General features: G+C 38.5%; 42 protein-coding genes, 3 tRNA genes and 1 pseudogene. 19 read left to right on the top strand and 27 right to left on the bottom strand.

Annotated features, from left to right (window positions below; translation table 11 throughout):
* Positions 1-148: 148 nt before the first annotated feature.
* The 4 genes from PQ479_RS11955 to comGA all read right to left on the bottom strand — a co-directional run bounded on the left by PQ479_RS11955 (position 149) and on the right by comGA (position 2,524).
* Positions 149-241, bottom strand: a tRNA-Ser gene (locus PQ479_RS11955).
* Between the two features lie 26 nt (positions 242-267).
* Positions 268-343: transfer RNA gene (locus PQ479_RS11950), tRNA-Ala, on the bottom strand.
* 86 nt (positions 344-429) lie between these two features.
* Positions 430-1,479 carry a competence type IV pilus assembly protein ComGB gene (gene comGB, locus PQ479_RS11945; RefSeq protein ID WP_047987994.1) on the bottom strand — a complete coding sequence of 350 codons (1,050 nt, stop codon included), beginning with the start codon at positions 1,477-1,479 and terminating at the stop codon, positions 430-432.
* A 10-nt stretch (positions 1,480-1,489) separates the two neighbouring features.
* Positions 1,490-2,524 (bottom strand): competence type IV pilus ATPase ComGA, encoded by a 1,035-nt coding sequence (gene comGA / locus PQ479_RS11940; RefSeq protein WP_053070328.1) that lies wholly within the window; start codon positions 2,522-2,524, stop codon positions 1,490-1,492.
* 105 nt (positions 2,525-2,629) lie between these two features.
* On the opposite strand from comGA, the gene PQ479_RS11935 reads away from it, so the two are divergent.
* The 3 genes from PQ479_RS11935 to PQ479_RS11925 all read left to right on the top strand — a co-directional run bounded on the left by PQ479_RS11935 (position 2,630) and on the right by PQ479_RS11925 (position 5,794).
* Positions 2,630-2,701: transfer RNA gene (locus tag PQ479_RS11935), tRNA-Gln, on the top strand.
* Between the two features lie 97 nt (positions 2,702-2,798).
* Positions 2,799-5,150: a UvrD-helicase domain-containing protein gene (locus PQ479_RS11930; RefSeq protein ID WP_047987993.1), complete on the top strand. Its 2,352-nt coding sequence runs from the start codon at positions 2,799-2,801 to the stop codon at positions 5,148-5,150.
* A gap of 5 nt (positions 5,151-5,155) precedes the next feature.
* The gene (locus PQ479_RS11925) at positions 5,156-5,794 is read left to right on the top strand and encodes an HD domain-containing protein (RefSeq protein WP_420535544.1); all 639 of its coding nucleotides are present in this window, start codon (positions 5,156-5,158) and stop codon (positions 5,792-5,794) included.
* A gap of 577 nt (positions 5,795-6,371) precedes the next feature.
* Here the strand turns inward: PQ479_RS11925 and PQ479_RS11920 are convergent.
* Both PQ479_RS11920 and PQ479_RS11915 read right to left on the bottom strand, forming a co-directional pair.
* Complete coding sequence (locus PQ479_RS11920) at positions 6,372-7,622, bottom strand: nucleotide sugar dehydrogenase (RefSeq protein WP_047987991.1); 1,251 nt, start codon at positions 7,620-7,622, stop codon at positions 6,372-6,374.
* 111 nt (positions 7,623-7,733) lie between these two features.
* Positions 7,734-8,825: a DegT/DnrJ/EryC1/StrS family aminotransferase gene (locus PQ479_RS11915; RefSeq protein WP_047987990.1), complete on the bottom strand. Its 1,092-nt coding sequence runs from the start codon at positions 8,823-8,825 to the stop codon at positions 7,734-7,736.
* 139 nt (positions 8,826-8,964) lie between these two features.
* Here PQ479_RS11915 and PQ479_RS11910 point away from each other — a divergent pair, with 139 nt between their 5' ends.
* The 4 genes from PQ479_RS11910 to PQ479_RS11895 are packed head-to-tail and all read left to right on the top strand — an operon-like array spanning position 8,965 to position 12,647.
* Positions 8,965-10,041 (top strand): glycosyltransferase, encoded by a 1,077-nt coding sequence (locus PQ479_RS11910; RefSeq protein WP_047987989.1) that lies wholly within the window; start codon positions 8,965-8,967, stop codon positions 10,039-10,041.
* 1 nt (position 10,042) lies between these two features.
* Entirely contained in the window at positions 10,043-11,005 is a 963-nt protein-coding gene (locus PQ479_RS11905; RefSeq protein ID WP_047987988.1) for an NAD-dependent epimerase/dehydratase family protein, read from the top strand.
* Positions 11,005-11,547, top strand: a complete 543-nt coding sequence (locus tag PQ479_RS11900) for an acyltransferase (RefSeq protein WP_047987987.1) — start codon at positions 11,005-11,007, stop codon at positions 11,545-11,547. The genes PQ479_RS11905 and PQ479_RS11900 overlap by 1 nt, the downstream gene beginning before the upstream one ends.
* Complete coding sequence (locus PQ479_RS11895; RefSeq protein WP_047987986.1) at positions 11,544-12,647, top strand: DegT/DnrJ/EryC1/StrS family aminotransferase; 1,104 nt, start codon at positions 11,544-11,546, stop codon at positions 12,645-12,647. The genes PQ479_RS11900 and PQ479_RS11895 overlap by 4 nt, the downstream gene beginning before the upstream one ends.
* An 18-nt stretch (positions 12,648-12,665) precedes the next feature.
* On the opposite strand, the gene PQ479_RS11890 is transcribed toward PQ479_RS11895, so the two are convergent.
* The 5 genes from PQ479_RS11890 to PQ479_RS11870 form a co-directional block, all read right to left on the bottom strand.
* On the bottom strand, positions 12,666-15,755 hold the full coding sequence (locus tag PQ479_RS11890) for a beta strand repeat-containing protein (RefSeq protein WP_475652156.1): 3,090 nt from the start codon (positions 15,753-15,755) through the stop codon (positions 12,666-12,668).
* Positions 15,756-16,107: 352 nt separating this feature from the next.
* Positions 16,108-17,208, bottom strand: a complete 1,101-nt coding sequence (locus PQ479_RS11885; protein ID WP_047987985.1) for a glycosyltransferase — start codon at positions 17,206-17,208, stop codon at positions 16,108-16,110.
* Between the two features lie 21 nt (positions 17,209-17,229).
* On the bottom strand, positions 17,230-17,592 hold the full coding sequence (locus PQ479_RS11880) for an LbetaH domain-containing protein (protein WP_053070327.1): 363 nt from the start codon (positions 17,590-17,592) through the stop codon (positions 17,230-17,232).
* 108 nt (positions 17,593-17,700) lie between these two features.
* A complete protein-coding gene (locus tag PQ479_RS11875; protein WP_273717006.1) occupies positions 17,701-17,841 on the bottom strand; it encodes a hypothetical protein in 141 nt (46 codons plus the stop codon).
* 311 nt (positions 17,842-18,152) lie between these two features.
* Entirely contained in the window at positions 18,153-18,965 is an 813-nt protein-coding gene (locus PQ479_RS11870; RefSeq protein WP_047987984.1) for a UTP--glucose-1-phosphate uridylyltransferase, read from the bottom strand.
* Between the two features lie 339 nt (positions 18,966-19,304).
* Here PQ479_RS11870 and PQ479_RS11865 point away from each other — a divergent pair, with 339 nt between their 5' ends.
* Positions 19,305-20,585: a UDP-glucose dehydrogenase family protein gene (locus PQ479_RS11865; protein ID WP_047987983.1), complete on the top strand. Its 1,281-nt coding sequence runs from the start codon at positions 19,305-19,307 to the stop codon at positions 20,583-20,585.
* Complete coding sequence (locus tag PQ479_RS11860) at positions 20,582-21,520, top strand: NAD-dependent epimerase/dehydratase family protein (RefSeq protein ID WP_047987982.1); 939 nt, start codon at positions 20,582-20,584, stop codon at positions 21,518-21,520. The genes PQ479_RS11865 and PQ479_RS11860 overlap by 4 nt, the downstream gene beginning before the upstream one ends.
* 97 nt (positions 21,521-21,617) lie before the next feature.
* On the opposite strand, the gene PQ479_RS11855 is transcribed toward PQ479_RS11860, so the two are convergent.
* The 8 genes and pseudogenes from PQ479_RS11855 to PQ479_RS11820 all read right to left on the bottom strand — a co-directional run bounded on the left by PQ479_RS11855 (position 21,618) and on the right by PQ479_RS11820 (position 29,118).
* Positions 21,618-21,947, bottom strand: coding sequence for a hypothetical protein (locus PQ479_RS11855; RefSeq protein WP_047987981.1), 330 nt, complete (start codon positions 21,945-21,947; stop codon positions 21,618-21,620).
* 104 nt (positions 21,948-22,051) lie between these two features.
* On the bottom strand, positions 22,052-23,617 hold the full coding sequence (locus PQ479_RS11850) for a glycosyltransferase family 4 protein (protein ID WP_069187711.1): 1,566 nt from the start codon (positions 23,615-23,617) through the stop codon (positions 22,052-22,054).
* The gene (locus PQ479_RS11845; protein WP_047987980.1) at positions 23,614-24,714 is read right to left on the bottom strand and encodes a CotS family spore coat protein; all 1,101 of its coding nucleotides are present in this window, start codon (positions 24,712-24,714) and stop codon (positions 23,614-23,616) included. The genes PQ479_RS11850 and PQ479_RS11845 overlap by 4 nt, the downstream gene beginning before the upstream one ends.
* A 118-nt stretch (positions 24,715-24,832) precedes the next feature.
* Positions 24,833-24,975: pseudogene (locus PQ479_RS11840) on the bottom strand (glycosyltransferase); the annotation flags it as partial.
* Between the two features lie 104 nt (positions 24,976-25,079).
* Positions 25,080-25,775 carry an N-acetyltransferase gene (locus PQ479_RS11835; protein WP_047987979.1) on the bottom strand — a complete coding sequence of 232 codons (696 nt, stop codon included), beginning with the start codon at positions 25,773-25,775 and terminating at the stop codon, positions 25,080-25,082.
* A gap of 1 nt (position 25,776) precedes the next feature.
* Positions 25,777-26,832 carry a Gfo/Idh/MocA family protein gene (locus PQ479_RS11830; protein ID WP_273717005.1) on the bottom strand — a complete coding sequence of 352 codons (1,056 nt, stop codon included), beginning with the start codon at positions 26,830-26,832 and terminating at the stop codon, positions 25,777-25,779.
* 119 nt (positions 26,833-26,951) lie between these two features.
* Complete coding sequence (locus PQ479_RS11825; RefSeq protein WP_273717004.1) at positions 26,952-27,818, bottom strand: BclA C-terminal domain-containing protein; 867 nt, start codon at positions 27,816-27,818, stop codon at positions 26,952-26,954.
* Positions 27,819-27,915: 97 nt separating this feature from the next.
* The gene (locus tag PQ479_RS11820; protein ID WP_337957099.1) at positions 27,916-29,118 is read right to left on the bottom strand and encodes an exosporium glycoprotein BclB-related protein; all 1,203 of its coding nucleotides are present in this window, start codon (positions 29,116-29,118) and stop codon (positions 27,916-27,918) included.
* A 166-nt stretch (positions 29,119-29,284) separates the two neighbouring features.
* Here PQ479_RS11820 and PQ479_RS11815 point away from each other — a divergent pair, with 166 nt between their 5' ends.
* Positions 29,285-29,920 (top strand): hypothetical protein, encoded by a 636-nt coding sequence (locus tag PQ479_RS11815; protein ID WP_047987975.1) that lies wholly within the window; start codon positions 29,285-29,287, stop codon positions 29,918-29,920.
* A 33-nt stretch (positions 29,921-29,953) separates the two neighbouring features.
* On the opposite strand, the gene PQ479_RS11810 is transcribed toward PQ479_RS11815, so the two are convergent.
* The gene (locus PQ479_RS11810; RefSeq protein ID WP_047987974.1) at positions 29,954-30,484 is read right to left on the bottom strand and encodes a BclA C-terminal domain-containing protein; all 531 of its coding nucleotides are present in this window, start codon (positions 30,482-30,484) and stop codon (positions 29,954-29,956) included.
* Positions 30,485-30,987: 503 nt separating this feature from the next.
* On the opposite strand from PQ479_RS11810, the gene PQ479_RS11805 reads away from it, so the two are divergent.
* Both PQ479_RS11805 and PQ479_RS11800 read left to right on the top strand, forming a co-directional pair.
* Positions 30,988-31,662, top strand: a complete 675-nt coding sequence (locus PQ479_RS11805) for a BMQ_0737 family morphogenetic spore coat protein (protein ID WP_047987973.1) — start codon at positions 30,988-30,990, stop codon at positions 31,660-31,662.
* A gap of 109 nt (positions 31,663-31,771) precedes the next feature.
* Positions 31,772-32,461, top strand: coding sequence for a hypothetical protein (locus PQ479_RS11800; RefSeq protein ID WP_047987972.1), 690 nt, complete (start codon positions 31,772-31,774; stop codon positions 32,459-32,461).
* Between the two features lie 59 nt (positions 32,462-32,520).
* On the opposite strand, the gene PQ479_RS11795 is transcribed toward PQ479_RS11800, so the two are convergent.
* A complete protein-coding gene (locus PQ479_RS11795; RefSeq protein ID WP_047987971.1) occupies positions 32,521-32,865 on the bottom strand; it encodes a DUF1360 domain-containing protein in 345 nt (114 codons plus the stop codon).
* A 164-nt stretch (positions 32,866-33,029) separates the two neighbouring features.
* Between PQ479_RS11795 and PQ479_RS11790 the strand changes: the two genes are divergently transcribed.
* Positions 33,030-33,608 carry a hypothetical protein gene (locus tag PQ479_RS11790; protein WP_053070326.1) on the top strand — a complete coding sequence of 193 codons (579 nt, stop codon included), beginning with the start codon at positions 33,030-33,032 and terminating at the stop codon, positions 33,606-33,608.
* A 153-nt stretch (positions 33,609-33,761) separates the two neighbouring features.
* Here the strand turns inward: PQ479_RS11790 and fabI are convergent, their stop codons facing one another.
* Both fabI and PQ479_RS11780 read right to left on the bottom strand, forming a co-directional pair.
* Entirely contained in the window at positions 33,762-34,541 is a 780-nt protein-coding gene (fabI, locus tag PQ479_RS11785) for an enoyl-ACP reductase FabI (protein WP_047987970.1), read from the bottom strand.
* 246 nt (positions 34,542-34,787) lie between these two features.
* Positions 34,788-36,854 carry a cation:proton antiporter gene (locus PQ479_RS11780; protein ID WP_337957098.1) on the bottom strand — a complete coding sequence of 689 codons (2,067 nt, stop codon included), beginning with the start codon at positions 36,852-36,854 and terminating at the stop codon, positions 34,788-34,790.
* A 1,093-nt stretch (positions 36,855-37,947) separates the two neighbouring features.
* Between PQ479_RS11780 and PQ479_RS11775 the strand changes: the two genes are divergently transcribed.
* Entirely contained in the window at positions 37,948-38,295 is a 348-nt protein-coding gene (locus tag PQ479_RS11775; protein ID WP_047987969.1) for a DUF5665 domain-containing protein, read from the top strand.
* Between the two features lie 28 nt (positions 38,296-38,323).
* Positions 38,324-38,779, top strand: coding sequence for a DUF948 domain-containing protein (locus PQ479_RS11770; protein ID WP_047987968.1), 456 nt, complete (start codon positions 38,324-38,326; stop codon positions 38,777-38,779).
* A gap of 21 nt (positions 38,780-38,800) precedes the next feature.
* On the opposite strand, the gene PQ479_RS11765 is transcribed toward PQ479_RS11770, so the two are convergent.
* Genes PQ479_RS11765 through PQ479_RS11750 form a run of 4 tightly spaced genes read right to left on the bottom strand, consistent with a single transcriptional unit; the run spans position 38,801 to position 41,561 of the window.
* On the bottom strand, positions 38,801-39,715 hold the full coding sequence (locus tag PQ479_RS11765) for an RluA family pseudouridine synthase (protein WP_047987967.1): 915 nt from the start codon (positions 39,713-39,715) through the stop codon (positions 38,801-38,803).
* Entirely contained in the window at positions 39,708-40,505 is a 798-nt protein-coding gene (locus tag PQ479_RS11760) for an NAD kinase (RefSeq protein ID WP_047987966.1), read from the bottom strand. Before PQ479_RS11760 ends, PQ479_RS11765 begins: the two co-directional genes overlap by 8 nt.
* Before the next feature lie 20 nt (positions 40,506-40,525).
* Positions 40,526-41,158: a GTP diphosphokinase gene (yjbM, locus tag PQ479_RS11755; protein WP_047987965.1), complete on the bottom strand. Its 633-nt coding sequence runs from the start codon at positions 41,156-41,158 to the stop codon at positions 40,526-40,528.
* Between the two features lie 25 nt (positions 41,159-41,183).
* Positions 41,184-41,561, bottom strand: coding sequence for a UPF0738 family protein (locus tag PQ479_RS11750; protein WP_047987964.1), 378 nt, complete (start codon positions 41,559-41,561; stop codon positions 41,184-41,186).
* A 165-nt stretch (positions 41,562-41,726) separates the two neighbouring features.
* Between PQ479_RS11750 and PQ479_RS11745 the strand changes: the two genes are divergently transcribed.
* The 4 genes from PQ479_RS11745 to PQ479_RS11730 all read left to right on the top strand — a co-directional run bounded on the left by PQ479_RS11745 (position 41,727) and on the right by PQ479_RS11730 (position 45,014).
* Positions 41,727-42,305, top strand: a complete 579-nt coding sequence (locus tag PQ479_RS11745; RefSeq protein ID WP_047987963.1) for a CYTH domain-containing protein — start codon at positions 41,727-41,729, stop codon at positions 42,303-42,305.
* 78 nt (positions 42,306-42,383) lie between these two features.
* A complete protein-coding gene (locus PQ479_RS11740; RefSeq protein ID WP_273717003.1) occupies positions 42,384-43,094 on the top strand; it encodes a lytic transglycosylase domain-containing protein in 711 nt (236 codons plus the stop codon).
* Between the two features lie 590 nt (positions 43,095-43,684).
* Positions 43,685-44,077 carry a globin domain-containing protein gene (locus tag PQ479_RS11735; RefSeq protein WP_047987962.1) on the top strand — a complete coding sequence of 131 codons (393 nt, stop codon included), beginning with the start codon at positions 43,685-43,687 and terminating at the stop codon, positions 44,075-44,077.
* A gap of 16 nt (positions 44,078-44,093) precedes the next feature.
* Positions 44,094-45,014, top strand: a complete 921-nt coding sequence (locus PQ479_RS11730) for a ClpXP adapter SpxH family protein (protein ID WP_047987961.1) — start codon at positions 44,094-44,096, stop codon at positions 45,012-45,014.
* Positions 45,015-45,719: the final 705 nt, after the last annotated feature.

Below are 45,719 nucleotides of genomic sequence, written 5' to 3'. Positions count from 1 at the left end.
CTCGGAGATTACTCGTTGATGTAATGCTCGTTGCTCCACCCCGCGTCGTTTTAAAGTTTATGGATGATGTTTACTCTGGGATGAGGACATCTTCCTCTTCTCGTTTTTCAGATAAGATTATGCGTCGATATTACTCGCAAAAAAAATATGGCGGAGGAAGAGGGATTCGAACCCCCGCGCGGTTTAACCCGCCTGTCGGTTTTCAAGACCGATCCCTTCAGCCGGACTTGGGTATTCCTCCGTGCCAACTATCAATGAACTGTTTCATGGTGGAGCCTAGCGGGATCGAACCGCTGACCTCCTGCGTGCAAAGCAGGCGCTCTCCCAGCTGAGCTAAGGCCCCAAACGTTTTTATGTAATGTCTTAGCGACGTTTATTACTATACCACGAAACATTTAAAATGTGCAACACTTTTTTATCTTTTTTTATTTAAAATGAAAAAGACTCAAATAATGAGAACATTGGTAGCATTATCGCGATGAACAAAAACAAAATAAAACTTCCAATGACAATAAAAAACAAAGGCTGGAGAACGGCAAAGAATTTTTCGATCGACCTTTCTATATCAGCATACAAAATTTCACTATAGGATTGCAAATCTTTTCCTAAGAATCCTGTTTTTTCTCCATTATCAATAACGAAAGCAAGTTCAGTCAAAAAATAAGGATGTGCTTTCATAATTTCATAAAATGAGAAGCCCTGAGTTAACAAGCTTTGAATTTCCTTAACTTCTCCTTCATAGAAATCTAAGTAATTTTGTTCTAGAAAAACCGATAATGCTTGACCAATCGCCATACCCGACTCCAACAACCTACCTAATTGCAATGAAAAGTAATAAGTAATTATACTTCTAACGAATTGATGAACATGGGGGAATTTAAGGAGAAGTCTCACTTGATATACAGAGGATTTCGGTCTGATATAAACCATATATGAGAAGAACAATAAAACAAGTACAAAGCTCAAACAAGCTATAATATACGGAGTGCTTTGAATCACCGAAAACAAAAAAGAGGTCATAGCCGGTCTCTCACCACTAAAGCTCGCATAAATCGTTACTAATTGTGGAATGACCACTTGTTGTAACATTAAAACTACTAGTAATGTTATCCATATTAATGCTAGCGGATATCTTATAATTTTCATAAAATCTTTTTTTACACGCTCTTTTCGCTGACTTAATTTACTAGCAAACAAAAATCCCTCTTCTAAATTGCCTTGCCTCTCAAAAAAATATAAAAAAGATAAGATATCTTTAGATAAGCCTAGTCTAGAAAATGCCTCTGATATATGAACTCCTTCATTTAAATCAGCTTCTATATGTTCGTAAAGTATTTTCATATGAGTACTTGAATGAACCTTCATAAATGATAGTGCTGCTGATATAGAGTAACCTTGTTGCAAAAGGCGTGAGATCCGATACAAGTGGTCCGTAATGATTCGCTTACTATTCTTTGTTTTTCGCTTAAATAAAGACATGTACAGTATCCTACCCTTCTAATTCAGTATGCTCAATCAACCCGAGTGCCCATGCTAGCCTTAATTCCGATGAAATTTTTCTGTAATGAAAAGGACGATTCAATAATGCTGCTTTTAATTCTTCTCCCTTTAAAAACTCAAAGATGGCCTTGCGTTTCCTTTCTAAATAATGCGTACAATCAGTCGAATACAAATGGATTTGACATAACGAACACGTTGGTAAAAGTAGCCTTTGTGAAAGAATCACTCTTAAAGCCTCTCCTAACTCCTCCTTCGTTAATCCAAAATCTAATAGCCTAAAAATAGCTGAATAACTATTGTGGGTATGCAAGGTTGCGATAACTAGATGTCCGGTGAGAGCCATTCGCAAAGCAAGCTCAGCGGTTAAACGATCACGTATTTCACCGATGACAATGATATCTGGATCATGTCTTAAAATTGATTTCAATCCGGAATCGAACGTAATCCCTGCTTTTTCATTGATTTGTATCTGCACAACTTCCTCTAGGTTTTGCTCAACGGGATCTTCAATCGATATAATTCTCTTTCCACCTATTTTCAACCACTCTTTCAGCAAGGCATAAAGGGTCGTAGTTTTTCCTGAACCCGTTGGTCCAGTTAATAAAATTAATCCATAAGTAAATCGTAAAAGGGATAATAAATGATTAGTTTGTTTATTTAATAGAGGTAATGCATGTAAGTTCTTATGGGAGTGTTGTTCGGATATTCGAATGGCTAGACTTTCTGAGGGAACTGCGGGAAGAGTTGACAATCTAAGGAAATACGCTATCTCATTTTCATAAAAATAAATCGTAGAACTTTGTGCTTTTCGCCTTTCACCAATATCCATTCCAGACTGATACTTCAAATGACTAATGAGTCTCTCTGCCTGCTGATATTTCAGGCGCTTCCTTCGAGAAATCTGACCATGTATTCTCATTTGAATGACATAATCCTTATTGGTAGGAATAAGATGTAAGTCGGAAGCTTGACTTTCAATGGCCTCACGAATCATCGCTTGGCTTAATTGTTCGATTTCATACACAATGGCACCTCCTATTTTTTACTTTGTACAAATTCGACATCGACGAAAAAAATCCTCCATAACTTGCATGAAAAGGATCAGTTAGGATATAATATTTTTTATTAGTGGGCTATCGCCAAGCGGTAAGGCAACGGATTTTGATTCCGTCATGCGTTGGTTCGAATCCAGCTAGCCCAGCTTACCTGCTACATAAGGTCCGTTTAACGGCTTCCTTGTGTAGCTTTTTCTTATTAACCATGCATAGTGCGATTATAATTAATAGGAGTTGGTAGACATGAAAGCTGCCTATTATCAAAATAAAATCATATATCTCCCCGAAAAAGAACGAGCAGAGTGGCAAATTCTACATAAAGAAGCTAAAACAGGTAAGGTAACCTGCCTTCATTGTGGGGAACCATTACAACTACATATTAGTTTAGAATCCAAACCTACTTTCTTTCACCGAAACAACTCTTACCCGTGTGAGAAAGAAGTGGAAGCCTACATAGAAGCTTCTTATCAAAAACATCAAGTAAAAAAAGAGCACACGAATCAAACATCACGTTCCTTTAATGGATTCTCATTACCGACTGGTCGATCTATTTCCAATGAAAAAAATGAAGGCGATTCTAGCTTATGGAAAGAGCCACAATCTATTCGGAACGTCATTCCCTTTCAACATCAGAAATTGGACCAAGCTTTTACACTGCCCTCTCCCTATCGACAGACCCTTGAAAACTTAGGCTTTACGTTGAGTAATATCCAATGGTCAGCAGTTGAGAAAACGGAAGGTCCTTTATTAATACTTGCAGGAGCAGGTAGTGGAAAAACAAGAGTCCTAACAACACGAGCTGCCTATATGCTCGTAGAAAAAGGTATTTCTCCTAAAGAAATGATTTTAGTAACGTTCACAGCCAAAGCTGCCAAAGAAATGAAACAACGAATGGCTTCATTTCCTAACCTTTCACATTCAGATTTGTCACAGCTTATGATCGGAACATTTCATAGTATTTTTTATAAAATATTAATGCACCATCAACCTGAAAAATGGAACCAAAACCATTTATTGGTAGCAGACTGGCAAAAAGAAAAAATCGTAAAAGAAGCTGCCAGAACCATTAATATCGAAGAAAAAGATTTTGCCTTTGACCAAGCCCTCACACAAATCAGCTGGTGGAAAAATCATTTAATCCCCCCTGCTTTAGTCAAACCACGAGACCATTGGGAGGAACAAGTTCTTCATTTATATAAATTTTATGAGGAAAGTAAGGAAAATCAAAATAAGTTTGATTTTGATGATATGCTGATAGGCTGCTATGAACTTTTGAAGCAAAATGAACCATTACTGGCCCGTTACCAAAGACGCTTTCATTATGTATCTATTGATGAGTACCAGGATATTAATAAAGTACAAGCTGAATTAATTAAACTCTTAATAGCTAAATCTAGGAATTTGTGTGTCGTTGGCGACGACGACCAGGCGATTTATGGGTTCAGAGGTAGCGATCCAGATTATATCTTATCTTTTGAAAAGGAATATCCAGAAGCTCAAAAAGTAATCCTCAACAATAACTATCGTTCCACACATGGAATTGTAGCGATTGGAAATAAAGTCATACAAACAAATCGAAAACGGTTCAAGAAAAAGCTATTAGCACAATTCGACCTAGAGCGTTACCCGACTTTATTTTATCCCTATGATGAGGAAGAAGAAGCGACGATGGTAGTGACAGATATCCGAGAGAAAATTGAATCAGGTGCCAAACCTAGCGATTTTGCCATTTTATATCGTACAAATACACATATGAGAGCTATATTTGAAAGGTTCATAGATTCTAGTCTCCCCTTTTCCATTGAAGGCATGAACGAATCATTTTACCACCGCAAGTCCGTTAGGAAAATCATTGCGTATTTACAGTTGTCCCAAAACCCTAATCATGTTCACTCTGTCACAGAGTTAGTGGGTGCATTATTCTTAAAACAGGGCTGCGTACAGGATATCAAAGCATGTAGTATATTAAATGATTGTAGCTTAGTGGAAGCATTTACACATTTAACAGATATCCTACCCTTTCAACAAAAAAAACTCAAAAATTTACCTAAGCAATTTCAATCATTGAAAAAACGAAAACCGATAGAAGCGCTTGACTACATTGAAATAGAGATGGGATTCAAGGATTTTCTAAAAAAGCAAGGAAACGAAGGCAATAAAATGGATAGAGGGTCGGATGATTTACGTGATTTAAAGGTGATTGCTAGACAGTTTACAACGATCGAAGAATTTCTTAATCATGTTGAGCATATGACAGCTAAGCATAAAGAATATAAACTACAACGCCAAGACGATGATACCGTTCAATTGATGACCATTCATCGTGCAAAAGGTCTAGAATTCAAACATGTTTATATTATCGGTGCAACAGAAGGTAGTTTACCACACGATTATGCTTTGGAATCGCTTCGTGAAGGAAATGATGCCCCTTTAGAAGAGGAGAGACGGCTCATGTATGTAGCAATAACTCGAGCTATCGAGAATCTCTATATATCCGTTCCACAAATGAGACGAGGCAAGCAAGCACAACCTTCTCGATTTGTCAGAGAAGCACAAAGACAGACAATATTACCCAAATCATTAGTGAAAGGATGATTAGTTTGAATCAAGTCCACATTTTAGAGGAAACAGAAAAATGGGTCAAAGAAATTTTATTAGGAGAGAGTAGTGGACATGATTGGTACCATATACAGCGAGTTACCCATTTAGCTCAAACTATTGCTAAAGCTGAAGGTGGCGATAGATTTATCGTGACTATGGCAGCACTCTTACACGATTTAATTGATGATAAGCTATTTGAAAATCAAGAAGAAGCATTAAGGCGAGTTTCGGATAAACTAATGGAGCTTGAAGTTCATCAAGACATTCAAAATCATATTCTAACGATTATCCAAACGATTTCTTATCGTGGTGGTAACGGTGATAAGCTGCAATCCAAAGAAGCTATGATCGTTCAAGATGCCGATCGATTAGATGCTCTTGGGGCGATTGGTATTGCACGGACATTCGCTTATTCAGGACATAAAGGTCAACCTATTTATGATCCAACTATTGAGAAGAGAGAAAATATGACTATAGAAGAATATCGTAACGGGAAATCCTCCGCCATTCACCATTTCTATGAGAAGCTATTAAAGCTTAAAGATTTAATGAATACAGAGAGTGGTAAGAAGGAAGCGAATATTCGTCATGAATTTATGGAACAATTTCTAAAACAATTTTATCATGAATGGAAATAAGCGATTCCTAAAAAACCGATGACAGCTCCTTGTTTGTCATCGGTTTATTTTCTATGAAAGTTAGTGCGAACATAGTGCTCTACTCGTCGCTACCGAAAATTATGCTCCGCGTGGTCCTGCTGGATAAATGTCCGTGTTAATGGTTGTAAATACGGGCTTTTTTTGATATCAAATTGACGCTCTTATTCACTTACTCCGCATTGTTGGCTCTTTTTTCGGCTTCATTGCTTCGTATTTTCGTTTGCTCCGCATTAACTGCCTCTTTGTGCAGATACTCAAAGGTTTCGCGTCTGTATCTGCACAAACATTTATTAATCGTTAAATTGGTGTTAGCCGACTTTCATCTTTGTTGGTGGTGGAGCGAATCCGCTTCGCCATGTGTTTATATATAAGTTCAATGAGTGATGTTTTTTTGAATGGTAGTTGTTTTATAACGATATGCAAAGCTTTGCTCGTCGATATCGGATAGTACGGGGCACTAAGCTAGCATTCCGTCCTGGGGGATTCTCTAGCTGAATCGCTCGCATTATTTCCCCTCATTCTCAATTCCCGCATTCCAATCATAGCTATTCTATTCTTATAGCTTATATATGGTATTAGAATCTTCTTGAAATCTATTCCTCGTATCAAAGATGAGCTTAGCGTGTTTCTTAATTAATTCATAGTTGACTTGACTATGATCGGTTAATATTATAACGCCATCATAATCAGATAGCATTGGAGCTGATAATGGTTTATTCGAATGAGTATGTCCATTAAACTCCAAATTTTCTATAAAGGGGTCATGGTAATCAACTTGATAACCACTTCTGACTAAACGTTGAAAGACAGGGATTGAAGCTGATTCCCTTATATCGTTAATATCCTTTTTATACGTTAGACCAATTGTTAATAGCTTTGCTTTATCATGTTTGACAACCTGACTAACTCGTTCAACAATATAATCTGGTTGTTTGTCATTGATTTTTTTTGCCAAATCGATAAATTCCGTTTTCACTCCTAATTGTTCCGCCTTCCATTTCAAATAAAGCGGATCAACGGGAATACAATGCCCTCCAATTCCTGGCCCTGGAAAATAAGGCGTAAATCCATAAGGTTTTGTGCTAGCGGCTGTCACCACTTCCCAAATATCAACATCTAACTTCTCACTAATTCTACTCAACTCATTCATAAATGAAATGTTAATAAACCGCTGTGTATTTTCGACGATTTTTGTCATTTCAGCCACTCTTGTACTCTTGACAGGAACTAACTCACGAAAAATATGCTGATATACATTTGTTAATGCATCTAAGCACGATTCGGTCACACCACTAATTACTTTTGGAATATTCTCCAAAGAAAATAACTGATTTCCTGGATCGATTCGTTCTGGAGAATATCCTAAAAATAGATCATGCCCTACCTTCCAACCATTTCCCTCTAGTTTTGGCTTAATGACTTCTTCTGTTGTCCCAGGATACGTAGAACTTTCTACAACAATTAATTGATTTTGCTTTAAATGTGGCATTAATCGTTCAATCGCATGATGAAGATAATTCAAGTTCGGTTCTGATTGCGCGCTTAATGGTGTAGGCACACAAATAATCATTGTATCCACATCGTTTACTTTTCCAAAGTCTGTTGCATATTTAAATTTTGGTGATTGTACAACTTCTTGAACATCTCCATCCGACAAGTCTGCTAAATAAGAAATTCCTTGACTTAATGAATTTATTTTCGCTTGATCAATATCGATTCCTGTAACATCAAATCCTTTTTGATGGCAAAGAATCGCCAAGGGTAGGCCTACATACCCTAATCCAATAATGGCGACCTTATTATTCATACATTAACCCCTTTCCAGACACGTAAACACCATATGTTATATGTATGAATTTAGGATTAATTTCGACATGCCAATACCTTTAAATGGGCTGTAATTCTCCCCTATTTTTCATCAAAAGGTTCTCAGTTGTTCGATTATATACTGCTGTTCTTCCTCTTTTAGAAAAGGATGCATAGGTAAAGCTAATAATCGTTTTGACTTTAATTCCGCTACTGGAAAGTCACCATGTTGGTAACCTAATTTTTTATACACGTTTTGTAGATGCAGAGGTAATGGATAATAAACACCTGACGCAATACCTTGGTCATTTAGATATTGAATCAGATCATCACGACGATTATGTTCCAAGCAATATAGATGATAGACATGCTCTTTACCCTTAACTAACTGCGGCAATGTGTAACCCTCTAAATCTGCAAGTGTTGAATAGGTCCCTGCTTTTTTTATTCTTGTCTCATTCCATTGATCTATTTTTTGTAAGGAAAGTCTTAATACAGCAGCATGTACCTCATCTAAACGGCTATTATATCCGACTTCTTCGTGAAAATACTTCTTTTCACTACCATGATGACGTAGGCGTTTGATTCTATCAGCTACCTTCTTGTGTTTCGTCACCACTAAACCACCATCTCCAAATGTTGAAAGATTTTTAGTCGGAAAAAATGAGAAACAGCCTACATCACCAATAGCCCCCAGTTTTTCACCATTATATTCACCTCCAAAAGCTTGACAAGCATCCTCAATTACATACAGATTATGAGCCTTTGCTATCTTACTTATCTGCTCCATATGACACGATTTCCCAAAGAGATGTACGGGAATAATTGCTTTGGTTCGGTTCGTTATTTTAGCTTCAATCAATTTAGGATCCATATTATAAGAAACGGGATCAATATCAACAAAAACAGGTATTGCTTTTACTCGGGAGATAGCCTCTGCCGTTGCAAAAAAAGTGAATGGAGTTGTAATCACTTCATCACCAACACCAATATCAAGTGATCTTAGTGCCAAAACAAGTGCATCCGTTCCATTGGCAACATTAATAGTATATGGACTATTTAGATATTGACAGACTTCCTTCTCAAAAAGCCTACCCTGTTCTCCTAAAACATATTGACCGCTATTAATAATTTCTGCTACACACGAAATTATTTCTGCTTTCATACTTTGCATTTGTCTATCTACATGGACTAACGGGATCAAATTATCACCTCAGCTTCAAATTTAGATAATTTACTATATGCAACCGCGGAATTCAATGTACCGCAACAAAAAATATAAAACACTTTCCACAAATAAAACATATAATGACTTGAACATTATCACGGAAAGTAGGAATAACATGTTAAATGAAGGAGAATCACACGAGAATAGCTCGGTTCATCAACAATTACGAGTTTTACAAGGAACGATTGAAATAGCTAATCAAATGCAAACAATCGCCCATGGATTATCAAAAATAAATGTTAAAGCACATACACTTAATTACTACCCTTCCTACCTTAATTATTCTTCTGAATTTGAAATAGAAGCTGGTGATTGGAAAGATTTTAATCAACCGCTTTTAATGAAGGAACATATAGAACATTCAATTATTCCTAATTTCGACATGTTCCATTTTCATTTTTTGCATACATTGTTACCGAATTTTAATGACCTACCCATCATAAAGGCTCATCAAAAACCGATGCTTTTTCACCATTGGGGTAGCGATGTTCGCACCTTAAATAAAGCACTAGAAATTAACCCTTACGCTAAAGCCAAAGTAAGTGATCCTCATTATATCGAAAGCAATTTACGTCAAATATCCACCTATATCCCGTATTGTATCGTGGCCGATCATGAATTACTTCGATATGTGGAGGATTATTACGAGAAAATTTACATGATCCCTACTAGTGTAGATATCGCTAAGTATCCTTTTATTAAACAGCAACAGAAAAAACCATTCATTGTTCACGCTCCTACCAATTATCAGATTAAAGGATCTAACGACATCATTAATGCTATTACTCGATTACAAGCAGAATTTGACTTTGACTTTCAATTAATTACGGGAACCTCTCATCACAAGGCAAAAAAAATCTATGAACAAGCAGATATAATCATTGATCAATTACACATTGGAACTTATGGATTATTGGCCGTGGAATGCATGGCATTAGGGAAGCCGACTATTTGTCATATTAGCGACTACATGAAAGAGCATTACCCTGATGACTTACCTATTATCTCAGCCAATCCCAATACTATTTATCAAGTTCTTAGAAACACCTTACAAAACCAAGATCAATTACCTTCTATATCGGTACAATCAAGAAACTATGCGATGAAACACCATGATCATATGAAAAATAGTCAAAAACTATTACAGGTATACAAAGAGATTCTTTCAAAAAATGAAAGAGGTGCTAGTTAAGATGAATCAACTACAAAATGAAACAATCTTTATTACAGGGGGAGCCGGATTTATAGGTTCAAAGCTTATAGAAAAGTTATTACCAAACAACAAAATTATTGTTTTTGATAATTTCTTTCGGAATTCACTGAGGTACAAAGATTATATGAACGACCCGAATATTACGATTGTTAAAGGTGATATCCTTCACTTAGAAGACATTCAACAATCTTTACATCAAGCAACCTATATTGTCCATGCCGCTGGAATAGCCGGTATAGATACGGTCACACAAAACCCCATTAATACCATGAAAGTAAATATGTTAGGAACCTTGCATGTTTTAGAGGCGGCTTCAAAGCTCAGTCAATGTAAAAAGGTGATTTGTTTCAGCACAAGCGAAGTATATGGTCAAAGGGCCTTTCGCTCCTCTGAACATAGTGAAGCTGTATTAGGAGCTGTAGGTGAGGCTCGGTGGACTTATGCAGTAAGTAAGCTTGCTAGTGAACACTTAGCTTATTCATACTATAAGCAATTAGGTTTACCTACCGTTATTTTACGACCTTTTAATATATATGGTCCTGGTCAAGTTGGTGAAGGGGCAATTAAATTAATGGTTGAAAAAGCATTAAAAAATCAACCTATCTATATACACGGGAACGGAACACAAATTAGAGCTTGGTGTTATGTAGACGATATGGTGGATGCCATTTATTGTGCGCTTGTGAATGATTCAGCTAACGGCGAATCTTTTAATATCGGGAATGAAAAAGCCATTACAACCATTAACGAATTAGCTCAGACAATTATTCGAGTCCTACAGTCAAAATCAAGTATTCAGCATATTGACAACTCAACGGCTGATATTCAATTAAGGATCCCAGATATAAAAAAAGCGAAAGAACTTCTTCATTTCGAGGCAAAAATAGACCTTGAAGAAGGCATTCGTAGAACTTCAAAATTTATAGAACGGGAGAATACCTGATGGAAAAGCAATGGAAAGGTGACGGAGCAGGCACGTTTAAAAAGGAATATTTAGGCTCATGTGGACAGAATGTTATTATTGAAGATGGTGTACGCATTTTTCATCCAGAAAATGTCTATATCGGCGATAATGTCTATATTGGTCACGATACGATTATAAAGGGGTACTATCTCCATCCATTAACCATTGAGTCAAATTGTTGGATTGGTCAAAGATGTTTTATACATGGGGCGGGTGGTGTGACGATTAAGGAGTATGCTGGAATTGGTCCATCTGTTCATATATTAGCTTCTTCCCATATCGACCCAGACGACCCTAACGAACCCACACTATTTTCACCTTTACATTTTCCTTCGATTACGATTGAAAAGAATTGTAACATCGGTATGTGTTCATCGATTATAGGCGACGTAACAATCGGTGAAAATTGTAAAATTGGAGCAAATGCTTTAGTTAATCGCTCCATCCCCTCAAATAGTGTCGCTGTAGGTGTACCTGTAAAAGTCATCAAAAAAAGAGTAAAAAAGGATGACCCATCATGATTAAGCTCATTCAGCCTTATATTGAATACGAAGAAGTCGAAGCAGACTTAAGAAGGATTTTTGAAACGAAACAATTTACAAAAGGACCTTACGTCCAAACATTCATAGAGGCTTTATCGGATTATACGAAAGCACGTTATGTACATCTTACCTCATCTGCCACAACTGCACTAAGCACATGCCTTACTCTATTAAACATACAGAAGGGTGACGAGGTGATTGTTTCTGATTTTTCATTCCCTGCCTCTGCCAATGTAATAGAAAATTTAGGAGCAATCCCAATTTTTGTAGATGTTGACTTAGATACCTTTAATATGAACCCAAAGCTTCTAGTATCTCAGATTACTCCCCGTACAAAAGCGGTCATCTTCGTCGACGCTCTCGGTAACCCTTCCAATTTATTAGAAATTAAAAATATATGTGCCAATAAAGGGATTCCATTAATCGAGGATGGCGCCTGCTCAATTGGTAGTTCGATTCAAAACGAAAAAATTGGTAATATTGCCGACTTAACATGCTTTAGCTTTCATCCTAGAAAGTTATTAACAACGGGTGAAGGAGGAGCCATTCTAACAAACAACGAGACCTGGAATCATCAATTAAACATATTATTAAACCACGGAGCCACTATTAGAGATACGGGTTTTGATTTTATCTATAGTGGATTCAACTACAGATTGTCAGACATCTCTTGCCTACTAGGCATTCATCAACTAAACAAATTAGATGACATTATCCAAAGACGTCAATCACTTCATGACCTATATGAAGCTAACCTGACTCCATTAGGGTTCCAAGCTCAAAAGGTTAACAAAGATACGACACACAATAAACAATCCGTTGTTTTCAAAACACCTCCTAGTATAGATAGAGATAAATTAATCAACTATTTATTCGTCAACCATATAGAGGCAACAATGGGCACCTATAGCTTAAGCAACACGAGCTTTTATACAAAAAAATACCAACAGCAACAGATAAATTCTGCTTATTTACAAAAACATACCATTACATTACCTTGTCACGACGATGTGCCCGCAGAGAAAGTAATTGAAAAAATCGTATCCTTTCATAAAAAAACAAGCACAGATCTTAAATGAACTGTGCTTGTTTTTTTATTAAGTGATTCTATGCACGGACCATACCGTAGCTGATGGATCTGCATTTCCTAAGTTCAAATTAATTGTCAACCCATTTGACACATAAAATATTCCAATTACATCTCCGGCATTTAATTGAACATCAGCTGTTAACGTAACTGAGCCGCTTCCTAAAATCGTTCTCAAATTTAATAATAATGCAATGTTTACGTTCAATACAGGAAATAAACCCGAAACTAGATTTGTTAATGTAGGTGAAGTTCTTTGTATCACAAAAGTTGGATTAACCCCAGCACCTAACTGCACTGAAATAGCAGCAGTTGTTGAATAACTGATAATTGCTTTTATCGAATAACGTCCGGTTATAGGAACAGTGTAAGAACCAGTTGTCGCATTAAACCCTGTACCCGTATAATACGGGCTAGTCACAGTCCAACCACCTAATTGAGTTGAAGCACCCGTGGAAGTAGCCGATCGTTGAGCCGAGAAACCAGTTAAAGCAACATTCGGACCCGTTGGACCCGTTGGACCCGTTGGACCTCTTGCTCCGGTTATCCCTCTTATCCCTTGGACTCCCGTTGGACCTCTTGCTCCGGTTATTCCTCTTATTCCTTGGGCTCCCGTTGGACCTCTTACTCCTGTAATTCCTCTTATTCCTTGGACTCCTGTTGGACCTCTTGCTCCGGTTATTCCTTGGACTCCTGTTGGACCGGTTGGTCCGGTTGGTCCGGTTGGTCCGGTTGTTCCCGTTACCCCTGTTGCTCCTGTTACTCCTGTTACTCCTGTCGATCCTGTTGGACCGGTTATCCCTGTTGTTCCCGTTACCCCTGTTGCTCCTGTTGTTCCTGTTACTCCTGTCGATCCTGTTGGACCTGTTACCCCTGTTGTTCCCGTTACTCCGGTTGCCCCAGTTGCTCCGGTGGCTCCGGTTGGACCTGTCGCTCCCGTTACTCCTATTGCCCCGGTGGCTCCAGTTGCTCCCGTTACTCCGGTTGGTCCTGTAGGCCCGGTTATCCCTGTTGCTCCGGTTACTCCCGTTGGACCAGTGACTCCTGTTGTTCCCGTTACCCCGGTGGCTCCCGTTGGGCCAGTTACTCCTGTTGTTCCCGTTACCCCGGTGACTCCTGTTATTCCCGTTGGACCGGTTATCCCTGTTGCTCCCGTTGCTCCGGTTACTCCTGTAGGCCCGGTTATCCCTGTTGCTCCTATCGCTCCCGTTACTCCGGTTACCCCGGTGGCTCCCGTTATTCCCGTTACTCCGGTTGCCCCAATTGCTCCCGTTACTCCGGTTGCTCCCGTTGCTCCGGTTACTCCTGTAGGCCCGGTTATCCCTGTTGCTCCCGTTACTCCGGTTGGTCCTGTAGGCCCGGTTATCCCTGTTGCTCCGATTACTCCCGTTGGACCAGTGACTCCTGTTGTTCCCGTTACCCCGGTGACTCCCGTTGGGCCAGTTACTCCTGTTGTTCCCGTTACCCCGGTGACTCCTGTTACTCCCGTTGCTCCCGGTGAACCAGTTACCCCTGTTGTCCCGGTGACTCCGGTGGCTCCTGTTATTCCCGGTGAGCCTGTTATTCCCGTTACTCCGGTTACTCCTGTAGGCCCGGTTATCCCTGTTGCTCCTATCGCTCCCGTTACTCCGGTTGCTCCCGTTGGACCTGTTACCCCGATTGCTCCCGTTGCTCCCGTTACTCCTGTAGGCCCGGTTATCCCTGTTGCTCCTATCGCTCCCGTTACTCCCGTTACTCCCGTTAAACCGCTGGCTCCGGTTATCCCGGTGGCTCCGGTTGGTCCTGTGGCTCCCGTTGCTCCAATTGAACCGGTTGGCCCGGTGGCTCCTGTTACCCCTGTCACTCCGGTTATCCCTGTCACTCCTGTTACTCCGGTCTCTCCCGTTACCCCGGTTGGTCCTGTGGCTCCCGTTGCTCCGGTTACTCCTGTTGGACCGGTTATCCCTGTTGCTCCTATCGCTCCCGTTACCCCAGTTACTCCGGTTATTCCCGTTGGACCCGTTGGACCAGTTATCCCTGTTGCTCCTGTTGTTCCGGTTGTTCCCGTTGCTCCCGTTGCTCCCGTTGCTCCCGTTGCTCCTGTTGCTCCTGTAGGCCCGGTTACCCCTGTGGCTCCGGTTACTCCTGTAGGCCCGGTTATCCCTGTTGCTCCTATCGCTCCCGTTACTCCCGTTACTCCGGTTGCCCCGGTGGCTCCGGTTATTCCCGTTCCCCCGGTTGATCCCGTTGATCCTGTCGCTCCCGTTGGACCGGTTATCCCTGTTGCTCCTATCGTTCCCGTTACCCCGGCTGGTCCGGTCTCTCCCGTTACTCCCGTTACACCGCTGGCTCCGGTTATTCCTTGGACTCCTGTTGGACCGGTTGGTCCGGTTGGTCCGATTGGCCCGGTTGGTCCCGTCTCTCCCGTTGGCCCGATCGCCCCGGTTACCCCTGTCTCTCCGGTTGGCCCGGTGGCTCCCGTTGGTCCTGCGGCTCCCATTGCTCCCGTGATTCCGGTTACCCCTGTTACTCCTGTTACACCGATTGGCCCGGTTGGCCCCGTGGCTCCTGTGGCTCCGATTGGCCCGGTTGGTCCGGTTGGTCCGGTTGGTCCCGTCTCTCCCGTTACTCCCGTTACCCCGCTGGCTCCGGTTATCCCGGTGGCTCCCGTTGGTCCTGTAGCTCCCGTTGCTCCGGTTACTCCGGTTGACCCGGTTAGTCCCGTCTCTCCCGTTGGCCCGATCGCTCCGGTTAACCCGGTTGGTCCGGTGGCTCCGGTTACTCCGGTCGACCCGGTGGCTCCCGTTGGACCCGTTACCCCGGCTGGTCCGGTCCCTCCCGTTACTCCCGTTACCCCGCTGGCTCCTGTTGGTCCTGTGGCTCCCGTTGCTCCAATTGAACCGGTTGGCCCTGTCACTCCTGTTGACCCGGTCTCTCCCGTTACTCCCGTTACCCCACTGGCTCCGGTTATTCCTGTGACTCCGGTTGGCCCCGTGGCTCCGATTGGCCCGGTTGGTCCGGTCTCTCCCGTTACTCCCGTTACCCCGCTGGCTCCCGTTACTCCGGTCGGTCCTATTACCCCGGTTATCCCAGTCGATCCCGTGACGCCGGTTACTCCCATTGGACCGGTTAAGCCAGTGGCTCCTGTTTCCCCTGTCGATCCAGTCGCCCCCTGAGGTCCAACAGGCCCCCTTGGACCTGGAATGCCTCTAGTATGAAAAGGATTTATACTCTGATTTACCCCCAAAAAAACTCGTTCATTTAAACAACATCTTTTTCCTCTCTGACTAAAATTCAATTTCCCCCACCTCTTATACCTTACAAAGCTAGACTTTCAACTAATTCTATTAACTAATATATTCTTAGGACCTAATTCCGCTTGCACAATAACCTATACAAAAAAGAAAAGTCCAAAACAAAATAAAAAGGTTATCCAAACAGGAACAACCCGTTCAAATAACCCTTTCCTATTATTAATCTTCTTGATTCTCTTCGCTACCGAACCCATACGTTTTTTCTAAATAGCTCTTGTTATGAAGGACTGAAGGATCCTTCGGTCTATACGCTCTCGCTTTCTCATTATGCTCATAAGCCTTCGCATATTTTTTAGTTCGATCGTAACAAACGCATAGTTGTATATGAGGATACCATGTCGAATAAGCAGGATAACTAAAGCTCCATTGATTCGTATCCGGCTTTAGTTTAGTCGCTAACTCATACCAATAAATCGCATGTACATACTCTTTCTTTTGTTGAAAGTTATAACCGATTCGACTACAAGTCTCAGGTCTAGGAGTCTTTGAAAACATAATCGACTGGAACAATGATTCCAATTCTTTTTTCGTATCTCCTAAATGTCGATAACAATCCGCTTTATTAATACACGCATAAAACTTATCCTCAATCCAGCCCTCTTCCATAGCAATGTTATTATCATAAGATTCAATGGCCTCTTCTGGATGACCATTTTCTCTCAGTTCATTCCCATAGTAAAAATAATCCCTTGCAGAAAATGTATCTCCTCGCTCAATCTTTGTTTTATAAATAGATAAATTCCTACTAACTGCATGTTTGATCTTCTTATGAGTAACTGCTACATCTGAATTGATGATATTTCCAAAAACATTTAAATAATTGTGTACATCTCCGCCCCATTTGAAGTTCTTCTCTCTTTTAACTAATCGATTACGACGATATCGCAACGTGACATTCCCATAGCTATCCATCCCTGCATTATAAAACATCGAAACAGAATCTACTGAATGATCTAGTGTCTCTTTTAACGCTTTTAACTTCTTTTGGTCCTCTTCTAACAACACGTCATCCGCATCCAAATACAAAATATAATCCTTTGTTGCATACTTAAAAGATTCATTACGTGCCGCTGCAAAGTTCCCCGTCCATTCATAAAAAAATACACGGTCTGTATATTCCTTAGCAATTTCAACAGTTCGGTCTGTCGAGCCCGTATCAACAATATTGATTTCATCGACAATGTCTTTTACTGTATCTAAACCACGAGCTAATACAGCTTCTTCATTTTTAACGATCATACATAAACTTATCGTTACCATTTTAACACCTCATTAGAATATTTATTTCAAAGGTTTCGCAGGATTCCCTACATATTTTGCATGATTTCCTATTTTTGTTCCTGTTTTGATAATTGGTCCTATGTGAATACCTTTACCTGAAGCCATATATTTATCATTCGACATCGAACAACAAGGCCCAATAAATACATCATCTTCACTTGTTGTATCAGCTGTATTATACGTTCCTGTTTGAGTTGTCGTATGATCTCCTATATTTGTATTTGGTTCCACCATTACATGCCTACCAACTATAGTATGTTCACCTATATGAACCTGTTCTCTAATACTTACATAATCAGCAATAAAGGTATCCTCCCCTACTAAACTTCCTTTATAAAGAGTGACATATGTCTCAATTATCACACCGGAATGAATCTGTAATACTGGTAACTAATGTGTTGGTTTCTTTCCATCTTTTTATTGGAAGCTGGCATCTTTCCTAATAATACGAATTCACCAATATGAACATGATTACCGATGACTGTACCTTCTCGAATAATACGATGTTCCCCAACCATGACATAATCCCCGATCATCAACACCCGCTTCAATGATGACATTGTATCCTAGCTCAACTTGTTTACCTAAATGAGCTGAAGGGTCAATTTTCAATATATTCTCCTCCCTCTCTATAATGAAACTGTATTTTCAACAGCTCTCTTCTGAAATATCACTCAAGGCAACAATTTCAACATTTTCAAGCTGACATATAGTTTGACAATACTTCTCAGTAATTCTGCCACAGCCAACAATCGCCATTCTCATGATTATTCCGTCCTCACGTCCTTACAGTCACTACTAATGTTAGAGTATGCATTAACCTTGTAAGTAGACATAAAAATCAAAACAAAAACCACTTTCAAATAGTGGTTTTTATTGAAGAGGTCACCCTATTAATTTAATTAAAATCTCCTTTACTCACATCATTTTCCATCATTTATATTCATTCTTTCGATAAGCTTAACGTAACCTACCTCTGTTCCTATGTCATACCTTTCACCTACTACCTCCTTAGCAAAACACTTTTTATCAACAATTATCCCTTTTAACCCTGCGGTTAATTGTACTTCTCCTGATTTATCAGGTTTTACTTTTTTTAAATAGGAAAAAATATCAGGATTAAATACGTAACGTCCTACAACTGCAAGATTTGAAGGTGGATGATTTTGAGGTTTCTCAACAATATCCAATATTTCGTATAGATTGTCTTTTACTTTGTTTTCTTTGATAACACCGTAATTTTTCAACAAGTCGTCTTCAACATACTTAACCCCCACTACGCTCGAGTGAACTTGTTTAAATGTTTCAATTAATTGTATAAGGTCACACTCCTTATCAATAAAAATATCATCGGGAAGTAAAACAACAAAAGGCTCATCGTTGATAAAAGGTTCTGCTAACAACAAAGCATCCCCAAGCCCGTTTGCAACTGGTTGACGGAGATATTGTATATGAACAGAAGGAGGCATAATCTTGTGGATTAAATGAGATTTATTTCTTTCCTTCAAAAAGTTTTCGAGTTCAATGGAACGGTCAAAATAGTCAATGATAGAAGTTTTACTCCTTGAAATGATGATTAATATTTCTTCGATTCCCGATTGTATCGCTTCTTCCACGACATAATGAATAGCTGGCTTTCCTTGGATTGGAAACATTTCTTTTGGAACGACTTTGGTAATTGGGAGATTTCTTGTACCAAATCCAGCTGCTGGAATAATTGCTTTTTTGACTTTCACAATTTCCCCCCCTGTCAAAAGTTACTATTATTTTATTCATTAATACAGAGGGAGAAAGTTGTCCCTATAGAAAACTTACCGATTGTCAAGCCTTGAAATGGCGAAGGCAGAGGCTTACTAGCACTTATACTTAGAACAAAATTGGCTACTATGTCGAGTATTCTTATATTCTGCCAATTTAAACGTATAACGTGCAAAAAGGGCAATTCCCCTATCTATCATAGGCAATAGTTAGATTCCCCGAATATCTATCACTCTTTTTAACCAATTAAAATACGATATTAGTGCCACAAACTTTTATATTATTCATATGGTTAGATTGAAAAAGGAGCGAAAGAAATGAATGTATGTGTCATTGGTGCTGGCTATGTTGGCTTAACGACATCCGCCGTGTTAGCCGATTTAGGTAACTATGTATATTGTGTAGAAATAAACGAGCAAAAACTAGAAAAATTAAAAAACGGAAACACTCCAATCTTTGAACCACAATTAGAAAATATGATCAAAGTCAACTTAAAAAGTGGTAGACTGCTTTTTTCTTCAAGCTTATCTAAAGCAGTAAATGAAAGCTCTGTTATTTTTATTGCGGTTGGCACACCTTCTTTATCTGATGGACGTACAAACCTTACATTTCTAGAAAGTGTAATTAATGAATTATCTTCTTGCATAAACTCATATAAAGTAATAATAACAAAAAGTACAGTACCTATCGGGACGAATCAAAAAATAGTTGAAGAGCTAATAAAATTAGGGGTATCACCTCTTCATTTTGACATTGTTTCAAATCCAGAGTTCTTACGTGAAGGTTCAGCCATTCAAGATATGCTTTCACCAGATAAAATTGTAATCGGCGTTAACGATCATAAACCTATTGAACTAATTCAAAAGCTTTATAAACCTTTCGATGCACCTTTTCATATTACAAGTTTAGAAGGAGCGGAAATGATTAAGTACACTGCTAATGCTTTTCTAGCTACAAAAATCTCCTTTATAAACGAAATATCTAAAATTTGCGAAGTATATAACATCGACATCACAAAAGTTGCCAAAGGTATTGGATTGGACCCGCGAATCGGTTCTCATTTTTTAGGAGCTGGGTTAGGTTATGGTGGTTCTTGTTTCCCAAAAGATCTTGAAGCACTTATTTTTTTAGCTTCACAAAAGCAGGTTAGTCCACATCTTTTAAAAGCAACTAAAACTGTTAATGATAGTCAAGTGGACTTCTATATTAAAAAGTTGCTAAATAAAGAGCCTGATTTGCTCAATAAAAAAATAACTGTTTGGGGGCTCTCATTTAAACCAAATACGGATGATATCCGCGAATCACAAGCAATAAAATTAATCGAACATCTAAGTGCAAGAGGTTATGATCTACATGTCCACGATCCAGTAGTCAAGACACACATACAGAATACAACTAATTATCAACATTTATATGAATCGATTGAACAATCAGATGTACTTATTATAGCGACCGAATGGGATTTATATAAAAATGCTGATTGGTCAATTATTGCGGAAAAAATGAATGGTACTTTAATCTTTGATTGCCGTAACTGTATACTTCCAGACTTAGTTACCAGCCGAGGATTAAACTATATGGGGGTGGCAAGGCTATGAAAATAGTCATAACAGGTGCTGCTGGTTTTATTGGCTCAAACCTTTGTCAAAAGTTACTTGAAAATCCAACTGTCGAAATAATTGGATTAGATGCATTTGTTGGCCCAACTTCTAAAAATGTAAAATATGCAAATGTTCAAGCTCTCCTAGACCATCCTCGCTTTACATTGATTGAGTCGAATATGCTTGATGTAAACTGGGAACCCCTTCTTAAAGGAAGTGAATATATTTACCATCTTGCAGGTATACCAGGGGTAAGAGCGAGCTGGGGAGCTGATTTTCATCAATATGTACTATACAACATTACAGCGACACAGCGTCTTCTAGAAGCATGTAAATCAATACCTTTAAAAAAGTTTATTTTTGCCTCAACATCATCTGTTTATGGCGAGAAAAGTGGTCAAATATCAGAAAAAAGTATACCAAAACCACTATCACCCTATGGGATTACAAAATTAACGGGCGAACATTTATGTCACGTATATCGAGAAAGCTTTAACATTCCAACCGTTATCTTACGTTATTTTACCGTTTTTGGTCCCAAGCAACGCAGTGATATGGCCTTCTACCGATTTATTAAAAGTATGATAAAAGATAAGGCAATTACCATTTACGGTGATGGGACACAAACACGTGATTTCACATATATCGATGACTGCGTTATTGCAACAGCGTCCGTTAGGGATGCTAAAAATGTGATTGGAGAAACCATTAATATCGGTGGAAAGCAACGTTCATCATTATTAAATGTTATAAGCATTCTCGAAGAGCTTCTAGGTAAAAAAGCAAAAAAAGCATTTATAAACGAAGCAATTGGTGAACCGAAGCATACGTGGGCAGATATTTCAAAAGCTGAAAAATTACTTAATTATCAACCACTCACTGATTTAAAAACAGGTTTAAAAAACGAAATTGACTATATCAAAAAACATTGAAAATGCCGAATGTAAATAAAACAACAATTAGCGATGGCTAATTGTTGTTTTGAGCTGTGCTCTGCCGAGTACTAACCTAATCTCTTTTTAGACTTTACTAATCATCCTCTTCGTCTTCTTCACCATCTATTTTAAATTTCACTTCAGTACCATCACTAAATACTATTTCTATTTCAACCTCTTTAAATGTATCTTTAGCTAATGCAGCAATGATTGCATCTGTTATTTCTTCTTCGGATAAATTAGAAAAATCAGAAGTTGTTAGAACACTAGTATCAAAGAATTCCTCAGCTTCAGTGATTTTTTCTTCAATATCTGTTACTTTTAAGATCTCCATATGATTATTAATACAATCAAATTCCAGTTCAACAGACACATCATCATTAAGCTCCACATTAATATTGATTTCTATAATTTCTCTTTTCAAAATAAAAACCTCCTCTAACATCCATTTATTAATTTCTTTATAAAGTATGTTGTATCCATACATTTTGGAATAGTTATTTCAAAAAAAGAAATAAAATGAATCATTTATGAGCTTTTTCGCCTATTTTTTGAATTTTCTTTATAATAAAGTTTAGCTGTAGAAACATCATTAATAATGCTACTATTAGCTTCTTCTTTTTGATAGCTTGAATCAACTTGTATGATCATTTCTTCTAACTCACTTATAGTGTTTTGAATAATTTGATTAATATTTGAAGCATATTTATCTTCAGCTTTTTCATCTATTTTTTCTAATAGTGAATCGATTAGCGAATTTTTATTAGATAATTCATATAATAAAATCGATTTTAACTTTTCTTTTCTTGACCTATGATTTGTCATTATGTCCTCCTCATATTCTCCTTTAATTAAATAAAGAGGCTGATTTTGTATATCTTGTTCTTGAATCACTGAGTCTACCTCTGTCACCAGGCTATCCGTTGTTATAGGAATATTATTTTGAATCTTAACCTCAATTGCTTGCCAGACTTGGAGAATATCTGATGCTACTCGCTCCCATGTATAATTTGCCTCCACTAATTCCCTTCCGTATAATCCCATATTTCTTGCTTGTGTTACATTTGAAAGGAGATAATCTAATTGTTCTGTGAACGCTTGAGGATTTTCAGGATTCTCAATAACGAGCCCATTTTCATTTGGTATAATAACTTCCGGATTACCTCCACGTGCTGTAGTAATGATTGGTAACCCTGAAGCCATCGCTTCATAATGGACACGTGCTAGTGGTTCTTGCCATTGCGAAGGACAAACAAATATATCAGCTGCCGCAAACCAATTTTGAATTTCATCAGGTGAGACAAAACCAGTATTAATAACGGGTATTGGTAAACGTGATGCTAGTGCTCGAACATAGGCAACATAATCACTTACTTTATTATCACTAAACCATTTACTACCTACTATAATTAAAGCAATATCAGGATGTCTTTTAGCCAATTCTGGAATAGCTTGAATTAGTATATCTGCCCCTTTATTAGCAGATAGTCTACCAGCAAATAAGATAACTTTTTTATTAGGCAAGTTATTTTCTTCACGTATTATCTTACGCATTCTTTGAGCGTTTTGCGAATTGGGTGGCACAAAGCGTTTAATATCTACCCCTGAATAAATCGTTTTTAGTTTACTTTCAGCTTGGGGATATAAATCAGAAATGGTTTTGCCAATATAATTACTTATTGTAACAATTTGATCAAGTTGGTTTATCGTTTCTTCTGCCTCTTCAGAACTAATTTTATTTAATGTGAACATATCATTATGCATACTCAAAACAAGTCTAGTATCTGTTGCAACTTCTCGAATATACTTTACTAACTTAGGCCTGTTAAAAAGGTGGATAATATCAAATGAATTTGTGCGAAGAAATTCTTTTACACCATCAGCATAAGTCTCAAATGTTCCACTTTTAATCCTAACGTAGCGAATATCCATCATATACTCATCAGTTTCTAAAGAAGGGTCATCTCTACCTAAAATAGTGATTTGATGTTCCTTTGCTAGCAATGAGGAAACACCATCAATATAAGTTTGTATGGCTCCTCCCCTTATTGGAGGGACAGGAAGTTTTTCAGTACATATCATGAGTATGTTCATGTTGAAGTTGCCCCTCTCCATTGTTTTAATTCCTCAATAACTGGCCATTTAGTTTGATCTGACTCTACGATTCTTCTACACAAAACATCTAATTGCTCATCCATAAAAATAGCAGGTTCATAGACTAACTCTTTTACATTTTTATAAAATTCATTTGGTAACTCCATATCAATGATTAAAATATTAAAGAGCGAATCATCAATCGGGTTTGCTTCATGATAAGCATTGATCATCTCTTTCATCCAATTTATATCCCACACACCTAAATCGTCCATTGTCCCTGTAATTAATTTTCTTAAGTCTCTAATCGGTATATCATACGCAACACCATCAAGGTCGATAATCCACATCCCTCTAGGACCCATTTGTCCATTGGACCATCCGTAATCCTGATGGACAAGTCCCCATTCGCTATCATCTCGAGTTATCAATTCTTGATAAGCTGATTGATTAAGTCTTTCCAAGGCCATAACTGCTTGATTTTCAAATTGGTCAATTACTGAAAGAATGGTTGGACTTGCTGGCATTTCACCGTAGGCCTCAGCAATCTTTCTAAACCAATCCATCTTCTTAACAACTTTTTCATAAGATTTAGGCCAACGTTTAGTTCTAGTTGCTTTTTCAGAGCCATTTGGTGGAATGTATCCTTTTGAAAGTTGATGAAACTCTCCTAATGCAAAGCAAAGTGACTTTGCACCTTCCAAGTCCTTTGTCACAGGATAAAGCGGTTCAATCCATTCAGCAACGAACCACAATTTCCCACCTTTTTCTACATAATTCTCACCCGTTTTCGTCTTAATTAATGAAGGCACTCGTGCTTGCTTCTCTTGAACTAAATATTCTTGTGCACCTAAACTAAATAAACTTCTTGCAGGTGTTCGATGAAGAATCTTTAAGCTGAAAGGGCCTTTATCTGTTTCCATCTTCCAAATCAAACCACCCTTGTCTGCTTTCGTTGTTATAACGTCCATTCTATTGACATTCATATCATAGTTACCCATAACTTGTTGGGCCATATCCTCTATATACTGCGGCACATATAAATCAGATTGAGTCAATTCATCAACAATCCATGGAGTAATTAATTCTTCAGACATATTGTCCCTCCTTACAATCATAAATTGGGGTTATTCTCTAATTAAACTATTCTGTCTAATATGTTTTGTATAGTTAGAAGCCTATTTTCATTTACATTTCAAGAAAATTGACTCATAATGTTGCATACTTAAAAGATTCATTACGTGCTGCTGCAAAGTTCCCCGTCCATTCATAAAAAATACACGGTCTGTATATTCCTTAGCAATTTCAACAGTTCGGTCTGTCGATCCCGTATCAACAATATTGATTTCATCGACAATGTCTTTTACTGTATCTAAACCACGAGCTCATACAGCTTCTTTATTTTTAACGATCATACATAACATAAACTTATCGTTACCATTTTAACACCTCATTAGAATATTTATTTCAAAGGTTTCGCAGGATTCCCTACATATGTTGTATGTGCTGGTATATGTTTTGTCACAACTGCACCAGCTCCAATCGTTGAGTTTGGACCAATTTCTATATTAGGTAAAAGCGTTGCATGATTCCCTATTTTGGTACCTGTTTTGATAATTGGTCCTGTGTGAATACCTTTACCAGAAGCCATATATTTATCATTTGACATCGAACAACATGGCCCAATAAAAACATGGTCTTCTATAAGCGTATCCGCCGTAATATAAGATCCCGTTTGAATCGTTGTTTTAGCTCCAATTTTTGTATTCGGTTCTACCATGACATGTCTACCAATTATTGTATGTTCCCCGATCGTCACCTGCTCTCTAACACTCACATAATCTGCGATAAATGAATGCTTACCTATTACACTTCCTCTATAGAGCGTCACGTGAGTACCAATTTTTGCTTCTGCTTCAATCTCTAATGGCGGTAACTGCACAGTCGGCTTTCGAGCCATTTTATTATTAGAGCTTGGTGACTTTCCTAACAAAACAAATTCACCTATTTGCACATGATTACCGATTAATGTTCCTTTTCGAATGATACTGTGTTCGCCAATTGAAACGTAATCTCCAATGATGACATCTTCTTCAATGATGACATTGTAGCCAATATCAACCTGCTTTCCTAATTGAACTGAAGGATCAATCCTCAAGTTAATTCACCTCCCACTTTTTCATTTCCAATAAATTAAAATTCAATCCAGGTAAATCCACAACTCTTTTTTCTAAAGCCGATTGATATAAACCAAAAATTAGTTCTAATGAACGTTGAGCCTCGATTCCATTAACCAAACTTTTATGTTGCTGACTTTCTTTAATTGCTTTTATACAAGCCCTATACATTCTGACATGTTCTTTTTTATCAAATACTAACTCTTTCTCTGAGACTTCTATTTCCTCAAGAGCAAAACGACTAATTTTTTCTAATTGTTGACCATCGATGATAATCGAGCCTTTTTCACCAAATAATTTAAGTGAGTAACCATAATTATTTGGTTTAGTAACGGTATTAGCTTCTATCAACCCTCTCGCTCCACTATTAAAATCAACCAGACCAATCGCAATATCTTCTGTTTCCTTCGAACGTTCCACTTTCATTAATTCTCCTCTGACTTCTTTTGCATCACCCATAAACCATAATAAAAGATCGATCAAATGAATTCCTTGATTAATTAGCATGCCACCATCGTATTCCCAGGTACCTCTCCAAGCCGCACCTTGATAATACTCTTTCGAACGATTTAGTTCTAACGTACACACTCCATAAAAAACAGTTCCCAATCGACCACTTTCAATCAATTCTTTAATAGCAATCATACTATTCAAAAAACGTAATTGATAACACACATATAAGTGAACATGATGTTTATTTGCATATTCATGTAGTTGACTGGCCTCCGATAACGATAAAGCTAAAGGTTTTTCAATAAGTGTATGTTTTCCTGCAAGAATAGCAGCCTTTGCAATCTCAAAATGACTTCCTGATCCTGTAGCTATGACAACTAATTCTGCATTAGATTCATTAAGTAAATGTTCGTAATCAGTAAAAAACGTACATTCATTATTTGACAAGTTTAACTTTTGTTTTATTATGTTCATTCTATCTATTGAAATATCACTTAAGGCAACGACACTAATATCTGAGATCTGATTAATTGTTTCACAATGCTTTTCTGAAATTCTCCCACAACCGATTATTGCTAATTTCAATAGCATTCACCCTTCCTACTCAGTAATGCTAATATATGCATCCAAAACTTGTCAGGATATCATTTGAGTAAAGTCAAAAAAAAAACCTCAAAATGAGGTCTTTTTTATTTGAAATAGAACTAATCACTTAAGCGTATAATCGTTAATGAGGCACCTAATCCACCCTGTAAAATAGCAGCTCCTAAAAGCCCAAATAATTGTAACTCAATTGTCGTTCCTGCCGTTAAGGTCACAATTGCATTGGCATCCAATTGAGAGAGTGCTACAGCAGGTGTTCGAGTTAAAGCAGGACTTACTGCTCCATTTATTAATACTTGCGAACTCACTAATAATCCAGCCGTAAAATTCAAGTTGTAAGCAATATAATACCTACCAGCTTCAGGCACAGTAAAAATTGTATTTGCACCATTTACGGCAATCGGTCCAAGGTTTTGTACACTCGGTAAAGGAACCGGTGTCCCACCTAACACAACGGCAATTGTTGCTCCCGTAGTATTACCAGCAAAGCCTGAAGTTTCCGTAAAGTTCTCAGCTGTAGGACCGGTTGCTCCCGTCGCTCCTGCTACTCCCGTTGCTCCCGTTGCTCCCGCTACTCCGGTTGCTCCCGTTGCTCCTGCTACTCCCGTTGCTCCCGTTGCTCCCGTTGCTCCTGCTACTCCCGTTGCTCCCGTTGCTCCTGCTACTCCCGTTGCTCCCGTTGCTCCTGCTACTCCGGTTGCTCCCGTTGCTCCTGCTACTCCCGTTGCTCCCGTTGCTCCTGCTACTCCGGTTGCTCCCGTTGCTCCTCCACCCGGACCTGTTGGACCAATCGGACCCGTTACTCCAGTTACCCCAGTAGGACCTTCTGGCCCCACTGGACCAGCTGGCCCCCTTGCTCCAGTAATCCCCCGTGCGAATGGATTACCCCCACCAGGGATACCACTAGCAATAAAAGGGATTCCATTTCTATTTCCTCCACAGCAATTTTTATTATTTTTAAACTTCATGCGGCTTCCTCCTTCCAGAATTACTTTCTTGTATTTTTACATAATGGATCGGAACCAAAGTGTTCCGATCCATTATTTTTTCTCATTTTCTTCAGTATTAAGATATCGCTACTCCAGCACTACCATAACCAGCTATTACAGTCGCTATATCAAGTCCAGCCGTAACATCAGCAGAAAATACCATTAATAACCTTTCTCCTGCCGTTACCGGTATTGATAAACCAGTTGTTAAACCTTCACTAACGGTTCCGATTGCAAGTATTCCAGTAAATGGAGGAGCTAATGTCACGACTGCTCCTGGAATCGGAGTAAATGTATTATCACCAGTTGCAGTAAATAGTTGTGCTGTTACTGTGACAGTTGAACCTACTAATGTTAAGGCGGCAGTTGTACTTAAGAAAGCAGCCATCGAAGTTATCGTTCCATCTCTCGGTACTGAGAAAGCTAAATTATCAAGTGCTGTTGTATCAATAGCTCCACCTAATAAGCTTACACCCGTGACATTACTTCCAAAACCAACTAAACTAACCGTACCCACTAATCCACCTAATACCGTCGTCATTAGAATCGGTAAATTAGAGGCAAAAGGTATAATGGCACCTGCACCAGGCGTTCCGGTTGCTCCCGTTGCTCCTGCTACTCCCGTTACTCCCGTTACTCCCGTTACTCCCGTTGCTCCCGTTGCTCCTGCTACTCCCGTTGCTCCCGTTGTTCCTGCTACTCCGGTTGCTCCCGTTGTTCCTGCTACTCCGGTTGCTCCCGTTGCTCCCGCTACTCCGGTTGCTCCCGTTGCTCCTGCTACTCCCGTTGCTCCGGTCGCTCCTGCTACTCCGGTTGCTCCCGTTGCTCCCGCTACTCCCGTTGCTCCCGTTGCTCCTGCTACTCCGGTTGCTCCCGTTGCTCCTGCTACTCCGGTTGCTCCCGTTGCTCCCGCTACTCCGGTTGCTCCCGTTGCTCCTGCTACTCCGGTTGCTCCCGTTGCTCCTGCTACTCCGGTTGCTCCGGTCGCTCCTGCTACTCCCGTTGCTCCCGTTGCTCCTGCTACTCCGGTTGCTCCCGTTGCTCCCGTTGCTCCCGTTGCTCCCGTTGCTCCCGTTGCTCCTCCACCCGGACCTGTTGGACCGATTGGACCCGTAGCTCCAGTAATTCCAGTTGGACCCTCTGGACCTACCGGGCCAGCTGGTCCTCGTGCTCCAGTAATTCCGCGTGCAAATGGATTACCTCCACCTGCAATACCACCAGCGATAAAAGGTATACCGCTTTGATTCCCACAACATCCTCTATTATTTTTAAATTTCATTTTTTCACCCCTTTCTTATGTTTGTTCCATCATATGTAAAAGAAAGAAAAGTGGCTTGTATTAGTATCCCTATTAAATTAAATAAGCAAAAAGCCTATGTACATCATAACGATTAAAAGTTGCACATAAGAATAAAATAACGACTTCACCTGGAGGGATGAAGAGAATGAAAAAATCCAATAGCAAGGTGTCACTGTCAAAATTAACAAATACGCAATTACAACAGAAAATTATACATCTGGAATCGGAGCTAAAAAAACAAAAACAATTACTGGAAAAATATCAAAATGATTACCACTATAATTTAATTGACCGTTTACAAGCTGAAAAAGAGGTACAAGAACAACAATTCATTGAATTAGAGCAACAATTGAACGTAGAACAAACAAAGTACCAAAATCATCAAACGAAACTTTCTTCTATTCAAAACCATTACAAAAAAGAAATAGAAAAACAAAAAAAAGAAAATGAGGTACTAACTTTACAATTGAACGTAGAACAAACAAAGAACCAAAATCATCAAACGGAACTTTCTTCTATTCAAAACCATTACAAAAAAGAAACAGAAAAACTAAAAAAAGAAAATGAGGCACTAAATTTACAATTAAAAAACGTCCAATTCTCACCCCATGAAGAAAAAGCTCAATCAACACATTCACAATCCAAAGAAGTCTTTCCTTATTTACAAAATTTCAATGATGCAGGTTCACCCAAACAAACGAAAGAAATCGAAAACAATGAAAACCAAAATCAGAATTGGTTTTACCGTAATTTTTCTAAGAAACAATCCGAAGATAAATAAGGTGGTCCAATCAAGGACCACCTTTTTTATACATTAAATAGGAGTTGGACCACTAGGATTAGCAATCCGATTCAAACTTAGACTTGCATTTGTTGCTGTAATCGTACTTGCAGCTCCCCCCACTAAACCTAAACTAACAATTTGCCCACTAAATAAGTCAATTGGGAAGTTTGTCAATGAAACCGTTGCAGGTACATTGGCAGCTAAAGTAACCGTTCTTTCTGTTCCAGCAAGAGGTTCTCCATTCACATAAACCGCTACATTCACCGTTTGCGGTGTTGCACTTGTTAACGTTATACTATATGACGAATTGTAGATCCCAGAATTTTGAGAAGCAAGCTGTGTAAAATCAGGCGATCCAATAAAACCTCGCATTCTAACATTTTCATCTAATGGTACTAAAACTGGTGTAACAGCATCAGTTACTGTTAAAGTAGCTGTCGCATTCGTTGCAAACAAGTAACTAGGCGTAACGACAGAACAAAAACTTTTACGATAACGTCTTGGACAAGTTTGTAAAAATCCATTCTCATTAACAAAATAACGAGGTGAACAACAATTCATTATTTATCTCTCCTTTCATTCGTATAGTTCATTGTATTACCTAAACACGAATCTAGCTTGTATGATTTACCTATATAACAAGAAATTCCACATATGCCTTGCCTACATATATCAACAAAAAAACAAACCTATCAAAAGGTTTGTTTTCTACTGTTTATTATCTGCCACAACAATTTTTGGTCGCTTTCAAACCAGAATCAGTTGTCATCGTTTTTCTCACTTCAGTTCTGGTCACTCTATTTTTCGGTCTATTCGACTGTCTTTTTATACTTTTAGATTGACTAAATTTACGCATATTCGAAAACGCCTCCTCTCATACATACAATATGAAGGAAGCTTTCCCAACTTTATTCTTTTTCAAAAAAATGTGCATACGCCCGTTTTTTTGAATTTATTTTGTGTCGATACACAAATTTGGGGAATTGTCATACTATACAGTAGTCTGAATACCTACTTCTTCGTTCAATCGAAAAAAGTTGGTGAAAAAAATAGGAGGTAAAAAAATGAAATCCAAAAAACATAATATTTGCATTAATGCAGAAAAAGTTTATGACTGGGTTATGCGTCCTGTCGAAGTACAACCAATTAGTATTACTGGCCCATCCTTGGCACCTTATACTGCAGGATTATTTGATACTACAGATTTCGATTCTTTCTGTGAATTCCTTACAGCTCACCACCCGTGCTATACAACAAAATGTCGTGTTCTAGAAGATACACTTTATACGCAAGAGATTACGCAACCAAACGGGCGCCAAAAAGTAGAGGTTACCTTACCAAATGGAGAAACTGTTATCTTATACCGTGTAAAGGTTCTTGCAAAAGGACAAATAGAAGTTGCTGTGGTTGATGAAAATGATTGTTACACTTTAAATGATACGGTTGAATTCTTCACAATCCAAACCTTGTATTTATGTGCTCCTAAAGGCACTTGTGTAGATGCTTGCATTATCGAAGGTGAATGTGACGCAGAATTCGTTTGTACAGAAAACTTCCAGCAATTAGACATTTCAGTAAGTCTTTGCTTAGACGTAACAGTAACTGATTATGTCAAAGTAGAAATTGAAGCAGCTTATTGCAACCCTCGTCATGAATTACCAATTAATGATGTAGTATGTGGCACATACAAACGTCCACCTAATTGCGATGTCATCTTCCCAGGCATGACAAAAGAATAATAGTAATAAATTGGTCGAGATGAGGTTATCCTCTTCTCGATTTTTCTTCTTAATAAAGCCAACCGTACATAGGAATAGGTTAGATACTTTTATACGAGGGGGAATTATCATGTCCAAAACACCTTTTACTTCTTTTAAAGATAAAGAAATTCAATATAAACAAAAGCTCCTACATTACCGTTCTGAAATAAATAAGCTATCAACAGATACGAAAAAAATGGAGGCCTCACTTAGAGAAAAAGATGAAACGATTCAAGCACTTAAAGAAAAAATAGCTCAGCTATCTAATGAAAACCTCCACACAGAACCATTGTCTGCACCAGAACAATTACTTATTAATAGTTATTTCTCATATTCCATTATGATTCCAAAAGACGACGATACGATTACATTAAAAGGTCATTTCATCGTAAAAAACACAGGCACAAATCCATTACACAATCCAATAATTTGCCTTGTTTTCAATCAACCGAAATATTCCAATTTAACTGGAAAAATTAGCCACCCCAAACAAAGGGACCTTAATGTTTATTTAATGGATGATAATTTAATCGTACAATCTTGGTCATTTGTAGAAAATCAGTCTAGAAAAGAAGCCAAAAAAAGTGGTCATTATTGGCTTCAACCCAATGATTTAGAAGTATTAAAACCGAATGAAACAATAAGTTTTTCTGATTTTGAAATTGAAATTTTAAAAGGACATGAGCTTCCTAATTTTGTAGTAGATGGCTTTATATATGGTCAAGAAATCCAGGATGGTATGCAGGCAAATAATCAAATCATCTGTAATATTTTTTAAAATAATCTCATATAACCCTTACTGTTAAGTTGTTCACATACAAACAGTAAGGGCCTTTTTTAATTTTTAATAATTGCTTCTAAAAAAGAAGCAACCCCTGCAATTCCAAGAATCAAATACAATGGCCATACTATGGTTGGAATGAACCAAAATAAAACGACAAAAATGGCTGCAGTCCATATTCCCGTACACCAATAGCAGCTAATTAACTCTCCTATAAACCTCCGAATCCCTTTACCTCTAGGCGACACAAATTCAAAAATCTCACCATTGCTCGTTTTTTCTTCTCTAATCGTTTGAAACGGTTTACGAAGAAAGTTGGTTATTTGATCAAAAACAATTAAATGAGTAAATCGAAAAGTAGCCACTGCAATGATTGCAAACTCAAACCAAGCTAATTCCATACACATCAACTCCTTCATAATTGAAGTACTATATTGTATACGGCAACTAACAACTTTGATATTGATTTTGAAAAATAACACACATCTTACTAAGTTTTGCATAGCCTACATGGAGGATATGGGTTTTTATCAGGCATTGTATAATTGAAAGGAGTGCTTTTAACATGATCCCTTACGCCAATAATCGTCAAATTTCAGTGTCATTTATACCTCATTCACCGATAAATCGCTATGTTAATCAATGGATTCAAGTAACAATCTCTGGATACGATACAGTTATTGCATATGTAGAAGCTTATCACCATTTAATAGGAATGGTTGATTTATATATCTACCAACCCCCATACTACACACCGCAATATATTAGAGTGCATCAACGAAATTTATCGAGAATAAGACCTTATAACGGACCTATTCCACCAAGACCACACGGACATTGGCCACCACCTCCAGGTCCAGGGCCTCATCCGGGGCCGGGGCCTCATCCGGGACCAGGACCTCATCCAGGGCCGGGGCCTCATCCGGGACCGGGGCCTCATCCGGGACCAGGACCTCATCCGGGGCCAGGACCTCATCCAAAGCCAGGACCTCATCCAAAGCCAGGACCTCATCCGGGGCCAGGACCTCATCCGGGACCAGGACCTCATCCGGGACCAGGACCTCATCCGGGACCAGGACCTCATCCGGGACCAGGGCCTGGTTCGAGTCATAGAGCATTTATGAACCACGATGAGAATGAGTAGGTTGAGCATGTTATATTGAAATAGAGTTCATTTTATAGTTTTATCGGCTAAAGGACTGAAACCTTAGAAATATAACAGAGAAAAGGTGGCATTTTACTTTGAGTAAAATACCACCTTTTTAATCTACGATACATCCTCTCATCTCATCTTATATTAAGATAATGATAAAATATTATATCCACCATCCACATGAATTAATTCACCCGTAATTCCTCGTGCTAAGTCACTCATAAGAAATAACGCCGTATCTCCAACCTCTTCTTGAGTTGTCGTTTTTCGTAATGGTGCTCTTTCTTCAATTTCCTTTAATACATCATTAAAGCCGCCAATCCCTTTAGCTGCAAGAGTTCGAATCGGTCCTGCTGAAATCGCATTGACACGAATGCCATCTTTACCTACGTCATTGGCTAAATACTTCACACTAGCATCTAAAGAGGCTTTCGCTACGCCCATAACATTATAGTTACGAACTACTTTTTCTCCACCTAAATACGTCATCGTTACCACACTACCGCCTTCAGTCATAAGCGGACGAGCTGCTTTTGTAACCGCCGTCAATGAATAGGCACTGATATTGTGAGCAAGTAAAAAGCCTTCTCTTGTCGTATTTAAATATTCTCCTTCTAACTCATCCTTGTTTGCAAAAGCAATACAATGAGCCAGACCATGAATAATGCCAACTTCTTCTTTAATTTGAGCAAAGGTCTTTTCAATTTCCTCATCATTAGTCACATCACAAGGTAAAACAAGGTGATGCTCTTCTTCCAAAGTATCAACAAGACCTCGAACATTTTTTTCTAACCTTTCTCCAGCAAATGTAAAAATTAATTTTGCCCCCGCATTAGCTAATGATTGGGCAATTCCCCAGGCAATACTTCTTTTATTAGCCACGCCCATAACAACATATGTCCGTCCTTTTAAAGATAAGTTCATTAGAAATAACCTCCACTTGTATTAATAGTAGTTATTAGTAGTAAGTACTAATTCATTCTATCATAGATACTTCTATATGAATAGACTCGGATGGGAAACTTTCTTTTTTGTATTACTCCCCTTTATTAATTCATGATAAAACCCTTGTTCTCCTGGCTCTTCCTTACATTTTTAATTACCCTCAGCCTAAACAAAACCGTCGACATGACTGTCAACGGTTTAGGCATTTAGTTTTCTACTAATAGGTTAAGAATGATAAGCTCTTGGGTTTAAGACCTTTTTAGGTGCCTCAATTCCTTTTGTACCCCGCGAGTCAACATTCACTTCCTCTGGAGAATAAAGAATGATGAAACTTTCAGATGCAGTGTTCGATAATTCTCTTGGTAACTGCTCTAACTGTGGGTCCCATCCTAACGTACCTTTTCTTGTACTTAATGAAACCAATAAATCATCTTTATGAAACTTTGGTAGACGCTCATAAAACTGCTCCCAGTCCTCTAACTTCTCGAAAGAAATATTTAAACTAGTACCTGTTTTTGCATAAGCTTCCTTATACAACTCGACATCATCTTTGACGATTAAATAACGGATCGACATTCCTAACTCCGACGCAAACGTTTTAATAATTTCCATTGCTTTATAAAAACCTACTTTATGTGTATATCCAGCAGGAACAATCACAACTAAACGTTTCATCGTATTAATAGGATATTCAATTTTTGTTACGAGAATAGTCTGTGTCGAACGTTCTAACAACTGATCCAGTACACTACCAAAAATTCTTTGTGGAGTCGATAGTTTTCCATTCCAACCAATAACGGCTGTGGTTATCCTACTTTCTTCCATCGCACGAATCATACCTGTTGCAATATTACGGTCGACTCGAGTTAATGTCTGAACAGGAACCTCAGCACCTGCCCCATAACTAACCGCATCTTGGAGAACCTTTTCAGCTTTCGCCAGAATCTCCTGGTAATTCTCACCACTTTGGGCGACACTTAATGCATACAAGGGTTCCTTAGATTGACCACGTACGATAAACCCTAAATCTAAAAGTGATGCCAAGGTATTTGGGTTTGCCACTGGAATCATCACTCTTTCAGGAGCCTGCTTTGGCTCATATGGCTTTTGATCTTCTAATAATGCCAGTACTTTTGAATACTTCTCTACTAATGAAGGGCCAATTAGACACGTAATTAATATTTTTATTATCATCGCATTAACAACTGATTCACCTAATAAACCAAGCTCATAACCGACCATCGTTGCCGCTAAAGTAGCGGCGGCTTGGGGAACAGATAATCCAAACATCAGAATTTTTTCTGCTTTTGAATATCCGTATATTTTTCCAGTTATAATTGCCGCTAATAGTTTACCTAATATGACAAAAACAACGACAATACCCGCCATTATCCACGTATCTGGATCTGTCAAAATAACTCTTAAATCAACTAGCATACCAACAGACAGTAAGAAGAAAGGAATAAAGATGGCATTTCCAACAAATTTAATTCGATTCATTAATGTTCCTTGTTCAGCAATAAACCGATTAAGAGCAAGGCCAGCTAAAAAGGCACCTATAATCGCTTCTATTCCAGCCAAGGTGGCTCCATAGGCAGTAATAAATAGGACACTTATTACATATGTAAACTCTAAATTACCTTCACTGCCTAATGTTCTGAAAAAGAATTTAGACACTCTTGGAATAATTAAAAATACAGCTGCTACAAAAATAACTAAAGAAACAATCATTTTTATCCAAAATTCTGCATTAATGACACCATGTGCGGCACCAGCTACAATCGCCAAGACTAAAAAAGCGGTTGTATCGGTAATAATTGTACCACTAATCGTTGTAGTCACTGCTCGATTTTTCGATACACCTAACCTGCTTGCAATTGGGTAAGCAAGTAAAGTATGCGAACCAATAATAGAGCCAATTAATATGGCCGCCATTAATTCATACCCTATTAGTAACGTTGCTGCTGTTCCAAATACAAAAGGAATAAGAAATGATAAAGCACCAAATGTTAAGCTCCGATTTCTATATTTTTTAAAGCCGTCTAGATCGATTTCCAGCCCTGCAATGAAAAAGATAAAATGTAGCCCTACCGTACTTAATAGTAATACCGTAGAATCCCTTTCTAATAATCCAATTCCATTCGGTCCAATGATGAGCCCAGCGACAATTAACCCAATAATTCCTGTAACTTTTAACTTCGCCATAATAATCGGGGCAATTAAGAAAATAAGCATCGTTATGGCAAATATTAATACGGGATCAGTAATAGGTTGATTTAACAAGAAATTCACACCCTCCAAAAACTTCAAAGCATTATGTTATTTAAAAAAATTAAATTATTTCAAATATCTTCTAATCATAAAAATGCTTGCTGTAAAAGTCAACCTTTTTGTATGGAAGTGGACTAAATCTCAAGTGCTCTTCTTCGAAGATCGCTCCGGGAATGGGGGGCACGCTTTCCGCAGTCGGGCGCTGAGCTAACTTGCTAGTGCAAGTGGATCTCAGCCTGCCCTCTCCTCCTGCAGGAGTCGGCCTCCCCATTCCCTCCGCTCGGGTTGGTGCAGGCTCCTTGGTTCGTACACTTCTCATACAAAATAAATGAATGACATCTAATAAAAGCTAATAAACCAAGAAGCAAAGGCATATGAACAAAATGCCACCAGTTGAAGGTGAACTCCACTTTCATTTTTGTTAGCGGCGGAGTGAATTAGGCTTCGCCATGCTGGGTTTGTATGAAAGTTGACTAAAGGCGATGTGCTTAGCGTTAATTGTCGCTAGCGAAAATGATGCTCCGCTAGGTAATACTCATTCTCAAGTGTACAATTAGCTTTACAGAAATTGTTAAAATGAATAAGAACAATCAAATTGAAACAAAAGCGACCGAATAAAGAGCCAACATATACGTAAGCAAAATCATATTGTGAAGATTGTTCCAAATTAGGAGCTAAATTTCAAATTGTATGAAGAGCTGAGTTGTTAAGGGCTAAGTAACTGACACGACGAGCCTTTTTCGTGTAGTTACTACCCGACTTTCCTTGAGTAACTGACACGTTCCTCCTTTCTCGTGTAGTTACTACTCCTCTTTCCCCCAGTAACTGACACGTTCCTCCTTTTTCGTGTAGTTACTACTCCTCTTTCCTCCTGTAACTATCACGTTCCCCCTTTTTCGGGCAGATACTACTCAACTTTCCTTGAGTAACTGACACGTTCCTCCTTTTTCGTGTAGTTACTATTCCTCCTGTAACTGATACGTATTGCACTTCTCCATCACATGAGTATGTGCACGTTGTGATTGATTACTGGATTGGAGGTTGTTTCAGCATCCTTATTTTCGGGTACAGTTTAATTATTACATTGCATTTTTGATGAAAAGAGGTGATAATGATGGGGTTAAGTCCAGAGCAAGAGAGACGGAAAGTGCCTCCTACATATCGAGAAGATGAGAAGCGACATGAGGACAATGAACGCTTTGAAAAAGTCGTAGAGAAACTAGAAGCTATGACGACAAATGGTCTATTAAAAGATATGGCCTATCATTTTTCGGACAAAAAAGAGGTTATTAAAGTAAACTTGATTGCCGGAATATCTCGTGGTGTCGGATTAACACTAGGAACCGCTATCTTTATCGGTATCTTTTTATTTATACTCTTACAAATGAGCTCTTGGCCCGTTGTCGGTCAATGGGTTGCAGAATTCCTAAATATGGTCGAGACATACCGTGCTCAGCTATAATTCAAATTGACTAAATGAGGTGACTGAAATGGAATGGTTAGGAATTGGTGTTTTTATTATTGCCCTTGCACTGGCAGTTGGTATTGGCTTTTTGATTCCCGTCCTTAATAAACTAACAAAAACGTTAGACCAAACAGCTCAAGTGATTGGACAAGCTGAAAAAAGTATCACCGAAGTAACAGGAGAGGTGAAATTAGTCCTTTATAATACGAATGAAACTTTATTAGATGTCAATCAAAAAGTTCGTAAGCTTGATCCTATTTTTGACACTATTGAGGATGCTGGAAATGCCTCCCATCACCTAACATCAACATTAGCTCATTTTACTGAAGAAAAAATGAATCATGTTAAGACGGGCGTTGATGTAACGAAGCAAAAAAACGTGAAAGGATTTGTAAGGGCTGTTGCTTTTATTTATTACTTACGCAAAAAGAAAAAAGAACGTAATGTCGATCCTATTGTACGAATGGCGATGAAGGAATAAACAAAACCAAACCGTGAAAATTCACGGCTTGGTTTTTATTTTTCGTAAAAGCAGCTTCATATCTTCAGGCATTTCACTATCAAGTGAAATCAGTTTGCCTGTAAAAGGATGATTAAAAGTTACACGATAACAATGGAGAGCCTGTCTAGAAATTAGATCTACATGTCCACCATATAAATCATCTCCACATAATGGAAAACCTAACGATGAAAAGTGCACCCGAATTTGATGGGTTCTTCCAGTCTCTAACTCAATCCGCACATAGGTAAGTAACTCATTTTGAGAAATAACCTCATAATAAGTTTTAGCGAATTGGCCCGATGAATGTACCATTCTCTCAATAATACTAGTAGGCTTCCTAGTAATTGGATGATCAATACAGGCTTTTAATGGGCAAACACGCCCCTCAACAATCGCTTCATAATATCTTTTTACTTGCTTTTTTTGTTGTTGCTTGGACAATTTATCATGAGCAAGTCGATGCTTAGCAACAATCAATAAGCCTGTCGTATCCTTATCTAAGCGGTTAACGGCATGAAAGGTAGCGGCAATGCCATTCTGTTGATAGTAACCAATGACATCATTAGCTAATGTGCCTGTCGACTGCTCACGTGATGGAATCGTTAACTGCCCTGCCCTCTTATTGATGACAAGAACATGCTCATCTTCATAACGAATATCTAATGAACCATCTCCGGCAACTAATGATGCACTAGGCTGCTCAGATGGTAAATAAATAACGATTTTGTCTTTTTCCTTTAAGACCGTCCTCACATTTTTTTCCTGCTCATTCACCAATATAACTCCATCTTGATGTTTGATTTTAGCTAAAGCACTTCTAGAAATCATTTGTTTGGTTAATAAAAAATCTCTTAATAAAAGGCCAGCATCCTCCGCACTAACAAGCCATTCTAATTGCACTTGCTTTTTAATCACCGATAAATGACTCCTTTACCCGTTTCCAGAAAGGGAATGGTCTAAAGCGAGCAAACCGAATTTTTTCATCAGCAACTCGGCACTGTATCGAAGCAATCTCTCCAATATCAGGGTTATAATGGTCAATAGAAACTTGCACGCGAACATTGTTTAATGGCTTTAATAAGCAAGTATGATGTTGTGGTAAAACGAGTGGCGAACCTACAGTCCGATAGACACGATTATTAATAGAAGCCATTTCTGCAATTTGAATGGAAGCTAAGGAAGGATGCAGAATCGCCCCCCCTAATGCTTTATTATAAGCTGTACTTCCTGAAGGTGTTGATATACATAAGCCATCGCCTCTAAAAATTTCAAACGTTTCTCCTTTAATTTCAACACTACTAACAAGTGAGCCTTCGATACTTTTTACCGTACATTCATTTAAAGCTAAATAACGAATTTCCTTTTCTGTTTCATCATTTGATTTAATAATTACTTCTAATAAAGGATATTCGACAACCTGAAACGGTGTTTTCGCAATGTGAATAACAAGCTTTTCCACTTCTTCTGGTATCCAATCCGCATAAAACCCTAAGTGACCCGTATGAATACCGACAAAGGCTGTCTCCTCTAAACGGTGACTATAATCATGGAAGGCTTGTAAAAGTGTCCCATCACCACCAACAGTAATCACTAAATCAGGCTCTTCCTCTTGAAGAAACAAACCAAAATCAAGTAAGTATGTTTCAATTCGTCGCTTCAGTGTATTGGATATATCGTCACCTCGTGAGGTTACGGCAAATTTCATTTCATTTCCTCCCAATTAAGCTACAGTTTGCGCCCTTGTTCTTCTTTAGCCGTGACGATCTGTTGTGCCTCTCTTACTTCTTCACGGATAATAGACATTTCCTCATCTAATAAAAAAGCAACCTCCGAAGAACGCTGTAGCTTCATTAATATATCTTGAGGTATCTCACCTCGATATTTATAACGTAATGAATGTTCAATGGTTGCCCAAAAATTCATCGCCATCGTTCGAATTTGTAATTCGACTAGTACGTTCTTTTCACCATCTATCGTTTGAACTGGATATTTTAAAATCATATGATAAGAACGATATCCACTCGGTTTTTTTTCAGAAATATAATTAATCTCTTCAACCACCTCAAAGTCCTTACGATTTCGTATTAATTCCACAACAGTTTCAATATCCTCAACAAATTGCGTGATGATCCGTACTCCTGCAATATCTTGTAACTCTTGCTCTAAACGATCAAGTGGTATATTTTTTCGACTAGCCTTATCAATAATACTCGATATCGGCTTTACCCTACCTGTTACGAATTCAATTGGTGTATGCTTTGATGATTTTAAATATTGCTCACGGACCCCTCTAAGCTTCACCTTTAACTCATCAACCGCTTGATTATAAGGGGCTAATAATATTTCCCACTTTCGCATCTAACCACCATCCATCACATTCTTATCATGAAAAATGAGCTAAAACCGCTTCCTCTAAACGCTCTCCGTAATTTCCATTACCTTGAATATTTTCTAGCAAAAATTCTAACTCATTATGTATTGCCGTTAATACTATTGTTTTTTCATCATTAAAAACCACTTGCACGCGCTTATCTTCGTTGTATATTTTTGCTAACCCTTGCCATATTGCTTCCACGAAAACGAGGTAATAAAATTGTTCAGCATCTTCTAAAATATACACAAATGCAAGCTGGTCCGAATCAACCAACATTCTTTCACCGTCCTGCAACTGCTCTGCTACCGTTTTATCTACAGGTTCAGAAATCCTAAGTTCAATATATTCATCCTCTATATGAAGTTCTGTAACAAAAAATCGATTCATTCAAGTCACTGCCTCTCTTAACAAACATTCCATTCCATTACCTTTATTTTAACATATTTTCTTCCATCAACCTACGAATCTCGCCGCATTGATTCCCAAATTGTCGAACGAACAAGGCTATGTCATAATTACAGTACACATATTTAATGAAAGGGGTAATTTCCAATGACAAAAGAAATTGAAATTGAATCCAAATCGATGCTTTCCTTGAATGATTATCATCAGTTAATCAACCATTTTCAATTACATCAGCAGCAAGGCTTTCTACAACAAAACCACTATTTTGAAACGAAAGATATGCAATTGAAGGTGCACCATTGTGCCTTACGGGTTCGCAAAAAAAACGAGCAATATACGTTAACATTAAAACAACCCCAAAAAGAAGGACTTTTAGAAACGAATCAAATAATCACCGGGAGTGATTTGGTTACTTTTCAGACTACTGGTACCCTTCCATCTGGTGAAGTCCAACAACAACTTCAAGATTCTGCCCTTCATACAGACACATTTATTTATTTAGGTTGCTTGGAAACTGAAAGACATGAGCTCACTTACGAACAAGGATTATTATGCTTAGATAAAAGTAGTTATTTAGGTAAGACCGATTATGAGGTTGAATTTGAAGGCCATAGTGAAGCACACGCAGAGGCGACAATGGCACACTTATTACAAACCTTGCAAATTGAAAATAAAAAATCTAAAAACAAAGTACAACGATTTTTTGAGAGAAGTTTAGAAATATAAACTTTAGTGAAAAAGTCGGATTTCTGAAAATTACTTTTTTGTTAGGATAAGAACAACAGGACAAAAGGAGGGTTAATTGTGGCACTATTTCATCCTATGTTTGTAAATAACACGCTGACGAATAGTCCTAACACCTTAGCAACAGCGAACCCAATGAACAGCCAACAAAATAACCGCCTATTTCAGGCATATCTACAAGCTGAATTGCAAAGTCAAACATTCTCGCAAACAGCACCACCTTCATTTAATCAAATTGCTTTTTTGACCCAATATCAAGCAAACATGAACCAGCCACAGCCTGGTCATTCACTGCTCAATTATTTAGATTCAGCGGCTATACATAGCGGAACCCATCACTATGCTAATCAAGTTGACCAACCTATTCAAGAGCCTATTTATGCAAGTGCCCAAGAAGAGAGTTATCGCCCATATATAGAGGAAGCGGCACAAAAATATCAGATAGACCCTAAGCTTTTATATGCCATCATCAAACATGAGTCTAATTTTAACGCTCAAGCCGTTAGTCCTGCTGGAGCTGCAGGTCTCATGCAATTAATGCCTCAAACGGCAAAGGGACTTCAAGTATCGAACGTTTTTGATCCCAAACAAAACATTGAAGGCGGAGCCAAATATATGAGGCAGATGCTTGACCGCTATGATAATAATTTAGAATTAGCTTTGGCCGCATATAATGCAGGTCCAGGCAATGTTGATAAATATGGTGGCATTCCACCTTTTAAAGAAACGAGAAACTATGTACCAAAAGTTCTCTCTACCTACCACATTTAATCATAACCGTAGATGCCAGAAGTATGTTGATGCTTTTGGTGTTTTTTGTGTAATTGTACGTATGGAAATAGTTAGCAGGTCACCTAACATCGATGAACTTAGGATGATTGCGACTCCTGACGGTGATTTGAGTTGATTGTATGAGCCATACACACAACCGCGTTTATGAACAAAACCGCTCCATTGAAAAACAATATTCAATTGGACGAATACTCAGCTAACAAGAACGAACCACCCATTTCATTACACTAGCACCCCTATTCTGCAGGTAGTCCCTCGTTTTCAAACCGCACTACTACATAAAGCCAAGCCACACTGTATGGAAACTACTCTTCGTCACGACTTCAGTACCTGAACTCCCACCACTCTAACTGGTTCATGTCAAACCATTTTGCCATATGCGTTAAACCTGTTGTATAAAACAATACCTCATTCTTTATTCCTCAATCAGATAAGTTGCCCCATTTTCTCCAACTTGCTACAATGTGTGTTAGTACAAATGCAAAATATAAGACAGTTTCCAAAAAATAAGGTAAAATGCAAAACATAGCATAAAAATATTTATATCGCTCGAATGAGGAGGTATTATAATGTCTAATATAGGGCAATCACCATACGAAGCCCTCGGAGGTGAAGCCGTGTTAACGAAAGTAATTAATACGTTCTACGGCTATGTTTCTGAGCACCCTGATATCGCCCATTTGTTTCCAGATGATTTATCAGAAACCAAACGGAAACAAACGCAATTTTTAACACAATTTTTAGGTGGGCCAACAAATTATACGAACGAACATGGTCATCCGATGCTAAGAGCTAGGCATATGCCCTTTGCCATCGGTCAAAAACAAGCAGAAGCATGGATAGCCTGTATGAAAAAGGCTTTGAATACACATAACATTAGTGGACCTATTTATGATTATCTCGTTGAACGATTAACAATGACAGCTTTCCATATGGTAAACACCACGAATGAATCAAATTAAGAAAGGAGAATGACCATTGAACCCTAGAAAGAAACAGCAATTATGCAATAACTTGACAGGCATATGTGGTCTAGATCCAAAAGATTCCTACCAACCTAAGACCGGAAAAGCTATCGAACTATATGCTTTTATAGATCCTTTTAGTGCCGAATGTTGGTCATTTGAACCAATTATGAAAAAATTAGTGATGGAGTATGGCGAATATTTTAGAATTAGAGTTTTACTTACTGGTAAACTTAAGGCCTGGAATCTTTGTACGGATCAAAAGAATTCTCAACAAAAAAAGTTAGAATTAGCTCAAAGCTGGGATAGAATTTCTACGGAAACAGGGATGTCTTGTGATGGCGATTACTGGCTTGAAAACCAGCGAAATTCTCCATTTACAGTTGCACTAGCAATCAAAGCTGCAGAGCTTCAAGGCCCTCAAAAAGGTGGGCGTTTTTTAAGAAAACTACGTGAGAAGATTTTTCTGGAGAAACAAGACATCACCAATATTAATACTTTGACAAATTGTTGCTTGGCTGCTGGATTAGACGTGGAAGAATTTCTAAATGATCTTGATTCTACCACTGCACGTAAAGCACTAGAATGTGATATCACAACAACCAATGACATGGATGTAGAAACCGTGCCTACGTTTGTATTTTTTAATGATGATATTGAACAGGATGGTATTAAAGTGCCAGGGATTTATAAATATGAGGTTTACCAACAAGTAATCGAGGAAATGCTTGGCTACCTCCCTCCGAAAAAGGAAAAGCTGTCAATTGAATCATTTATAAAAAAATATGAATTTGTTGCCTCCATCGAAATAGCCGTTGTTTACGACCTTTCTTTACATGACGTCAAAAAAGAATTAACGCCTCTCATTCTTCAACAAAGGATAGAGCAAGTTCCAGTTAAACATGGAACCTTCTGGAGATATGTTGGAACTTAAAAAAAGAGCGAACGCATGCGTTCGCTCTTTTATTCTCTATGGGGGAGAGAATGTGATGTGCTTCACATATAAAGAATAACATCCGTTTCTTTGCCTGACAATCCTTTAACAGAAACGTTTTCTTTTTTGCCACATAAATGAAAGAATCTCGTTACAATCCCACATTTTCTGGATGTTTTAATATGAAAGTTGGTGCTGATACTCATATGCGGAGCTTTGATTGCTGCTACCGAAAATCATGCTCCGCGTCCTGCTGGGTGGCGCTGAACTAATACTGGTACAGCCAGTGGATTTCAGCCCGCCGCTAGGTCCCGCGGGAATCTCCACATGTTTTCGTCCGCTGGGTTACGGCTCATTCTCAATTCCAAAAAACATTATTACAACAAATATTAAAAAGAACAATAACAAAGTGAATGAAAAGTCACCAGTTAAAGCGCCAGACACTACTTTCATCTTGGTTGGTGGCGAAGTGAATGGGGCCCGGGTTTTATATGAAAGTTCAATGGGTGATGCAAGGAATCTCGTTAAGTTCACTTCAGTATGACAGGTTATGACTAATCATTAAGCTCAAGAGCTCATTGTGACATCGTGCCCCTTGAGTAATTGACACGTTCAGCCTTTTTCGTGTAGTTACTCCAAGGTTTGGCCTCCGTATCTTCACATTAACCCTCTCTTTGTGTAGTTACTCTGAAGATTGGCCTTAGT

Origin of the sequence: Alkalihalobacillus pseudalcaliphilus, assembly GCF_028610675.1 — a bacterium.
Lineage (GTDB): Bacteria > Bacillota > Bacilli > Bacillales > Bacillaceae_D > Alkalihalobacillus > Alkalihalobacillus pseudalcaliphilus.
Note: the sequence above shows the minus strand (reverse complement) of the source record. Positions and strands in the feature narration are given on the sequence as shown.

Coding starts and splice junctions, on each gene's coding strand:
- comGB (WP_047987994.1), bottom strand. CDS start 1,479: ATGTCTTTATTTAAGCGAAAAACAAAGAATAGTAAGCGAATCATTACG.
- PQ479_RS11930 (WP_047987993.1), top strand. CDS start 2,799: ATGAAAGCTGCCTATTATCAAAATAAAATCATATATCTCCCCGAAAAA.
- PQ479_RS11920 (WP_047987991.1), bottom strand. CDS start 7,622: ATGAATAATAAGGTCGCCATTATTGGATTAGGGTATGTAGGCCTACCC.
- PQ479_RS11910 (WP_047987989.1), top strand. CDS start 8,965: ATGTTAAATGAAGGAGAATCACACGAGAATAGCTCGGTTCATCAACAA.
- PQ479_RS11905 (WP_047987988.1), top strand. CDS start 10,043: ATGAATCAACTACAAAATGAAACAATCTTTATTACAGGGGGAGCCGGA.
- PQ479_RS11900 (WP_047987987.1), top strand. CDS start 11,005: ATGGAAAAGCAATGGAAAGGTGACGGAGCAGGCACGTTTAAAAAGGAA.
- PQ479_RS11895 (WP_047987986.1), top strand. CDS start 11,544: ATGATTAAGCTCATTCAGCCTTATATTGAATACGAAGAAGTCGAAGCA.
- PQ479_RS11890 (WP_475652156.1), bottom strand. CDS start 15,755: ATGGGAGTAACCGGCGTCACGGGATCGACTGGGATAACCGGGGTAATA.
- PQ479_RS11885 (WP_047987985.1), bottom strand. CDS start 17,208: ATGGTAACGATAAGTTTATGTATGATCGTTAAAAATGAAGAAGCTGTA.
- PQ479_RS11865 (WP_047987983.1), top strand. CDS start 19,305: ATGAATGTATGTGTCATTGGTGCTGGCTATGTTGGCTTAACGACATCC.
- PQ479_RS11860 (WP_047987982.1), top strand. CDS start 20,582: ATGAAAATAGTCATAACAGGTGCTGCTGGTTTTATTGGCTCAAACCTT.
- PQ479_RS11850 (WP_069187711.1), bottom strand. CDS start 23,617: ATGAACATACTCATGATATGTACTGAAAAACTTCCTGTCCCTCCAATA.
- PQ479_RS11845 (WP_047987980.1), bottom strand. CDS start 24,714: ATGTCTGAAGAATTAATTACTCCATGGATTGTTGATGAATTGACTCAA.
- PQ479_RS11825 (WP_273717004.1), bottom strand. CDS start 27,818: ATGAAGTTTAAAAATAATAAAAATTGCTGTGGAGGAAATAGAAATGGA.
- PQ479_RS11820 (WP_337957099.1), bottom strand. CDS start 29,118: ATGAAATTTAAAAATAATAGAGGATGTTGTGGGAATCAAAGCGGTATA.
- PQ479_RS11815 (WP_047987975.1), top strand. CDS start 29,285: ATGAAAAAATCCAATAGCAAGGTGTCACTGTCAAAATTAACAAATACG.
- PQ479_RS11810 (WP_047987974.1), bottom strand. CDS start 30,484: ATGAATTGTTGTTCACCTCGTTATTTTGTTAATGAGAATGGATTTTTA.
- PQ479_RS11805 (WP_047987973.1), top strand. CDS start 30,988: ATGAAATCCAAAAAACATAATATTTGCATTAATGCAGAAAAAGTTTAT.
- PQ479_RS11800 (WP_047987972.1), top strand. CDS start 31,772: ATGTCCAAAACACCTTTTACTTCTTTTAAAGATAAAGAAATTCAATAT.
- PQ479_RS11795 (WP_047987971.1), bottom strand. CDS start 32,865: ATGGAATTAGCTTGGTTTGAGTTTGCAATCATTGCAGTGGCTACTTTT.
- PQ479_RS11790 (WP_053070326.1), top strand. CDS start 33,030: ATGATCCCTTACGCCAATAATCGTCAAATTTCAGTGTCATTTATACCT.
- fabI (WP_047987970.1), bottom strand. CDS start 34,541: ATGAACTTATCTTTAAAAGGACGGACATATGTTGTTATGGGCGTGGCT.
- PQ479_RS11775 (WP_047987969.1), top strand. CDS start 37,948: ATGGGGTTAAGTCCAGAGCAAGAGAGACGGAAAGTGCCTCCTACATAT.
- PQ479_RS11770 (WP_047987968.1), top strand. CDS start 38,324: ATGGAATGGTTAGGAATTGGTGTTTTTATTATTGCCCTTGCACTGGCA.
- PQ479_RS11760 (WP_047987966.1), bottom strand. CDS start 40,505: ATGAAATTTGCCGTAACCTCACGAGGTGACGATATATCCAATACACTG.
- yjbM (WP_047987965.1), bottom strand. CDS start 41,158: ATGCGAAAGTGGGAAATATTATTAGCCCCTTATAATCAAGCGGTTGAT.
- PQ479_RS11750 (WP_047987964.1), bottom strand. CDS start 41,561: ATGAATCGATTTTTTGTTACAGAACTTCATATAGAGGATGAATATATT.
- PQ479_RS11745 (WP_047987963.1), top strand. CDS start 41,727: ATGACAAAAGAAATTGAAATTGAATCCAAATCGATGCTTTCCTTGAAT.
- PQ479_RS11735 (WP_047987962.1), top strand. CDS start 43,685: ATGTCTAATATAGGGCAATCACCATACGAAGCCCTCGGAGGTGAAGCC.